The following is a 57671-nucleotide window of genomic DNA, read 5'->3' on the forward strand; positions in this document are numbered from 1 at the left end:
CGACATCAAGTGGGTGCGTAACGCATCAGACGTTTCACGCCTGGTCAACGACGGCTCTCAGGGCCGGGCCAATGCCCGTATCGTCATCGGTATCGCGCTGGGCGGTATTTTCCTCGATGCCTACGATCTGGGCGCGCTGGCGTTCGGGATCAAAGACATTACCCGCGAATTCAGTCTTACCCCTGCGGGCACCGGTATGGTGGCGTCGGCCATTACCTTCGGTGCCATTGTCGGGGCACTTCTCGGCGGTTATCTCACCGACAAAATCGGGCGCTATCGCGTCTTTATGGCCGACATGGTGTTCTTTGTGGTCGCGGCCATCGCCTGTGCGCTGGCGCCAAACGAATATGTACTGGCAGGCGCACGCTTTGTGATGGGTCTTGGCGTGGGGATTGACCTCCCGGTGGCGATGGCGTTCCTGAGCGAGTTCGCCAGACTGAAAGGGCCTGGGAATAAGGCCTCCAGCGTCGCCATGTGGTGTCCGACCTGGTATGCCGCCATCAGTATCTCTTACCTGCTGGTGCTCTTTTTCTACACCGTACTGCCGGAAAGCCACAGCGACTGGTTGTGGCGTTTGATTCTCGGCTTTGGCGCAGTACCGGCGCTGGTCATTATCGCAATCCGCAGCCGCTATATGAGCGAGTCTCCGGTCTGGGCGGCGAACCAGGGGAACCTGAAGGAGGCGGCGTCTATTTTACGCCAGTCGTATAACATTAACGCCCACGTGCCGCAGGATGCGCTCGACCAGCCTGCGCCAGTGGTCAATAAGGCGAAGTGGTCAAACTATCTGAACCTGTTCCGCGGTATCTATTTACGACGCACCACACTCGCCACACTGCTGTCGGTGGTTTCCTCGTTCGCGTATAACGCGGTCGCCTTTGGTCTGCCGGTCATTATTTCCAGTTTCTTCGTGCAGTCGATGCTGACCACAATTTTGATTTCGCTGGTGCTTAATCTGCTGTTTGCATTCGTTGGCGGGCTGCTGGCCGTGCGCTATGTCCCACGTTTTGGCGCATGGAGGATGTCGCTTGCAGGTTACGCCTGCCAGCTTGTTGCCCTGCTCGGGCTGGCCCTGATTGGTCGCCCTGAAGGCGCAACTGAAGGTGTTGCCGCCGTTGCGATGCTGGCACTGTTCCTGTTTGGTCAGGGCTTTGGACCGGGCGCACATACCATGACGTTTGCTTCCCTGAGCTACCCGACCTCGCTGCGTGGCGTGGGCGTAGGCCTTAACCAGACGCTGATGCGCAGCAGTTCAACGCTCTCGCTGTTCCTGTTCCCGCTGCTGGTCGCCTCTCTGGATACCGCGGTGTTCTGGGTGATTGCCCTGGCGCCGTTTATCGGGCTGGCCTCACTGCTGGCGATCCGCTGGGAACCGTCCGGGTATGATGTGGATGCGGAGGATTATCGGTAGTTTCTTCTTTAACTGAATTGTGGAATGGTTCCGTTCACTACAGCACCTCTGCTATCTGAAACGCCCGCTGCGGTGAACGGAACAAACCTCAATACTTATCCATAAGCGACTCATATGACAGCCTTCATTTCCGCCAGGGCATACTGAAACGTAACCCGATGGTGAGCAGATGGATGCAGCATGTTAGCAACTCAGGTCACTGATAACTCTTACAAAGGCTGGCAGGCATCGCTTGCGCTGCAATTTTGTCACACCCCTGAGAAAACCCTCCTGCACTCCGCTCATCATGTCGGGCCGCTCACCGTTCAGCGGCCATTTTATCCCGAAGGTGAAACCTGCCATCTCTATCTGCTGCACCCGCCTGGCGGGATCGTCGGCGGTGATTCGCTGGATATCACCGTGCGGCTGGACGCCAAAAGCCACACGCTTATCACCATGCCTGGCGCCAGTAAGTTCTATCGCAGTAGCGGCCCACAGGCTTACCTGAACCAGCACTTTTACCTTGATGAAAATGCAACGCTGGAGTGGCTACCGCAGGACACCATTATCTTCCCCGGCGCGAATGCCGCATTGCGATCCGTCTTTCACCTGCGGGCATCCAGTACCCTGCTGGCCTGGGAGCTGTACTGTCTGGGCCGCCCGGTCATCAACGAAACGTTTAGCCACGGCGCGCTTGAGAGCCGCCTTGAGGTATGGGTCGACGACGAGCCACGCCTGGTTGAGCGCCAGCATCTCAGCAATGGCGACCTGACGCCCGTCGCCGGGCATCCGTGGATCGGCACGTTACTGTTTTATCCCGCCAGCGAAAATCACCTCGAAACGGTACGCGAGCAGCTCGGCCCGCTGGACTATTTTGCCGGCGCCACCCTCACCGACGGCCTGCTGTCGGTGCGTTTTCTGTCGCATGACAACCTGATTTGCCAGCGGGTAATGCGCGATATCTGGCAGTCGCTTCGCCCGCTTTTAACCCCCAAAACCGCCTGTTCGCCGCGTATCTGGCAGACATAAGAGAAACGTTATGGAACTGACCCCCAGAGAGAAAGACAAGCTGTTGTTGTTCACCGCCGCGCTGGTCGCCGAACGCCGCCTTGCGCGCGGGGTGAAGCTCAATTACCCAGAATCAGTCGCGCTGATCAGCGCCTTTATTATGGAAGGCGCACGCGATGGCGAAACCGTAGCCTCACTGATGGAAGCAGGCCGCCATGTCCTGACGCGCGCACAAGTGATGGAAGGTGTACCGGAGATGATCCCCGATATTCAGGTGGAAGCCACCTTCCCGGACGGATCCAAGCTCGTCACCGTTCATAACCCGATCGTGTAAGGAGCTACTGATGATCCCAGGCGAATATCAGGTTAAACCCGGCAGCATCGCCCTTAATGTCGGGCGTAAAACAGTGAGTGTGATCGTTGAAAACCATGGCGACAGGCCGATCCAGGTGGGATCGCATTACCATTTTTATGAGGTAAATCCGGCGCTGAAATTCGATCGTGAAACCGCGAAAGGCTATCGGCTCAATATCCCGGCAGGCACTGCGGTGCGCTTTGAACCCGGTCAGAAACGCGAGGTCACGCTGGTACGGGGGGCGGGCGCACAGCGCATTTTCGGTTTTCGCGGCGACGTGATGGGAGAGGTGAAAAATGGCTGAAATATCACGTCAGGCTTATGCCGACATGTTCGGCCCCACCACGGGGGACAAGGTGCGGCTGGCGGATACCGAACTGTGGATCGAAGTAGAAGACGATTTCACGATCTACGGTGAAGAGGTTAAATTCGGTGGCGGAAAGGTGATCCGCGACGGCATGGGTCAGGGGCAGATGACCTCTCAGGAATGCGTGGATCTGGTGCTCACCAACGCGTTGATTGTCGATCACTGGGGGATCGTGAAAGCTGATATCGGCGTCAAAAATGGTAGGATCTTTGCCGTCGGGAAAGCCGGAAATCCGGATATCCAGCCCGACGTGACGATCCCGATTGGCGCCGCAACGGAAGTGATCGCCGCCGAAGGGAAGATCGTCACCGCCGGTGGGATCGACACCCATATTCACTGGATCTGCCCGCAGCAGGCAGAAGAGGCGTTGGTCTCCGGTGTGACCACCATGATCGGCGGCGGAACTGGGCCAGCGGCAGGCACCAACGCCACCACCTGTACGCCAGGACCGTGGAATATCGCCCGTATGTTGCAGGCCGCAGACACACTTCCCGTCAATATCGGTTTACTGGGTAAGGGAAATGGCTCGAACCCTGACGCCCTGCGCGAGCAAATCGCCGCCGGAGCCATCGGCCTGAAAATTCATGAAGACTGGGGCGCAACGCCTGCTGCTATTAACTGCTCGCTGACGGTGGCCGACGAGATGGATATTCAGGTGGCGTTGCACAGCGATACGCTGAACGAATCAGGGTTTGTTGAAGACACGCTGGCGGCAATTGGCGGACGCACCATCCACACCTTCCATACTGAGGGCGCGGGCGGTGGACACGCGCCGGATATCATTACCGCCTGCGCACACCCGAATATTTTGCCCTCTTCCACCAACCCGACGCTGCCCTACACGGTCAACACCATCGATGAGCATCTCGACATGCTGATGGTCTGCCACCATCTCGACCCGGATATCGCCGAGGACGTGGCGTTTGCCGAATCCCGCATTCGCCGGGAAACCATTGCCGCCGAAGATGTACTGCACGATATAGGTGCCTTCTCGCTGACCTCGTCCGATTCTCAGGCCATGGGCCGCGTGGGTGAAGTGATTGTCCGTACCTGGCAGGTGGCTCACCGCATGAAGGTGCAACGCGGTGCCCTGCCGGAAGAAAGCGGCGATAACGATAACTTTCGCGTTAAACGCTTTATCGCCAAATACACCATTAACCCGGCATTGACTCACGGTATCGCGCATGAAGTGGGTTCAATTGAGGCGGGAAAACTGGCTGACCTGGTGGTCTGGTCACCGGCCTTCTTTGGCGTAAAACCGGCCACCATCGTCAAAGGCGGGATGATCGCCTGCGCACCGATGGGCGACATCAATGCCTCGATCCCCACACCACAGCCTGTGCACTATCGCCCGATGTTTGGCTCTCTGGGTGCCGCAAGACATGCAACCCGGCTGACGTTCATCTCGCAGGCCGCCGCATCCGGCAACCTTGCCGGGCAACTCAACCTGCAAAGCGCCACCGCCGTGGTGAAAGGCTGCCGTAGCGTGAAAAAGGCCGACATGATCCACAACGGCCTGCAACCGAATATCACCGTTGATGCGCAGACGTATGAAGTGCGTGTTGACGGCGAACTGATCACCAGCGAACCGGCTGACGTTTTGCCAATGGCACAACGCTATTTCCTGTTTTGAGGAGCGACAATGATCTACTTAACCCAACGCCTCGACCACGCGCACCGCGTTACCGCCAGCGTCACGCTGCCGATTGATGTGCGGGTGAAAAGCCGCGCCCGAGTGGCGCTAAACGACGGTCGCGAAGCCGGACTGATGCTACCCCGTGGCTTACTGCTGCGCGGCGGCGACCTGCTGGCCAGTGAAGACGGCAGCGAAGTGATTGAAGTGATCGCAGCGCCAGAATCCGTGTCAGTGGTGCGCTGCGCCGATCCGTTCCTGCTGGCCCGCGCCTGTTATCACCTGGGTAACCGCCATGTTCCGCTGCAAATCATGCCTGGCGAATTGCGCTATCACCACGATCACGTCCTCGACGATATGTTGCGTCAGTTCGGGCTGGAAGTGGCCTATGCCAGCCTCCCCTTTGAACCGGAAGCAGGCGCTTACACCAGCGATGCCCACAGCCATAGCCACTCGCACGCTCACTCACATTAAGGATTAATCATGCGTAAGTATTTACCTCTGTTACTGCTGGCGTTTTCCCTTCCGGCGCTGGCTCATCCAGGCCACGGCGCTGACAGCTTTCAGGCGGGGTTTATCCATCCGCTGACCGGGCTTGATCATCTGCTGATGCTGGCAGGCGCAGGTGTGCTGTCGGCACTGAGCGGCCGCAAGCTGCTGCTGCCTTTTGCCACCCTCGGGATGATGCTGACCGGCGCAATTGCGGGCAGCCTGCTCGGCGGCTTTAGCGGGATGGAGATGCTGATTATTGCCTCGCTGGCGGTATGCGGCGTAATGATGTTTAAAACGGAAAATCGCCTGTTGCTGGCAGTACCTGCGCTGGCGATGTTCCACGGCTGGGCGCACGGCGTGGAAATGGCTGGCCATAACTTCTGGCTCTTCACCAGCGGGTTTATGTTCGCCAGCGCCACGGTGTTGTGCGCCAGTTTTGCGGCGGGATTACTGCTGCGCCGCCACGACGGCCTGCGTAAAATCTTCGGCGGCGGCCTGATTGTCTCTGCCCTGCTGGCGCTGATGAGCTAATGGAGCACTCCCGCCAGTGGCTGCGCCTGATGCAGCTTTCCAGTAGCAGCCTGCCGGTCGGGTCATTTACCTGGTCGCAGGGGCTGGAATGGGCCGTTGAGGCCGGATGGATAACCAGTGCCGATGCATTTAAGCGCTGGCAAATTCAGCAGATGGAGCAGAGTTTTTTCTGCGTCGACCTGCCGCTGTTTATCCGCCTGTATCGGGCCTGCGAGCAACAGGAACTGGCCGCCGTCAAACGCTGGACGGCGTACCTGCTCGCCTGCCGGGAAACGCGAGAGCTGCGCGAAGAAGAGCGCAATCGCGGCGCTGCCTTTACGCGGTTGATTAAAAGCTGGGAGCCAGACTGCCTGGCAGACTGGCTGGCATTACTTGCACAAAGCCAGCTCTGCGGTATGGCATGGCTGGGCGTGCGCTGGGGAATCGGCGCACGCGAGCTGGCCCTGAGCCTGGGCTATAGCTGGATTGAGAGCGCCGTGATGGCGGGCGTTAAGCTCGTCCCGTTCGGGCAACAGGCCGCACAACAGCTGATTATCGAGCTGAGCGATCATTTTGCGAATGGGCTGGATGCAGCATTTTTACGGGGTGATGAGGCGCTGGGGGCGGCTACGCCACTTTCCGCCATCGCCTCTGCACGACACGAAACACAATATTCACGGTTATTCCGTTCCTGAGGATGCAACATGACTGATTACAAACATCCCCTGCGCGTTGGCGTGGGCGGCCCGGTGGGGTCGGGCAAAACTGCACTGCTGGAAGCGCTCTGCAAGGCAATGCGCGACACGTATCATTTGGCGGTAGTGACCAACGATATCTACACCAAAGAGGATCAGCGTATCCTGACCGAAGCGGGCGCGCTGGAGCCAGAGCGCATCGTGGGTGTGGAAACCGGCGGGTGTCCGCATACTGCCATTCGTGAAGATGCGTCGATGAACCTTGCGGCCGTAGAGGCATTAAGCGAGAAATTCGGCAACCTGGATTTGATCTTTGTCGAAAGCGGCGGTGACAACCTGAGTGCCACCTTTAGCCCGGAGCTGGCGGATCTGACCATCTATGTGATCGACGTTGCCGAAGGCGAGAAGATCCCGCGCAAAGGCGGGCCAGGGATCACGAAATCCGATTTTCTGGTGATCAATAAAACCGATCTCGCGCCGTACGTTGGTGCCTCGCTGGAGGTCATGGAGCGTGACACCAACCGGATGCGCGGCGAACGTCCGTGGACCTTTACCAACCTGAAAGCGGGTGATGGTCTGGCAACGATCATTGGATTTTTAGAAGAGAAAGGGATGCTGCGGGTGTAGTGCGGTTTATTGCCGGGTGGCGACTTCGCCTGACCCGGCCTACGGTTTTGTAGGCCCGGTAAGCGCAGCGCCACCGGGCAAAACCATTACGCTTCTGGCAATTCTGCCAGCGGCCAGCGCGGACGCACGGACACGCTCAGGTCAGAGGTTGCCCCGGCGTTCAGACGCACCATCCCCGCGTAAGCAATCATCGCGCCGTTGTCGGTACAAAACTCCGGGCGCGCGTAGAACACTTCGCCTCGACGTTTTTGCATCATCTCTGCGAGCTTCGCGCGCAGGGTACGGTTAGCGCTCACGCCCCCCGCCATCACCAGACGCTTAAAGCCGGTCTGATCCAGCGCACGCTTACACTTGATCATCAGCGTATCCACCACCGCATCTTCAAATGCGCGGGCGATGTCCGCACGAGTCTGATCGTCGTTTTCGTTATTGCGAATGGTATTGGCCGCGAAAGTTTTCAGGCCAGAGAAGCTGAAGTCCAGCCCCGGGCGATCGGTCATCGGACGCGGGAAGACAAAACGCCCTTCCGTACCCTGAGATGCCATTTTCGACAGCATCGGGCCGCCCGGATAATCCAGCCCCAGCAGTTTGGCGGTTTTGTCGAAGGCTTCACCAGCCGCATCGTCAATAGACTCGCCCAGCAGTTCGTACTTGCCAATGCCCGTCACGCTAATCAGCTGGGTATGGCCGCCAGAAACCAGCAGTGCCACAAACGGGAATTCTGGTGGGTTATCTTCCAGCATTGGCGCCAGCAGATGCCCTTCCATATGGTGCACCGGTATCGCCGGAACATCCCACGCGAACGCCAGCGAACGCCCGACCGTTGCCCCAACCAGCAGCGCGCCGACCAGACCTGGGCCTGCGGTATAAGCAACTGCATCGATATCTTTTGCGCTCAATCCGGCTTCTTTCAACGCCGCCTGAATCAAAGGAACCGTTTTACGTACGTGGTCACGAGAGGCCAGTTCAGGGACAACGCCGCCGTAATCAGCATGGAGTTTCACCTGACTATACAGTTGGTTGGCGAGCAGCCCTTTTTCGTCGTCGTAAATCGCGATGCCGGTTTCATCGCAGGATGTTTCTATACCCAGTACACGCATGGCTTGTTTTACCTCATTTCAATACCGCGCAGTGTAGAGCCTGGGCGGGTTGATGTAAAACTTTGTTCGCCCCAGGAAGAAGGCTCGTGTATACTCCTCACCCTTATTAAAGTCCCTTTCAAAATCGCATCGGTGCTTTACAAAGCAGCAGCATTTGCAGTAAAATTCCGCACCATTTTGAAATAAGCTGGCGTTGATGCCAGCGGCAAACCGAATTTATTAAAGGTGAGAGTTACATGCCGGTAATTAAAGTACGTGAAAACGAGCCGTTCGACGTAGCACTGCGTCGCTTCAAACGTTCATGCGAAAAAGCAGGTGTTCTGGCGGAAGTTCGTCGTCGTGAGTTCTATGAAAAACCAACGACCGAACGTAAACGCGCTAAAGCTTCTGCTGTGAAACGTCACGCGAAGAAACTGGCTCGCGAAAACGCACGCCGTACTCGTCTGTACTAATCTGTTGAGGGTAACAGCCCTCAATTGACAGACAGAGTAGTAGTCGTAAGGCCGTGCTTCCGTAAGGAATGCGCGGCTTGTTTTCGTTTATAAGTCGCTTAATTTTTTGGGGCATATGGCCGGAAGAATCCCACGCGTTTTCATCAATGACCTGCTTGCCAGAACCGACATCGTCGATCTCATCGACGCGCGGGTAAAGCTCAAAAAGCAGGGCAAGAACTACCATGCGTGCTGTCCGTTCCATAACGAAAAAACCCCCTCTTTCACCGTAAACGGTGAAAAACAGTTTTACCACTGCTTCGGCTGTGGCGCTCACGGTAATGCCGTCGATTTTTTAATGAATTACGACAAGCTCGAGTTCGTTGAAACCGTCGAAGAACTGGCGGCGATGCACAACCTTGAAGTGCCGTATGAAGCAGGCAGCGGGCCCACTCAGATAGAGCGCCATCAACGCCAGACGCTGTATCAACTGATGGACGGCCTGAACTCGTTTTACCAACAGTCACTTAAGCACACTGCTGCTGAGCCTGCGCGTCAGTATCTGACTCAGCGCGGACTGAGCGACGATGTCATTGCGCGTTTCGCTATTGGTTACGCCCCGCCCGGTTGGGACAACGTGTTAAAGCGTTTTGGCGGCAATAGCGAAGATCGTAAGTCACTGATTGATGCAGGAATGCTGGTCACCAACGACCAGGGACGAAGCTACGATCGCTTCCGTGAACGGGTGATGTTCCCGATTCGCGATAAGCGTGGCCGGGTGATTGGTTTTGGTGGTCGTGTGCTGGGCGATGCCCTGCCGAAATACCTCAACTCCCCGGAAACCGATATTTTCCATAAGGGCCGCCAGCTTTACGGTCTTTATGAAGCGCAACAGGATAACGCGGAACCTCAGCGTCTTCTCGTCGTCGAAGGGTATATGGATGTTGTCGCACTGGCACAGTATGACATCAACTATGCCGTTGCTTCGCTGGGGACATCGACAACTGCCGACCATATCCAGCTGCTGTTCAGGGTGACCAACAACGTCATCTGCTGTTACGACGGTGACCGTGCCGGACGCGATGCCGCCTGGCGAGCACTGGAAACGGCGCTGCCGTACATGACCGACGGTCGCCAGTTGCGCTTTATGTTTCTGCCTGACGGCGAAGACCCGGATACGCTGGTGCGTAAAGAGGGTAAAGCGGCGTTTGAAGCGCGGATGGAGCAGGCACAGCCGCTCTCCACGTTTTTGTTTAACAGCCTGATGCCGCAGGTCGATTTGAGTACGCCCGATGGCCGCGCTCAGTTGAGCACGCTGGCACTGCCGTTAATCAGCCAGGTGCCTGGCGAAACGCTGCGTATTTATTTGCGTCAGGAGTTAGGCAATAAGCTCGGCATTCTGGATGACAGCCAGCTTGAACGTTTAATGCCAAAACTGGCTGAAACCGGGGCGGTTCGCCCTGCGCCACAGCTAAAACGCACAACCATGCGTATACTGATAGGGTTACTGGTGCAAAACCCCGAACTTGCTCCGCAAGTGCCGTCGCTGGCGGGTTTGAACCACGAAAAATTGCCCGGACTTGGCTTATTTTCAGAATTGGTCAACACTTGTTTGTCGCAGCCAGGTCTGACCACCGGACAACTTTTAGAGCATTATCGCGGCACAAAAGAGTCCGCAACCCTTGAAAAACTGTCGATGTGGGACGATATAGCAGATAAGGATATTGCAGAAAAAACGTTCACCGACTCACTCAACCATATGTTTGATTCGATGCTTGAGCTGCGCCAGGAAGAGTTGATTGCTCGCGAGCGCACACACGGTTTAAGCAGCGAAGAACGCCGGGAACTCTGGATGTTGAACCAGGAACTGGCGAAAAAATAAGTTAAAGACAAAAGTATTTAACGGCTTAAGTGCCGAATATCGATCGGGGAGCCCCCGGCAGCCGCACTGAGAGGCAGCGGCAAAAATATAAGTACGCCCTCGCTTTAAAGGTTGGCAGCCCTATCGCCAACACCAATCAAACGAATTAAGTGTGGATACCGTCTTATGGAGCAAAACCCGCAGTCACAGCTGAAACTTCTTGTCCAACGTGGTAAGGAGCAAGGCTATCTGACCTATGCCGAGGTCAATGACCATCTGCCGGAAGATATCGTCGATTCAGATCAGATCGAAGACATCATCCAAATGATCAATGACATGGGTATTCAGGTGATGGAAGAAGCACCGGATGCCGATGATCTGTTGCTGGCTGAAACCTCCAACAACACTGACGAAGATGCGGAAGAAGCTGCTGCACAGGTACTGTCCAGCGTGGAATCTGAAATCGGGCGCACCACCGACCCGGTCCGCATGTACATGCGCGAAATGGGCACCGTTGAACTGTTGACCCGCGAAGGCGAAATCGACATCGCTAAGCGCATCGAAGACGGGATCAACCAGGTTCAGTGTTCCGTTGCCGAATACCCGGAAGCAATCACTTATCTGCTGGAACAGTACGACCGCGTTGAAGCTGAAGAAGCGCGTCTGTCTGACCTGATCACCGGTTTTGTTGATCCGAACGCTGAAGAAGATTTGGCGCCGACTGCTACTCACGTCGGTTCTGAGTTGTCCCAGGAAGAGATGGATGACGACGAAGACGAAGATGAAGAAGACAGCGACGACGACAGCGACGACGACAACAGCATCGACCCTGAGCTGGCCCGCGAGAAGTTCGGCGAACTGCGTACGCAGTACGAACTGACCCGTGACACCATCAAAGCAAAAGGCCGTAGCCACGCCGCTGCTCAGGAAGAGATTCTGAAACTGTCTGAAGTCTTCAAACAGTTCCGCCTGGTGCCAAAACAGTTCGACTACCTGGTAAACAGTATGCGCGTCATGATGGACCGCGTGCGTACCCAGGAACGTATCATCATGAAACTGTGTGTTGAACAGTGCAAGATGCCGAAGAAGAACTTCATCACGCTCTTCACTGGCAACGAAACCAGCGAAACCTGGTTCAACGCCGCTATCGCGATGAACAAGCCGTGGTCTGAAAAACTGCATGACGTGAAAGAAGACGTGCATCGCGGGCTGCAGAAACTCCAGCAGATTGAAGAAGAAACCGGCCTGACCATCGAGCAAGTGAAGGATATCAACCGTCGTATGTCTATCGGTGAAGCGAAAGCCCGCCGTGCGAAAAAAGAGATGGTTGAAGCGAACTTACGTCTGGTTATCTCTATCGCCAAGAAATACACCAACCGTGGTCTGCAATTCCTGGATCTTATTCAGGAAGGCAACATCGGTCTGATGAAAGCGGTAGATAAATTTGAATACCGTCGTGGTTACAAGTTCTCCACCTACGCAACCTGGTGGATCCGTCAGGCTATCACCCGCTCTATCGCGGATCAGGCGCGCACCATCCGTATTCCGGTGCATATGATTGAGACGATTAACAAACTCAACCGTATCTCCCGCCAGATGCTGCAAGAGATGGGCCGCGAGCCAACGCCAGAAGAGCTGGCTGAACGTATGCTGATGCCGGAAGACAAGATCCGTAAAGTGCTGAAGATTGCCAAAGAGCCTATCTCCATGGAAACGCCAATCGGCGACGATGAAGATTCGCATCTGGGTGATTTCATCGAGGATACCACCCTCGAGCTGCCGCTGGACTCTGCCACCACCGAGAGCCTGCGTGCCGCAACGCACGACGTTCTGGCTGGCCTGACCGCCCGTGAAGCAAAAGTTCTGCGTATGCGTTTCGGTATCGACATGAATACCGACCACACGCTGGAAGAAGTGGGTAAACAGTTCGACGTTACCCGCGAACGTATCCGTCAGATCGAAGCGAAGGCGCTGCGTAAATTGCGCCACCCGAGCCGCTCTGAAGTGCTGCGTAGCTTCCTGGACGACTAATCCGTCCGCGATGAAAAAGCTCCCTTCGGGGAGCTTTTTTTTTTGGGATTTTCCGTAGAGTACAAAAATTAGTAGGTACCCCCCGCAATAGATGCAATTGTAAATGATATTTACTTTCATTATCATTTTTCTTTTCGTAAACTACTGTAAAGAAAAATTACATGAATTTCAAAATATTAAAAAATCAATCTCTCTGCGCGCTCGCGATTTCTCTGGCCCTTCACGCGGGTTCTGCCTGTGCAAAGGACTTCTCCGAGGATCAGTTTTCTTCCCAACCGCTAGGTCACGGCGTTTACGAACTGGCTTATGATGCCGGACAAAATGCGGTCTATGCGGCGTCCGCCCCCTCTTTCGATAAAGATAAAACCGCCGGCGAAATGTTCCTGCTTTCAGCTGACTCGCTGAAGGTTGATAAGCGAATCGCGACCCAACGCCGCCCCTTCGCCGTTTCACTGGATGAAGCCAACCACATTCTCTGGTTAGGCAATGCGCTGGATGGCTCATTAACCCTGCTGGATACCCGCACCAACAAAGAAGTGAAGACGCTCCAGCTCGCGGATGATGAAAACAAAGCGCACGTCCGCGAAGTGGTACTCGATAAGAAACACCAGCGACTCTACGTCTCCGGGATTGGCAGTGAAGGCAAAGGCGTGCTGTGGGTTGTCGACACTAAAAACCAGACGCTTGCGCATACCCTGAAAGGAATGGATCCGGTCGGTTTTGCCGTCAACGAATCCGGGGACAAAGTGTATGCCGTCACCGGCAAAGGCGAACTGGTAACGCTGGATGGCAAAACGTCCCAGGTGACTTCTCGCGTGAAGGTTGACCCATCCGAGCCAAAACATTACTTCCTGAATATCGCCCTGAACACCGCCAAAGGCGTCGGGTTTATCGCCGATACCAACACCGCCGATGTGCTGGTTGTACAGCTCGATTCCGGTAAGTTAGTTCACCGCGTTCCCACGCCGAACTCCATTGCCGCCGTCTACAACCCGGCGCGCAACGAAGTGTACGTTACCCATCGCAATGCCCGTCAGATAAGCGTTATCGATGCCAACACCTACAGCCTGAAACACACCATTAAAACGGCCGCCATGCCCAACAGCATGGTGCTTTCTCCGGACAGCAAAACGCTCTTTGTCAGCGTGAAGCAGGATGAAAAAGCCACCCAGGCTGACTATGTGCTCAAACTCGATTTAACCCAATTCTGAGGATTGCTTTGTGATTAACCAGACACGTACGGCGCTGGCGATTTCGCTCGCCCTCGCCAGCCTTCCTGCGGCCGTTTTTGCCGAGGAGACAACACCCGCTAATGAAGATCAGATGGTGGTCACCGCCACCGGTTTCGCCCAGGAGCGCCGCGAAGCACCGGCAACCATCTCCGTGGTCGGCGAGAAAGAGCTGAACACCCGTTCGAACCAGAACGTGACCGAAGCGTTGCGTGAAATGCCCGGTGTATTAGTGGGGAACGGCAACGGGAGCCTTGCCACCGGCGATGTGCAGATGCGCGGCATGGACTCCACGTATACCTCCTACATGGTCAACGGCATCAAACAAGGAACCCGCGAGTCCCGCCCTTACGGCCACCATATCGGCACCGAAGCGGCATTCCTGCCACCGCTTGCGGCTATCGAACGTATCGAGGTGATCCGTGGGCCAATGTCCTCCCTGTATGGTTCAGACTCCATTGGCGGCGTGGTGAACGTCATCACCAAAAAAGGCTACAACCTGGATAAATGGACCGGGGTGCTGGAGGATAACTACTTCCTTCAGGAAAAAAGCGAGTACGGCAACACCAACCAGACCAATGCCTTTTTGATGGGGCCGGTCATTCCAGGCAAACTCGGCGTGAGCGTGGCGGCGGATTACCTTGATCGCCGTGACGACGACAGCCAGAACGATGAGCGTTTTGTTAAGCACCAGGCTGGCAACCTGGATGCCACCATCAACATGTCGCCAACCGACACCCAACTGTGGGATTTGAACGTCGTCAAAGGACATCAGGTAAAATCACACAACGATAAAGCCTGGCAATGGGACTTCGACAGAGACGCTGCATCATTATCCCAGCACGCGTGGTACGGCGACGACCTGGTGGAAGTGAAGAACTTCATCAGTTACGAGAACGCCAAAACCGAATACCGCATACCGGGCATGAGCTCGCAGTTTATCAAGCAGAAAAACTATGAAGCCAACAGCGCAAACACCTTTAATCTTGGCGATCATAAGCTGACCCTCGGGATCAACTTCACCCGCAATGAGCTGGATGATACGTTCGGTATTGCCGACAAAGAGGTTCCGGGGATCACGCCGGTCAGCGAGATCAGCCGTAACGGCTGGGCCGTGTTTGCCGAAGACGCATGGATGATGGTACCGGACTTCACGCTGACCACGTCGGCACGTCTCGACCATGACAGCTACTTTGGCTACCACGTGACGCCGAAACTCTACGGGAACTGGACGATTGATGAAAGCTGGGCGCTGAAAGGTGGCGTATCGGCGGGCTATAAAAAGCCAGACCTGCGTGAGAACAATGAAGGTTTTACCAGCGTCTACGGCTCCTATCCTTATTCATATATCGGGATCGGTAACGATGACCTGAAGCCAGAGCAGAGCGTCAACACCGAGCTGGGCGTCTACTGGCAACAGGATACACTGGCGCTGGATGCCACCGCGTTCTTCACCAAATTTAAAGACAAGATCAGCGACTACACCATCTGCACCGCAACTGCCACGCAGAAGTGTATTTACAACGGTTATGAAGCTGAAGAAGTGTCCCAGTATTTCAACGTCAGCGATGCGGAAATCTATGGTCTGGAGCTGAATGCCGACTGGCAGGTCACTCCAGCTCTGAAGGCTAACGCAAACTATACCTACACTCACAGCGAGCAAAAAAGCGGTCAGTATAAGGGAGAGGCGCTGAACGAATTCCCGAGCAGTATGGCCAACCTGTCACTGACGTGGAATGCGCTCAATGACCTGGAGCTGTGGACTACAAGCAGCTGGCGCAGTAATACGCCAAACACCGGCAAATCGACCTCAACCGAGGCCTATGCACTGGTCGATTTAGGCGCCCGCTACCATCTCAATAAGAACATCACGCTGATGGCGGGAGTTTATAACCTGTTCGACGTGAACCCGATTTACAAAACGTCCTATAACCAGTCTTCCATCCTGGAAGGACGCCGCTACAACATGGGCGCTCGATTCGAGTTCTGATAGTACTGCCGGAGCCTCAGGCTCCGGCGGTTACAGCCCGCGAACGACTAAAGCTTCGTCGAGTTCGCGATACGCCTCAACCAGCTTATCCAGCGTCGCCCTGTTCAGCCCGCTCGGGTTTGGCAGTACCCACACCTGCGTGACGCCGATAGTGATTCGTTGTTTACCCCACTGCGTTCCGCGCTGACTAAACGCCTGCTCGTAGGCCTGCTTCCCGAGGATCGCCAGCGCCGCTGGCTGGTAGTCTTCCATCTTTTTAATCAGCTCACGCCCGCCACTGCGCAGTTCGTGCAGATTGACTTCGGTTGCCTGTACCGTTGGCCGCTCGACCAGCATAGTGATCCCGCAGCGTGTATCCAGCAGATGCTGTTCCTCTTCGGGCTTCAGTAACCTGTCGGTAAACCCTGCCTGATGGATAACCTTCCAGAAGCGATTTCCCGGATGAGCAAAGTGAAAACCGGTGTGCGCAGAGGACTTACCGGGGTTGATACCGCAGAACACCACCCGCAGGCCCGGGGCAAGAATATCGTTGATCATGTTTACTCCGATCGATACATCATCCGGGAAGTATAAAGGATTGATTATGCATTGTTTATAAAAACAGCAGGCAGGTGTGAATGGCTGGATCGCTGCGGGGAGTTACTTTATAATTCACCGCCACGGCCCCTTAGCTCAGTGGTTAGAGCAGGCGACTCATAATCGCTTGGTCGCTGGTTCAAGTCCAGCAGGGGCCACCAAATACAGCAAGGGCTGGAGAGAAATCTCCGGCCCTTTTGTTTTTCTTGAGACCACTGGCAGCTACAGTGCTTTCCAGGGCTCCAGTTGCGTGACTTTCGGGTAAAGCGATTGTCTGCGGTTAGTTTTCGTTATCAAACAGCTGAACACCTCTATTGCTGATCCTATACGCAGCGCTCCCTGCGCCAGGAACACAACAAACCTCTCACTCATCGTCAAAAACCCGAAAAACTAAAGAAATCCCCCATCGCGCCGATCATCATCCGTGTGTATTATTTCCTGTAGCGTTTACAACAACTAACCTTAACTCAAATACTTAAGCCCCAAAGCGAAAGGCATCATGAGCACACCGATCAAACGGCTAGAAATCATTAAAAATGCCATTGAACTGGAAGATGACGACATCATCATTAGCCAGCTGGCACGCCTGAAAAATGAAGCGTTTGGCGATGAGCTACAGGCAATCGTCGTGGCGCTTGAGCAGAAGAATTACACCGCCGCCATCGCAGCTATTACCGCCTGGTTACAAAGCCAGCGGGCAATTACCCAGTGGCGCGATCCGCAGGTGGCGGCCAGCAAGCTGGAGCTGAAAGCGCTGGAAGAACGCCTGCGGGATCTTATCGATCGTCGCAATGCTCGCGTACAGCAGCTTGATGAGTTCAACGATCTCTATTTCTCCCGCCTGGGGCCGCTGATGCAGCAGATCCTCGCCCTGCGCAAAACACTTGCCGAGCTGAATCTTCGTCGTCAGCAGGCAGAAGCGCGTCGTCGCGAAGAGGACTATCGCCGCTGCCAGCAGTATATGGCGCAGGCGGTAGAGGTGTTAGCAACACTGACCCAGCGCTGGCGTGAGCTGCCAGCGGATTCAGTGCAGGCTGCGGAAGCACGCAAGCAGCTTCAGCAGCAAAGCAACCTGATTGCTAATTTGCTGGCCGAAGCACTGGAGCTGGAAAGCGGGTTAACGCGTGAAGAAGAGCCCGCACGTCAGGCGCGGGATGATGCCAATGACGAGTATGAAAAATACCGTGAGCAGCACCACGATGCCGAGGTTCGTCTGCGAAAAGGGAAAAACCTCTCCGAAGAGGATCAGAACGAGCTAAAACGGCTCTGGCGTCAGGCGAGCAAGCTGTGCCACCCGGATCTGGTGGCAGACGATCTGAAAGAAGAAGCCAACACCATGATGGTGCAGCTGAATCAGGCCAAACAACGTGGAGACGTGAAAGCCATTCGCTCTCTGGTTGCTCGTCTGCAACAGGGCTTTGAGCCACTGATGGCAAGCGACCGGCTGAACGATCTGGAGCGTATCCGCAAAAAAATGGCGCAGGTACGCGAGCAAATCGACACCTTAGTGAACGAGCTGGCCGAGCTGGAAAAAGAAGAGTCCTGGCTGCTGGTCTCGTCTCTTAGCAATATGGAAGCTTACTTTGTCCAGCAGGAGAAAGCCCTGCATGACGTCCGCGCCTCGCTCGAACATCAGGTGAGCGAAGCGCAGCTGGATACCGCAGCGTAATTATTTGGCGTGCCAGTACGCGCTGGCACGCACTAATTGCTGATCAATCTCGTCATTTTCAAACTGACGGCTCAGGCTTTTCACCACCTTCCCTTCCCCGGTTAACCAGATAAAGTAATCCTCGGCGGGTACGTTAAACGCCGCCAGTTGGTCAGCCACCGCCTGCTCGCTATGCCCGACCACCCAGGTGATGTTGAACTCACTCAGATGCGCCAGATAATCCTTGTAAGATGCATCGCCAATGGTCACAACAGCATGAATTTCAGGGCGTACTGGCAGTTTTGCTATCGCTTCTAAACGACGACGCAGCGCAGGCATCCCGGACTCATCGCACACGTACAACTGCCAGGCGTAATCCTCCGCGACCACCAGTGAACCGCGCGGGCCGCCGATGGTGAGTGTGTCACCCACTTTCGCCTGTAGCGCCCAGTTGCTGGCAACGCCGCCATCATGGACAAAGAAATCGAAGACCAGTTCATGACGCGCTTCATCGTACAGCGGTGTGTAGTCACGCGCCTGTGGGCGCACGCCTTCGCCCCAGTTGATCCCTTCATCGGTAACCACTGGCGGGACAAACGTCGCCCCTGGCTCCGGGAAAAAGACTTTGCTGTGGTCGTCGAAGCCTCTGGAGCTAAAGCCCTCCAGGGCATCTCCGCCTAAGACGATGCGCTGGAAGCCAGCCGCGACTCGCTCAACGCGGAGCACAGTCAGCTCGCGAAAGCGCAGGTCGTTACGGACGCGTTGTGGGTAGCGGGTCGATGTCATTTTTATGCCTTCCTGATGTGAATACGATATATCTAAATTAAACTGCAAATGATAATGATTGCTAACAATCAGGATTGCAAGATATTTTTTGATATAGTTAACACCAGACAAACCGCACAATAAAAATAACAACATAATCATGTAATTAACTAATTACGCGACGACTATATTGCTATTAAGACATATTTAGATATAAATTAGATATATCATTTTTAGGAGATACGATGCGACACGCACACGAAGGCGGTGGACGCCGCCAGCGATTTTTCGGCCACGGCGAGCTCCGGCTGGTAATTCTGGATATTCTGACCCGCAATGCGAGCCACGGTTACGAACTGATCAAAGAGATTGAGAACATGACTCAGGGAAACTACACCCCGAGTCCAGGTGTCATCTACCCGACCCTCGATTTCTTGCAGGATCAGACCTTTATCACCATCACAGAAGAAGAAACCGGGCGCAAAAAAATTGCCATTACCCTGGCCGGGCAACATTGGCTGGATGAAAATCTGGAACATCTGGAGAACATTCAGCTGCGGATCAAAGCCCGCTGCGTGGGCTTCCAGTTGCGAAAAAACCCGCAGATGAAGCGGGCTCTGGATAACTTCAAGGCCGTGCTCGACCTCAGGGTCAATCAGGGAGAGCTCAGCGATGCGCAGCTTAAGCAGATCATCGGCGTTATCGACCGCGCGGCGCTGGAGATCTCCCAGCTGGATTAAGCCGGTGCGTACTCGTTCACGCGGAAGACTTTTACCAGCTCTTTCAGCTGCGTCGCTTGCTCGTTAAGCGATGCAGCCGCCGCAACAGACTCCTCCACCAGCGCCGAGTTCTGCTGAGTGGTGGCGTCGATCAGGCCAATCGCACTGTTAATCTGCGAGATACCTTCAGTCTGCTCATGGCTGGCCTGACGGATCTCCCGCAGGATGACATCCATCTCTTCCACGTTGCCGACCATGCCGTTGATAAGCCCACTGGCTTTCTCGACCAGGTTCATCCCGTCCTGAGTCTGGCTGGTTGAGCTTTCAATCAGCTGGCGGATCTCACTGGCAGAAGACGCACTCTTCTGTGCCAGCTGGCGCACTTCACCTGCCACCACAGCAAAGCCACGACCGTGTTCACCCGCACGCGCCGCTTCCACTGCCGCATTCAGTGCCAGAATATTGGTCTGGAAGGCAATGGCGTCGATCAGGTCGATGATGTCGGACATCCGGTTTGATGTTTCGTTAATCAGGCGCATTTTGCTGGTCACCTGCTTCATCATCTCGCCGTTGTTTTTTACCACCGTGGCCGCATCGGCAGAGAGGTTGGTCGCTTCCCCGGTATGTGATGCGGTGTTTTTTACCGTTGCCGTGATTTGTTCCATCGATGCCGCAGTCTGTTCAACAGAGCTGGCCTGCTCTTCCGTGCGCGCAGCTAAATCCTGGTTACCGGCGACAATCTGCGCGGCGGCGCTGGAAATGTTTTCTGAGCCGGTCTGCACCTGCTGCACAATCTCCAGCAAGCGGGTTTTCATCTCCATCAACGCATTGAGCAGATGGCCGGTTTCATCCTTACCGTGGGAGGTGATATTGCGTGTCAGGTCACCTTGTGCAATCGCTTCGGCAAAGGCCACTGCGGTACCCAGTGGGCGGGTAATCGAACGCACAATGTACCAGCCAATCAGGCTGCCAGCGCCCACGCTAAACAGCGTGATAACAATCAACCACAGGCGGTTGTTTTTGAAATCACCATCCACCTGCGCGCCAGCGCTTTGCATCTGACCGTTCTGAACGCTGATAAGCTCCTTCACTTTATCCTTGTAGGCCTTTTGCAGGTTGAGCGTGTTGGTCATCATCTCCTGAATCGCCCCTGCGCGATCGTTGTTCTGTACGGCCTGCAAAATGCGGTAGCGGGAGTCGAGATACTGCTGGCGCACCCCGCGAATATCAGCCAGAACCTGCTGAGATTTTCGATCGTGCAGTTCGTTATTCAGGTCACCCAGGATAACGGTGATATGTTCGCTGATCTCTTTCAGATGCTGCTGGGACTGTGCGGTGTACTTGCCCTGCTCATCCAGCAACATGAGCTGCTGAGTGCTAATAAATTCCTGGAAGTTATCGATTAACTCGTTTGCTTTTACCGTGGTCGGATAATCATTGGTGATGATGGTTTGCATCCCGTTGTTGGCCCGGTTCAGACTCAGCAGAGACAAGGTTGCACTGACCACCATCAGTACAATAAAGAATCCAAACGCCAGAAATAATTTCGTGCCGATCTTTACGTCATGTAAGAACATATTTACTCCATCGATGTGATTATTTCCCAGTCGTTCACCGTTATCGGTAACTCATCATCTAACTTTATGACTTTGATCGTTTTTTTATTCAATAACTACCATAATGGATAGGCACTAACTATTAATATTGGCGCATTGATCGTTATACAACCAACGGAATGACGATTTCTGAAACAGTATCGGGGAAAACTGACTTAGGCAGGAATAAATAGCTGAGGTAATTTATTTAGTTATTTAATATATATTTAACATTAAATGGTAATAGTAATTACAAATAGCGGAAATAATAAAGCCGTTTATTCCGGACGAAATAAACGGCTTTCTGGAACTTTACTGACTCAATGCAGCACTGTCACCGCGTCTTCCAGACGCCCGGCACGGTGTTTAACCATGGCGGAGATCTGCGCGCTCTCTTCTACCAGGTCGGCATTTTTCTGGGTGATGCTGTCCAACTCGGCGACTGCGCGGGTCAGCTCCGATAACCCGGTTGCCTGCTCAGAAGTCGAGTGGCTAATCTGCGCGATAAGCTGGGTCACGTTTTTCACCTGCTCTACGATGTCGTCCATCGTGCGGCCTGCGGCGTGAACCTGGTCGGAGCCCGACTGCACTTTACTGGCGCTGGCATCAATAAGCTTACGGATATCGTTGGCCGCATTGGCGCTGCGGCTGGCCAGGTGGCGAACCTCGCCTGCCACTACCGCAAAGCCTTTACCCTGCTCACCCGCTCTTGCCGCCTCTACCGCCGCGTTCAGCGCCAGAATATTCGTCTGGAATGCAATGTCGTTGATAAGCGAGGTAATCGAGCCAATCCGCTGAGTGCTGTCGGCAATATCGTCCATGGTTTTCACCACGGTCTGCATCGCATTTCCGCCTTCGGTTGCCGCGCTGCTGGCGGCCATAGAAAGCTTATCTACTTCGGCGGCCGTTTCAGAGTTGCTTTGTACCGAGGCCGCCATCTGGTTCATTGTCGCCACGGTCTGCTGTACGTTCGTAACGGTCTGACGCGTGCGGTCGTTGAGATCCTCATTGCCCTGCGCCAGCCTGTCGCTGCCATCGCGCACGCTGACCACCTGACTTGAAACGTCATTAATCAGCCAGCGGCACATCAGCCCCAGTTGCCCGACAGCTCGTAAAGTCAGCCCCAGCTCGTCGCTGCGGTTGAGGTGCTGCACGGTGTTGCGATCGCCGGTGGCGACCTTCAGCGCCTGGCGCGCCACATTTTCCACCGGGCGGACAATTTGCTGCTCAAACAGCAGGGTTCCCAGCAACATGACAACAGCCGCCGCCACAAACGAAGCCCAGCCTGCGGACGTTGCCCAAAGCGTTGCCGCCATCACCGCAAACAGCACAGCCATCACGCTGCGTACCCGCCAGCGCAGCGGCATTGCCGGCAGTTTGCCGAGCCAGCTTTTGCGTACCACCAGCCCTTTGTGGATCCGTTTGTTGCAGCGCCCGTCATTCAGCGCCTGATATAAAGGCTCCACGGTGGCAATCTCTTCAGCCGTCGCTTTGGTACGAATCGACATATACCCCGTGACCTGGCCGTGACGCACCATCGGCACCGCGTTTGCGCGCACCCAATAGTAGTCGCCATTTTTACGGCGGTTTTTGACAATGCCGCTCCACGGTTCACCCTTTTGTAGCGTGTACCACATATCGGCAAAGGCCGCTTTGGGCATGTCCGGGTGGCGCACCAGATTATGCGGCTGTCCCAGCAGTTCATTGAGTGTATACCCACTCACCTGCACAAAGGTGTCGTTGGTGTGGGTCATGTAGCTGTGCAGGTCGGTGGTCGACATTAAGGTGGTGTCATCGTCCAGAGGATATTCGTTCTGGGTGACATAGGATGGAGAGGACATTATGAGCATCCCTTGCAGGTTATTTGAATGTTAATTTTGTGGCTTAATCTTTTTTCGGCGGTAAACAGTTTATCTTTAGTTGTTAAATTTGACTGGGATCGCAAATTCCGGTTAAACCGCACTTTCTGTATGTTTTTCTAATTAATTGATTTAAAATACTTTCGTTGAGAAATTACTCACAAAGCATGACCTGTTAATGCCCACTAAAGAAGCACGCCCTGCACCACGCAGGTGCAATTGACGAAACCGGCCGCTAAAACATCACCTCTTTCTCTGTCGCTTAATCCCGTCCCGCTTATTTCGGCATGATTAAATACTGAGCAACATAAATTTAACCTGGCGTTTATCCCGATTTTCGTTAAGTCAGCTGAAGTGGCGTAATCCCTGCAATACTTAAACCAGTATCATGTGATACGCGATCCCCGGGAGCACATTTTGAACAGGTTACCTTCCAGCGCCTCGGCTCTTGCCTGTACCGCGCACGCACTGAATCTCATTGAGAAGCGAACGCTTGATCATGAGGAGATGAAACAACTTAACCGAGAGGTCATCGATTACTTTAAAGAGCATGTCAATCCTGGGTTTTTGGAGTATCGCAAATCTGTTACCGCCGGCGGGGATTACGGAGCCGTAGAGCGGCAAGCGGGAAGTCTGAACACGCTTGTCGACACCCAGGGACAGGAATTTATAGATTGCCTGGGTGGTTTTGGCATTTTCAACGTGGGGCACCGTAATCCAGTTGTGGTTTCCGCCGTACAGAATCAACTCGCGAAACAACCTCTTCATAGCCAGGAACTGCTCGACCCGCTTCGCGCCATGCTGGCGAAAACGCTGGCGGCGTTAACGCCGGGCAAACTGAAATACAGCTTCTTTAGTAACAGCGGCACGGAATCGGTCGAAGCGGCGCTGAAACTCGCCAAAGCGTACCAGTCGCCGCGCGGGAAATTCACCTTTATAGCCACCAGTGGCGCGTTCCACGGTAAGTCGTTAGGCTCACTGTCTGCGACCGCGAAATCCACCTTCCGCAAGCCGTTTATGCCGCTGCTGCCTGGCTTCCGCCATGTGCCATTTGGCGATATTAGCGCTATGCGCACTATGCTGAGCGAGTGCCGTAAAACCGGCGACGATGTGGCGGCGGTGATCCTGGAGCCGATTCAGGGCGAAGGTGGCGTGATCCTGCCACCGCCAGGCTATCTGCCTGCCGTGCGTCAGCTGTGCGATGAGTTTGGCGCGCTGCTTATCCTTGACGAAGTGCAGACCGGCATGGGACGCACCGGCAAGATGTTTGCCTGCGAGCACGAAAACGTGCAGCCAGATATCCTGTGCCTGGCGAAAGCGCTCGGCGGCGGTGTGATGCCGATTGGTGCGACGGTCGCGACCGAAGAGGTGTTCTCGGTGTTGTTTGACAACCCGTTCCTGCACACCACTACCTTCGGCGGTAACCCGCTCTCCTGTGCGGCGGCACTGGCCACCATCAACGTGCTGCTGGAGCAAAACCTGCCTGCGCAGGCCGAGCAGAAAGGCGACATGCTGCTGGATGGCTTCCGTCAATTGGGGCGTGAATATCCTGACCTGGTGCAGGAAGCACGCGGCAAAGGGATGCTGATGGCCATTGAGTTTGTCGATAACGAAATCGGCTACAGCTTCGCAAGCGAGATGTTCCGCCAGCGGGTACTGGTGGCCGGTACGCTCAACAACTCAAAAACCATCCGTGTTGAACCACCGCTGACGCTCACCATCGAACAGTGTGAGCTGGTGCTGAAAGCGGCGCGTAAAGCGCTGGCCGCGATGCGGGTCAGTGTGGAAGAAGCGTAATAACCCTTCCCCCTCCTGACGGAGGGGGAAGATACGCGCTCATGTCTACGCCGGTAATAACCCGACAAAACTGCGTTTCTTGCGCGGCTCTGACATCAGTGCCTCGAGCTTATCCACGCACGCCAGGTAGTGCGGCGTTTTCTTATGGGCCAGCACCGCTTCTTCGTCCTTATAGGCCTCGTAGATAAAGAACCGGGTTTTCACGCGTGGGTCCTGCAATACATCAAAACGCAGGTTCCCCGGCTCCTGAATCGCCCCTTCGTGGTTGGCACGAAAGACCTCCAGAAATTCGTCCACCCGTTCAGGCTTGATGTTGATCTCCACTAACGTCACGTTCATTTTGCTTCTCCCTGTTTTTCTTCCTGCCAGAACTGGAACGCTTCCCGCGCGTTCATGTTCTCATGTACCACTTTCTTCACCGCTTTCAGCATGGCCAGCGGCGCGCTGGACTGGAAGATGTTGCGCCCCATGTCCACGCCTGATGCGCCCTGGTCAATTGCCCGCCAGCACATTTCCAGCGCCTCGTGCTCCGGCAGTTTTTTGCCCCCCGCGATGACGATCGGCACCGGGCAACTGGCGGTCACTTTTTCAAAGCCTTCATCCACGTAATAGGTTTTGACGAACTGCGCCCCCATTTCGGCGGCGATACGGCTGGCAAGCGAGAAATACCGCGCGTCACGCGCCATCTCTTTGCCGACTCCCGTCACCGCCAGCGTCGGCACGCCGTAACGCGCTCCGGCATCCACCAGCTTGATGATGTTGTTGATCGACTGATGCTCAAACTCACTGCCGATGTAGACCTGCGCCGCCACCGCGCAGACGTTCAGGCGCAGGGCGTCTTCCATCGCCACCGCCACACACTCGTTGGACAGCTCACCCAGAATCGAGTTACCGCCAGACGCCCGCAGCACCACCGGCTTGTTAGTGGCGGCAGGCACCTGACTGCGCAGAATACCCCGCGTACACATCAGCACATCGGTTTCACCAAACAACGGCGCAATAGAGAGATCGATACGCTCAAGGCCGGTGGTCGGCCCCTGGAAATAGCCGTGGTCAAAGGCCAGCATCACCGTGCGATTGCTTTTCGGGTTAAAGATCCGCGCCAGCCTCGACTGCATTCCCCAGTCCAGCGAGCCGCAACCCTTCAGGGTGAATGGCACGTTCTGCTGCGGTGTGCCGATGCCAAAATCCTTGCCGTCTTTGATGTCGTCTAAATCAGCCATGTGCTCCCCCGTCAGAAATCGTATTTGTTGATGTTCTCTTTGGTGAATACCACGCGTTCTGGCAGCAGCACGATGCCGTTGCCTTTCGCCTCATACTGATAGCCCTGCACGCTGTTCGGCTCGACCTTCAGCGTCCCGATGTCTTTGACATCCACGCTGTCGCCCACGTTAAGATCGCCCTTTTTCAGTAAATGATCGGCGACATTGACCGCAATTTTGCCCTGCTGAACCACATCCCACAGACCGAAGGCTTTCACCGTGCCGCGTTCCACGTACGGACGCATCACGTTCGGGGTGCTGAACCCGACAATTGCTACCCCTTCACGTTTGAGGTTTTCCGCCGCCTGCGCCGCCGCTGGCAGCGCGTTGGCGTCCGGGGCGATGATCGCATCCAGATCCGGGTAGGCTTTTAAGATCCCTTCTGCGGTTTGCAGGGATTTGGTGGCATCGTTATAGCCAAACTGAGTGGTCACGATTTGCCACTGAGGGTGCTCTTTCTCGATTTTGGCTTTGGCCTCTTTTACCCACTGGTTCTGGTCGGTAACGGTCGGGCTTGAGTAGAAGAATGCGACTTTGGCATTCGGTTTGGTGACCTGCTTGCCAGCCATATCTACCAGCAGGCCGCCGAGCTGTTCCGGGGTTCCCTGGTTGATGTAAATACTGCGGCACTCGGGTTTGGTGTCGGAATCCCAGGTCAGGACCTTAACGCCGCGCTGCATTGCGCGCTTGAGCGCCGGGCAAAGCCCGTCTGGCGACACGGCAGAGACGATAATGGCGTTATAGCCCTGGTTGACGAAGTTATTGATAAGCTGCACCTGCCCGGAGACGCTTGGCTCGGTTGGGCCGTCATAGGTGACGTCTGCACCGAGTTGCTTGCCCGCCTCTTTTGCACCATTCCCCCCGCTGGTAAAGAAGCCTACGCCCACCAGCTTAGGAATAAAGGCAATGCGGTCTGCCGCCTGCGCAGACGCCACGCTAAGCGCTATCGCCAGGACTATCAGTTTTGTTTTCATCTTACGCTCCGGGTAGTTTTGTGAAGAGAGATCGCACCCATTCACGGTGCAGACTCAACGAACGTCCCATCACCACCACAACCAACAGCGCCCCTGACAGCGCGCTCGACACCTGGTTGGGGATGCCGACCATCTGTAAACCCTGTTGCAGATACCCCACCAGCAGCGCCGCCAGTGCTGTACCCAAAACCGAACCTGATCCCCCGTAGATATTGGCCCCGCCGAGCACAGCGGCGGTGAGAGCAGGCATTAACAAATCGCGCCCCAAATCCGAGCGCGCCGAGCCAAAGTAAGAAACCATCACCAGGGCGGCAATCGCCGAGGCCACGCCCACCAGGCCATACAGCGCATAAGGCATCCCGTTGACCGATAGCGCCGCATAACGCGCCGCTCGCGGGTTTTGCCCAATCAGAAACAGGTGACGGCCAAAGCGCCCCCGGTGGGTGATAAGCCAGAAAAAGACGGTAATCAGCGCGAACAGCACCAGCGGAACCGGCAGCCCTATCAGCGTCAGGTTGGCGAAGGCGGTAAAGCTGTCCGGGAAACCGCCAATGCCTTCATAACCCGTTGCCCCCGCCATACCGGAAAGCAGTAGCGCCCCGCCGCCGTAGAGGTACAGCGTGCCGAGGGTGATCACCAGCGGACTGATGCCGGTGTAGTGAATGAGTGCGGCGTTAACCAGGCCGCACAACAGACCCAGCAGCAGGGTCAGCGGAATCGCCACCGCCATCGGCCAGCCGGCCTGCATCATCACCCCCAGCGCAATGGCGCACAGGCCAATGGTCGAGCCGAGCGAAATATCGATACCGCCGCTGATAATCACCAGCGTCAGCGGAAGGGCCACAATGCCGATGCAGATAAAATCGCTGGTGCTGAACAGCAGCATGTTGATATCCAGCATCCGTGGGTTGATGGCACCGAAAAGCAGGATTTCGAGCACCAGAAGGATCAGCAGCGCGCTTTCCCAGTTAAGCTTCATCTACGCCACCTCTTTTTTGCGTTTTGGGAACGGGGTGACGTGCTTTCCCCCCCGGTTACCCGGCTGGAAGCGGCTGTATTTCAGTGCCCGCTGATGACGCGCCAGGGCCTGACGCAGACGCCCGTCGAGCACCAGTACTCCCAGCAGCACCAGCCCGGCGATAAAATCATTCCACCAGGCCGGAAGTTTGAACAGCACCAGCACGGTGTCGATTTGGGTCAGGAAGAAGGCGCCGAGAAACGCGCCCACCAGCGTGCCGGTGCCGCCCAACAGCGAAATGCCCCCAAGCACGCAGGCCGCGATGGCCTTCATCTCCAGCCCACTGCCGGTCTGGTTCGGTACAAAACCAATTTGCGAGGCAAAGACGATCCCCGCACAGGCCGCCAGTACGCCGTTCAGGGTGAAGGCAATCATCCTGGTGCGGTTCACCGCCACGCCAAGCTGGCGCGCGGCGGCAAGGTTATCGCCTACAGCGTAGAAATCCCGGCCAAACAGGGTACGCGAGAAGATCCATGCCCCAATGCCTGCCAGAATCAGCACGCCAAACCCTATCGGTGAGATCCCAATAACCACCGGCTCTGAGAGTGATTTCAGGCTCGACGGCAACCCTTCTATCCACTTGCCACCCGTCCAGAGCAGCATCCCGCCGCGATACAACCCCAGCGTACCGAGGGTGGCAACAATCGCCGGGATACGTAGCCCGACCACCAGAAAACCGTTAAATGCCCCCGCCAGTGCGCCAATGGTCAGCGCAAACAGCATCGCCACCGGCAGGCTGTAACCGCTGTTGAGCGCGACCCCCACGGCAATGGCGCACAGACCCACCGTTGATCCCACAGAGACATCAATATTACGGGTCAGCATTACCATCGCCGCGCCCAGCGCCAGCAGGATCAGAATTTGCGAGCTGGCGAAGATCATTCCCAGGGTCTGAAAACTGAAATAGGCCGGGTTAAGGGCCACCAGCACGGCAAACAGCGCCAGGATCGCCAGCAGCGCGCTGAGCTCGCGGTTTCTCAGTAACATCTTCATGATTGTCCTCCGAAGGCCAGCGACATCATTTTGTCGAGGCTGACGGCGTGGCGTGGCAGTTCCCCGCTGAGCATCCCCTGATGCATCACCAGTACGCGGTCAGCAAGACCGGGGAATTCGTCGAGATCGCTTGAAATCATCAGCACCGCGACGTTTTGCGCCGCCACGCTTTTTATCAGCTGATAGATGTCTGCCCGCGCCGATACATCCACGCCGCGCGTGGGTTCATCCACAATCAGCAGCAGCGGATTGGCCTCCAGGCAGCGCGCCAGCAAGACCTTTTGCTGATTGCCACCGGAGAGCGTCCGCACGGTCTGGTCTGCATCGTTGAGTTTGATCCCCAGCGCCCGGTGATAACGCTCCACCACCGCCGCCTCGCGCTTGCGCTGCTGCCAGATGGACGGCTCATTCAGGGCGACCGTGTTCCAGCGAACTGGCGCATCCAGGAACAACCCTGAAACCTGCCGGTCTTCCGGCAGATACACCAGCCCCTTATCCAGCCGCGAAAATACCGAATCGCTGCTGATATCCTGGTTTTCCAGCCAGACGCGCCCCGCACGTACCGGGCGCAGGCCATAGAGTGTTTCGGCGAACTCAGTACGCCCGGAGCCCACCAGCCCGGCAAGGCCGACAATCTCACCGGCGTAAATCTCAAGACTGAGATCGATAAACCCTTCCCCGGTCAGCGTTTCAACCCGCAGCACCGGAAAATCCTGCGCCTGGGTGCGCCGGTTACCCGGCAGCGCCAGCCACAGCTTTTGGGTATCGCTTAAGACTTGATCGCGGCTGACCGGCGTCATCGCGCCAATGAGGGCGTTATCGTCGTATTGCGCCGTTTCACCGCTAAGTACGATGGCGCCGTCGCGCATGACCGAAACATGGCTCGCCAGCTGGCGGATTTCCGGCAATTTATGCGAGATAAACACAATACCAACGCCCTGATCCTGCAATGCCCGGATCTGGCGAAACAGGCGATCGGTTTCCCCTGGCGTTAGCGAAGCCGTTGGCTCATCCAGGATCAGGATCGTTGCATTGCGCATTAACCCGCGCAGGATCTCCACCATCTGTTGATCCGCCACTTCCAGCGTGCTGGCGGTGGCATCCAGGTTGATCTGGCACTGGAGCTGCCGGAGTTTATCCGTCAGCTTTTTATCCAGACCGTTTTCGCGGGGCAGACGGAAAAGGATGTTTTCCCGCACCGTCAGATTCGGAAACAGCATCGGCTCCTGCGGGACAAGGTAGATCCCGAGCTTATGCGCCTGCCCGGGCTTCAAACGCGCAAATGACTGCCCGGCGACTGAAAGTTCACCGCTGTCAGGCGTCTCGACCCCGGCGATGATTTTCATTAGCGTCGATTTTCCCGCGCCGTTTCCCCCCATCAGCGCATGAACCTGGCCCGCAAGTAGCGTGAAATCAATGCCTTTTAGCACCGGTACGCCAGAAAACTGTTTGCAGATATCACGTGCTTCGATAAGTGGGGTCATCATCGCTCCGCTATTGAACAAATGATTTTTAGAATTAATAATGTTCAAAAGCGTAGACGGTGAACTATATTTGCAACCGTGCAGGGATCACAGTTTTATCGATTAAGATCCAGATAAACCAGAAACAATCTAAAAGATCCGTTTTGCCGCGTGGCTCACACTTTCCACCCGCGCCATCACGAACATATGATCTAAATTTTTATAAGAGTTCAAATATGGGCGATAAACGCATTGCTGAAGAAGGTCGGTTTGCAGGGCTTGCACTGGCGGAAGAGGAACTGGTGGCGCGCGTCGCCTGGTGCTATTACCACGACGGCCTGACCCAGAACGATATTGGCGAGCGACTTGGACTGCCCCGTCTGAAGATTTCGCGCCTGCTGGAAAAGGGGCGTCAGTCGGGGGTGATTCGCGTCCAGATAAATTCCCGCTATGAAGGATGTCTGGCGCTGGAAACCGAGCTACAGCGGCGATTTGGCCTGAAGCTGGTGCGGGTGTTGCCTGCCCTGAATACCCCACCGATGAACGTGCGGTTAGGCATTGGCGCGGCGCAGTCTCTGATGGGCGTACTGGAACCCGGACAGTTGCTGGCAGTGGGATTTGGTGAAACCACCATGAGCAGCCTGCAACACTTAAGCGGCTTTATTAGCTCACAGCAGATCCGCCTGGTCACGCTTTCGGGCGGCGTGGGGCCATATATGACCGGCATCGGTCAGCTGGATGCGGCCTGTAGCGTCAGCATGATCCCGGCGCCGCTTCGCGTTTCCTCCGCTGAAGTCGCCGGAATTTTAAAACGCGAAACCAGCGTGCGAGATGTGATCCTCGCCGCTACCGCAGCCGATGTTGCCGTGGTGGGAATTGGTGCGGTGAACCAGCGCCGCGATGCCACGATTTTACGTTCCGGCTATATCAGTGAGGGCGAACAGCTGATGTATGCCCGCAAGGGCGCCGTGGGCGATATCCTGGGTTATTTCCTCAATGCCGAAGGGGAATGCGTAGACGAACTGGAGATCCACCGCGAATTACTGGGCGTAACGCTCGATGAACTGGCGCAGTTACCCACCATCGTTGGCGTGGCCGGAGGTGAAGAGAAAGCCGATGCGATTTATGCCGCACTCAAAGGTCGCCGTATCAATGGCCTGGTGACGGAAGAGACGACAGCCCGCGCGGTGCTGGCTCTGGCCAACTGAGAGCCTGCCTTTCCCGCGCTAACAACGAGGCAAACTCATGAGTTACCTTTTAGCGTTAGATGCAGGGACAGGCAGCGTTCGCGCCGTTATTTTCGATTTACAGGGCAACCAGATTGCTGTCGGCCAGGCCGAGTGGAAACACCTGAGCGTGGAGAACGTGCCGGGGTCGATGGAGTTTGACCTCGACACCAACTGGCGGCTGGCCTGCCAGTGCATCCATCAGGCGCTGGAGCGCGCACACCTGAGCGCCGCCGATATCCAGTCGGTCGCCTGCTGCTCAATGCGTGAAGGCATTGTGTTGTATGACCGCAATGGCGAGGCCATCTGGGCCTGCGCCAACGTCGACGCCCGCGCCAGCCGCGAGGTGGCCGAACTCAAAGAGATCCACGACTACCGTTTTGAATCCGAAGTGTACGGCGTTTCCGGGCAGACGCTGGCACTCAGTGCCATGCCGCGCCTGCTGTGGCTGGCCCACCATCGTCCGGATATTTACCGTAAGGCTGCCACCATCACCATGATCAGCGACTGGCTGGCGGCGAAGCTCTCCGGAGAACTGGCGGTCGATCCCTCCAATGCGGGCACCACCGGGATGCTCGATCTCTTCAGCCGCGACTGGCGCCCAACGTTGCTGGATATGGCCGGATTACGCGCCGATATCCTCTCCCCGGTGAAAGAAACAGGCACGCTGCTGGGTGCGGTTACCGGGGCGGCGGCTCAGCAAAGCGGCCTGCGCGAAGGCACGCCGGTAGTGATGGGCGGTGGCGATGTGCAGCTTGGGTGCCTGGGTTTGGGCGTGGTGCGCGCCGGGCAAACGGCGGTGCTGGGCGGTACCTTCTGGCAGCAGGTGGTGAATTTGCCGCAGGTGCGTACCGATCCCGATATGAATATCCGGGTTAATCCCCACGTCATCCCCGGCATGGCACAGGCCGAATCCATCAGTTTCTTCACCGGATTAACCATGCGCTGGTTCCGTGATGCTTTCTGTGCAGAAGAGAAGCTGATTGCCGAGCGAATGGGCATGGATACTTACTCCCTGCTGGAAGAGATGGCGGCTCGCGTTCCGGCGGGTTCGCACGGCGTGATGCCGATTTTCTCCGATGCGATGCATTTTAAGCAGTGGTATCACGCTGCGCCGTCGTTTATTAACCTCTCCATCGATCCGGAAAAATGCAACAAAGCCACGCTTTTCCGTGCGCTGGAAGAAAACGCCGCGATTGTCTCGGCCTGCAACCTGGCGCAGATTTCGCATTTTTCCGGCGTGACGTTTGAAAGCCTGGTGTTTGCGGGCGGCGGGGCCAAAGGCGCCTTGTGGAGCCAGATCTTAAGCGATGTGACCGGGTTGCCGGTGCGTGTGCCTGAGGTCAAAGAGGCCACCGCGTTGGGCTGTGCAATCGCCGCCGGAACAGGCGCGGGCCTGTTTGCAGATATGGCATCCACCGGAGAATGGTTGGTGAAATGGAGCCGGGAATTTACGCCAAACCCAGAACACCGCGAGCTGTACGACGGCATGATGCAAAAATGGCAGGCAGTCTACGCCGACCAGCTTGGGCTGGTGGACAGCGGGCTGACCACGTCGATGTGGCAAGCACCAGGTCTGGTGCGGGTATCACCCTCACCCTGAGGGAGAGAGAGGTTTTGTCCCCTCTCCCCGTGGGAGAGGGTTAGGGTGAGGGGCATCAGGCCGCACCAATATTTGAATTCCATCACAATCACCGCATTCCCCTTTTCCCTTTTACTCCCCGCTGGCTAAATTAGTAACTCATCCGACCACATAACAATAATTTTACACTGGAAGAGAGTATGAGCCGCTACCCGTCGTTATTCGCCCCCCTCGATCTGGGGTTCACAACGCTCAAAAACCGCGTGTTGATGGGCTCGATGCATACCGGTCTGGAAGAACACCCCGACGGTGCTGAGCGTCTGGCTGCGTTCTACGCCGAACGTGCGCGTCATGGTGTAGCATTGATTGTCACCGGAGGCGTAGCCCCCGCTCCATCAGGTGTAGGTATGGAAGGCGGAGCCGTGCTGAACGATGCCAGCCAGCTGCCACATCACCGAATTGTGACCGATGCGGTTCACAAAGAGGGGGGGAAAATCGCCCTGCAAATTCTGCATACGGGCCGTTACAGCTACCAGCCGAAACTGGTGGCACCCTCGGCCATTCAGGCCCCCATCAACCGTTTCAAACCGCACGCCCTTAGCCACGACGAGATCCTGACGCTGATTGACTACTTCGCCCGCTGTGCCGCACTGGCGCGGGAAGCAGGCTACGACGGCGTGGAAGTGATGGGCTCTGAAGGGTATCTGATTAACGAATTCCTGGCGGCCCGCACTAACCAGCGCGACGACGAATGGGGTGGTGATTACGCGCGCCGGATGCGTTTTGCCATCGAAGTGGTACGCGCCGTGCGCGAACGTGCGGGCGCTGATTTTATCATCGTCTTCCGCCTGTCGATGCTCGACCTGGTGGAAGGCGGCGGGACGTTTGACGAAACCGTACAGCTGGCCCAGGCCATTGAAACAGCAGGCGCAACCATCATCAACACCGGGATCGGCTGGCACGAGGCGCGTATTCCCACCATCGCCACGCCGGTACCCCGCGCAGCATTCAGTTGGGTGACACGCAAGCTGAAAGGCAAAGTGTCGATCCCACTGGTAACCACCAACCGCATTAACGATCCTCAGGTGGCGGACGATGTGATATCACGGGGCGATGCCGATATGGTATCGATGGCGCGCCCGTTCCTGGCTGATGCCGAACTGCTGTCCAAAGCGCAAAGTGGCCGCGCGGATGAGATCAACACCTGTATCGGCTGTAACCAGGCCTGTCTTGATCAGATCTTTGTCGGCAAAGTCACCTCGTGCCTGGTCAACCCGCGCGCCTGCCACGAAACCAAAATGCCGGTGATCCCGACGAGCAATAAGAAGCGTCTGGCGGTGGTTGGCGCAGGCCCTGCGGGGCTGGCATTTGCCGTCAATGCCGCTTCACGCGGGCACAGCGTGACACTGTTTGATGCGGCAAGTGAAATTGGCGGGCAGTTTAATATCGCCAAACAGATCCCCGGCAAAGAGGAGTTCTACGAAACCCTGCGTTATTACCGTCGGATGATCGCCCTGACCGGAGTGGATCTGCGATTAAATCAGTTTGTGAATGCTGCGGATCTGGCTGATTTCGATGAGGTGATCCTGGCAAGCGGGATCGCCCCGCGCCTGCCGGCGATCGAAGGGATTGATCACCCTAAAGTGCTGAGCTACCTCGACGTATTGCGCGATAAAACCCCGGTTGGGGAGAGCGTTGCCATTATCGGCTGCGGCGGGATCGGCTTTGATACGGCGATGTATTTAAGCCAGCCGGGTGAAGCCACCAGCCAGAACATTGCCGAGTTTTGTGTGGAATGGGGTATCGATACCAGCCTGAATCAGTCTGGCGGTTTACGTCCTGAAGGCCCTCAGCTGCCAAAAAGCCCACGCCAGATTGTGATGTTGCAGCGTAAAGCCAGTAAACCAGGCGAAGGGCTGGGCAAAACGACGGGCTGGATCCACCGTGCCACGCTGTTGTCGCGCGGCGTGAAAATGATCCCGGCGGTCAGTTATCAGAAGATCGACGACGAGGGGCTACACGTGCTGATCGGCGGTGAACCGCAGCTGCTGCGCGTGGACAACATCATTTTATGCGCCGGACAGGAGCCGAAACGCGATCTGGCCGATCCGCTGCGTGAGGCAGGTAAAACGGTACATTTAATTGGTGGGTGTGATGTGGCGATGGAGCTGGATGCGCGGCGCGCGATTGCGCAGGGGACGAAATTAGCTCTGGCGATCTAGGGCAAGGTAAAAGCAAAACGGCAACCCAGTTGCCGTTTTTAGTGTTTGCTCCCTCTCCCTGTGGGAGAGGGTTGGGGTGAGGGCATCAGGCCGCACATACAAAATCTTAACGACGACGACCCAGCTTAACCGCTTTCAGCACCACGAACTTGTTGTTGGTGGCGATGGTGGTGCAGTTACCGAAAATCTTCTTCAGCTTGTGGAAGTAGTCCAGGTGGCGGTTCGCCACGATATACAGCTCACCGTTAATTTTCAGGCAACGGCGCGCATGGTGGAACATCTCCCAGGCCACGTTATCCGTCAGGGCATGTTTCTGGTGGAACGGCGGGTTACACAGTACAGCGTTGAAGCGGAAAGGCTCCACACCTGACAGCGCGTTGTTGATCATAAATTCACAGCGATCCAGCGCCTCTGGCATGTTGGTTTCCACGTTAAGACGACTGGAAGCCACCGCCATCGGCGATTCATCGCTAAACACCACGCTGGCTTCCGGGTTCTTCGCCAGCAAAGTCAGACCAATCACACCGTTACCACAGCCCAGGTCGACAATCTCACCTTCCAGATTTTCCGGCAGATGCTCAATAAAGAAACGCGCCCCGATATCCAGACCAGTACGGGAGAAAACGTTCGCATGGTTATGGATGGTCCAGTCGGTCCCTTCCAGTTTCCAGCTCAGCGTTTCTGGCGCGTCAGCCAGTTCCGGCGCACTGAAGGTACAGTTAATGAGACGCGCTTTTTTCCATGCCAGCGTGGTGGTGGTTGGGCCGAGCACTTTCTCGAACAATTCCAGCGTCGAGGTGTGAATATCACGCGCTTTTGCACCCGCGATAATGCGTGTTTCTGGGGTAACGACTTTACGCAGCGCGCGCAGCTGTTGTTCCAGCAACGCCATGGTTTTCGGCACTTTGATCAGCACCACACCCGGCGCCTGCGGGTAATCCGCAGTGCTGTCCAGGAACTTCACGCTGGATTCTTCGAGGTCGTTGTGGCGCAGGTTTTCACGCGTCGCCAGCTCGCTTAAGTAGGAATCACCGATGCTGTAAGGGGTGTGTTCCGCCAGAGCACAGCCCAGCGCGCCAAACGCATCATTCAGGATCAGAACCGGGCCGCTGATTTCAGTGTCATCCAACTGTTGCAGCAGATATTCATCCGCCGCTTCCCACGCCATAAGCGGGTTGACGTCGTCCGTTTCCGGGAAACGTTTAAGGTTGAGTGAACGGAAACCGTTGTCTAAGTGGCTCATCGGCCCTCCTGAATGGTAAAATTTCGGCGTATCCCTGAAAAGGGTGCGTGAGTATACCCGTTTTCGCATTAATTTGGGCTTTTGATGAACCAACTAACTTATCTCCAGGGCTACCCGGAGCACTTACTTTCCCAGGTTCGTAGCTTAATTGCCGAGCAAAAGCTGGGCACGGTGCTGGAAAAACGCTACCCGGGCACGCATGATTTCGCGACCGATAAGGCCCTCTGGCAGTATACGCAGGATCTGAAAAGCCGGTACCTGAAGAGCGCACCGCCGATCAATAAGGTGATGTACGACAATAAGATCCACGTGCTGAAAAACGCGCTCGGCCTGCATACCGCTATCTCTCGCGTTCAGGGCGGCAAGCTGAAGGCGAAAGCCGAGATCCGCGTGGCGACCGTGTTCCGTAACGCGCCGGAAGCGTTCCTGCGAATGATCGTAGTGCATGAGCTGGCGCACCTGAAAGAGAAAGAGCACGACAAGGCGTTCTATTCCCTGTGCTGCCATATGGAGCCGCAGTACCACCAGCTCGAGTTTGATACCCGACTGTGGCTTACGCATTTATCGTTAAAAGGTAATGCGGAATAGCGCACTGGTTTTGCAATAATCCCGTGCTACAGTGGCTGAAGGTTCCCAGCTACGGAGTACGTAAACGTTTATGATACGTTTCGCAGTCATTGGTACGAACTGGATCACACGCCAGTTCGTCGACGCCGCCCACGAAACCGGCAAATATAAGCTCACCGCAGTCTATTCCCGCAGCCTTGAGCAGGCGCAGAGCTTCGCGAACGACTACCTGGTCGAACATCTGTTCACCTCGCTCGATGAGATGGCGCAAAGCGACGCCATTGACGCGGTGTATATCGCTAGCCCGAACTCCCTGCACTTCCCGCAAACGAAGCTGTTCCTCAGCCATAAAAAACATGTGATTTGCGAGAAGCCGCTTGCCTCCAACATTCAGGAAGTGGAAGCCGCCATCGCCCTGGCGCGTGAAAATCAGGTGGTGCTGTTCGAAGCATTCAAAACCGCCAGCCTGCCAAACTTCCTGCTGTTACAGCAGTCTCTGCCGAAGCTTGGCAACGTGCGTAAGGCTTTCATCAACTACTGCCAGTACTCTTCACGCTACCAGCGTTATCTGGACGGTGAGAACCCGAACACCTTTAATCCGGCCTTCTCGAACGGGTCGATTATGGATATCGGCTTTTACTGTCTGGCCTCGGCGGTGGCGTTGTGGGGCGAGCCGCACGGCGTGACGGCCACCGCCAGCCTGCTGGATAGCGGCGTGGATGCACACGGTGTCGTGGTGCTGGATTACGGTGATTTCAGCGTTACGCTGCAACACTCTAAAGTCAGTGATTCAGTGCTGCCGAGCGAAATTCAGGGCGAAGCCGGATCGCTGGTGATTGAGAAAATCTCCGAGTGTCAGAAACTGAGCTTCGTACCGCGCGGCGGGAAAGCGCAAGAGCTGACGCAGCCACAGCATATTAACACTATGCTCTATGAGGCAGAGGTCTTCGCACGCCTGGTAGAAAACAATGAAGTGAATCACCCTGGGCTTTCGGTCAGCCGCACTACGGCGAAGCTGCAAACGGAGATCCGCCGTCAGACTGGCGTGGTGTTCCCGGCAGACGACGTGAGCGCAAAAGCGATCGCGTAAAGCTGTGTAATGAAATCATGCACACCATTGACGAAATCGATGGTCTGACATATTTTGTTACCCGCAAAGGGGAGTAACTTCCTTGCCGGTGGATCGTCATTACGATGCGTGAAAATCGCATCCGGTCGCCGGGCAATCAAAAGCGTCTTTTTGGTTGTAAGTGAGACCTTGCCGGAAGGCGAGGTCTATGCATAAAAAGCGTAACGGCTATCGTCTTCTGACCATAGCCGTTTTTGTTTTTATGCGTAAGGAAGAAATATGAATACTGTCGGTACTCCGCTGCTGTGGGGCGGATTCGCAGTCGTGGTCCTCATCATGCTGGCTGTCGACCTCTTTTTGCAGGGCCGTCGTGGCGCGCATGGCATGTCCATGAAACAAGCCGCCGTCTGGTCGCTGGTGTGGGTAACCCTGTCCCTGCTCTTCTGTGCCGCCTTCTGGTGGTATCTGGCCTCAACCGAAGGCCGCGCGGTTGCCGACCCTCAGGCACTGGCGTTCCTCACCGGTTATTTGATCGAAAAAGCCCTGGCGGTGGATAACGTCTTCGTCTGGCTGATGCTGTTCAGTTACTTCGCCGTACCTGCCGCACTGCAACGCCGCGTACTGGTATACGGCGTGCTGGGGGCGATCGTTCTGCGTACCATCATGATCTTTGCCGGTAGCTGGCTGATAACCCAGTTCGAATGGCTGCTGTATGTCTTCGGCGCCTTCCTGCTGTTCACCGGGATCAAAATGGCGCTGGCGAAAGAAGACGGCTCCGCTATTGGCGATCGTCCGCTGGTGAAGTGGATCCGTGGACATCTGCGCATGACGGACAAGATCGAGAGCGAGCACTTCTTCGTGCGTAAAAATGGCCTGATGTTTGCCACTCCGCTACTGCTGGTGCTGATTCTGGTTGAGCTGAGCGACGTTATCTTCGCGGTAGACAGTATTCCGGCTATCTTCGCGGTGACCACTGACCCGTTCATTGTGCTGACCTCTAACCTGTTCGCGATCCTTGGCCTGCGTGCGATGTACTTCCTGCTGGCAGGCGCGGCGGAACGTTTCTCAATGCTGAAATACGGCCTGTCGGTGATCCTGGTGTTTATCGGTATCAAGATGCTGATTGTCGATTTCTATCATATCCCGATCGCCATTTCGCTCGGGGTGGTGTTTGGCATCCTGATCGTAACGCTGATTATCAATACCTGGGTTAATCGCCAGCACGATAAGAAGCAGCAGGTGTAGTGGGTTTTGCCGGGTGGTACAGCGCCACCCGGCACTTTCGTTAATAAATAGTTAAAAAACATGACGCAACACGTAAAATCCAGCATTTTACGCTTCCCTCCCCTGCCACTTTCCCTATACTCGACCAGGCAAACATTTACTTACATCCGGACATAAATGTGACTTAGAGCACATCCGGGATGGAACGCAATTTCACTTAAGGAATCTCCATGACCACATCATCATCTGGACTGTTTGCGCGCCTGTCGCGCGGCAGCCTTGTTAAGCAAATACTGGTTGGCCTGGTGCTGGGTGTTGCGCTGGCACTGATATCTAAACCCGCCGCAGAGGCCACCGGCCTGCTCGGTACCCTGTTCGTTGGCGCGTTGAAAGCCGTTGCCCCGATTCTGGTCCTGACTCTGGTGATGGCGTCTATCGCCAACCATCAGCAGGGACAAAAAACCAATATCCGCCCAATCCTGTGGATGTACCTGTTAGGGACTTTCTCGGCGGCACTGACTGCGGTTGTCGTCAGTTTCATCTTCCCTTCAACGCTTCAGTTAACTACCGGCGCAACCGACATTACGCCGCCTGCGGGTATCGTTGAGGTGATGCATGGTCTGTTGATGAGCGTCGTGGCTAACCCTATCCATGCCCTGATTAACGCTAACTACATCGGCATTCTGGTGTGGGCTGTCGGTCTTGGATTTGCCCTGCGCCACAGCAATGATACCACCAAAAACCTGATTAACGATGTATCCAATGCCGTGACCTTCATCGTGACGCTGGTGATCCGCTTTGCACCAATTGGTATTTTTGGCCTGGTATCCTCAACGCTTGCAACCACCGGTTTTGGCGCACTGTGGGGTTATGCCCAACTGCTGCTGGTATTGATTGGCTGTATGGCCGTGGTGGCGCTGGTGATTAACCCGCTGCTGGTGTTCTTACAGACGCGCCGTAACCCTTATCCGCTGGTGTTGATGTGCCTGCGTGAGAGCGGCGTAACCGCCTTCTTTACCCGCAGCTCAGCCGCGAATATTCCGGTAAACATGTCGCTGTGTGAAAAACTGAATCTGGACCGTGATACTTACTCTGTGTCGATCCCCCTGGGTGCGACCGTTAATATGGCGGGCGCGGCAATCACCATTACGGTTCTGACGCTGGCGGCAGTCCATACGCTGGGTATTCCGGTAGATTTACCGACGGCACTGCTGTTGAGCGTGGTGGCTGCACTTTGCGCTTGTGGGGCTTCTGGTGTGGCGGGTGGTTCGCTGCTGCTGATCCCGCTGGCCTGTAATATGTTTGGCATTCCGAACGAGATTGCCATGCAGGTTGTCGCCGTTGGTTTCATCATTGGCGTGTTGCAGGACTCCTGCGAAACCGCGATCAACTCTTCCACCGATGTGATGTTTACCGCGGCCGTATGTCAGGCGGAAGACGCGCGCTTAGCGAAAAACGCCCTGCGTAGCTAATCTGTTAGCCCTTCCGTCAGCGGACGGAGGGGCTCTCTTCCTGTACCTGGTTTTCCACTTTAAACGGATCGATACCGCGCTTCTGCATTCGCCAGAAACGAATGATGTTCAGCCCGTTCATGATGAGAAAACTGCCTTCAATTAATGTCCCGCCAATCGACCCCAGCCAGAAGTTGTGGATCACCCAGCAGCAGGTTGAACACCAGATCACACAGCGCATCGTCAGGCCTTTACTGCGAAACAGCGCCCAGGTACTGACAATGGTGCCAATCACTGGTAGCAGCTCTATCGGATGGTGAAACTTCGCCAGCCCAATTCCCCCGGTCAGCACAATAAATACCGCCATCACCCACAGGCTGCGGGTGCGCAGAGTAATGAGCGTACGCACGGTGTTGAGCATGGCGCTTGAGCCTGCCGGAAATGCGCCCATCAGGAAGAAGTGCACGCCGATAACGGCGCTGTAAACCGAAAGCTGGATTTTGAATTTCCGCTCGTCGCGATTGATAAAAGTGGTGATACCAATCAGAAAGGCGATGACGCCAACGCCCTGGGCCAGCCAATACGCGCTCATGAAGGAGTCCTGTGTTCAGGCAAAAAGAAACGGCGCTTCATTATATGAAACGCCGTTTCGGATTTAAAGCATGATGACTTACAGCGTGACGCCGCTTTTGAATATCGCCAGCTCGCGGAAGTCGTTTTTCTCGTTACAGGTCTGCTTGCCGTTAGCGAAGTCCACGATGGTATCGACGAATTCGTTCAGCAGCTGCGGCATTGCTTTGCCGTGGATCAGCTGGCCGGCATCGAAGTCGATCCAGTGTTTTTTCTTCGCCGCCAGCTCGCTGTTGGTGGCAATTTTCACCGTTGGCACAAAGCCACCGTACGGTGTACCGCGGCCAGTACTGAACAGCACCATGTGGCAGCCTGCTCCGGCCAGCGCGCTGGTTGCTACCGCATCGTTACCCGGTGCGCTGAGCAGGTTCAGACCGTGAGTTTTCAGGCGTTCGCCATAGCGCAGCACGTCAACCACCTGGCTTGCCCCTGCTTTCTGGGTACAGCCGAGCGATTTCTCTTCCAGCGTCGTGATCCCGCCCGCTTTGTTACCCGGCGATGGGTTCTCGTAAATCGGCTGGTTGTGCGCAATGAAGTACTGTTTGAAGTCATTCACCATGGTGACGGTTTTCTCAAACGTCTCTTCGTCACGGCAATGGCTCATCAGAATACGTTCAGCACCAAACATTTCTGGTACTTCGGTCAGCACGGTGGTACCGCCGTTAACGATCATGTAATCCGAGAAGCGGCCCAGCATTGGGTTCGCGGTGATGCCGGACAGGCCATCAGACCCGCCGCACTCAAGCCCGAATTTCAGCTCGCTCAGCTTGCCTGGTTCACGTTTGTCGTGGCGCATCACGTCATACAGCTGATGCAGTTGCTCAAGACCGGCTTCCACTTCATCGTCCTGATGCTGGCACACCATAAAGTGCACACGCTCAGGATCAAACTCGCCCAGCGTTTCGCGGAAGGCATCAACCTGGTTGTTTTCACAACCCAGGCCAATCACCAGTACCGCGCCCGCATTCGGGTGGCGCACCATATTTTGCAGCATGGTACGGGTATTAATATGGTCATCGCCTAACTGTGAACAACCATAAGTGTGGCTGAACAGGTGCACACCGTCTGTGCCTTCGGCATTGTTGGTCTCTTTCAGGAAACGCGTCTGGATTTGACGCGCGATCCCATTAACACAGCCCACCGTCGGGAGGATCCACAATTCATTGCGGATCCCCACTTCACCGTTGGCACGGCGGTAAATCTGTACGTCGCGATCTGCCGCCTGCCCGATGTCCGCCGGGGATTCAGGTTGATAGCTATACTCGTCCAGATCGCTCAGATTGGTGCGGGTATTGTGGGAATGAATATGTTCACCCGGCGCAATATCCGCCAGCGCATGACCAATAGGCAAACCGTACTTCACGACGTTTTCACCTTTGGCGATAGGACGTATGGCAAATTTGTGCCCACGCGAAATCGCCTGACGCAGTGTGACTGTCTCATTTTCAACAGTCACGTTGGTACCTTCGGTCAGATCCGCCAGCGCTACGACAACGTTATCCAGCGAATGGATTTTGATGTATTGCATATCAACCTCAAACGGCCTTAGTTCAGTTCAATGGCGAAGTAGTCACGCGCATTGTTAAAGCAGATGTTTTTCACCATTTCGCCCAGCAGCTGAATATCCGCCGGTGCTTCACCCGCAGCCACCCAACGGCCAATCATCTGGCACAGAATGCGGCGGAAATATTCGTGACGGGTATAAGACAGGAAGCTGCGGCTATCGGTCAGCATCCCGACAAAGCGGCTTAACAGGCCCAATTGTGCCAGCTGCGTCATCTGACGCTCCATGCCGTCTTTCTGGTCGTTGAACCACCAGCCGGAACCGAACTGCATCTTGCCTGGCATCCCTTCGCCCTGGAAGTTACCGATCATGGTGCCCAGCACTTCGTTATCGCGTGGGTTCAGGCAGTACAGGATGGTTTTAGGCAGCAGATTTTGTTCGTTCTGTTTGCTCAGCAGTTTGGACAGCTCTTCCGCCAGCGGACGGTCGTTGATGGAGTCAAAGCCCACATCCGCACCCAGCAGTTTGAACTGACGCTGGTTGTTATTACGCAGCGCGCCAATGTGATACTGCTGAACCCAACCGCGACGGGCATATTCTGCGCCGAGGAACACCAGTACCGCTGTTTTAAACTGAGCCACTTCGTGCTCGCTTAATGTCTCACCGGACAGGCGACGCGCCAGAATGCTATCCAGCTCGGCTTCGTTTGACTCCGCGAACAGCACCACATCAAGCGCGTGGTCAGACACCTTACAACCGTGCGCAGCAAAGTGATCCAGACGTTTGGTCAGGGCGGTTTGCAGGTCGGTGAAACGACGAATGTCGGTATCAGACACTTCCGCCAGCTTCGCCATGTAGTCGTTGAATGTTGCCAGCTCGATGTTGAACGCCTTATCCGGGCGCCAGCTTGGCAGCACTTTGATATCAAAGGAGGTGTCTTTCGCGACAACCGCGTGATGCTCCAGTGAATCGATTGGATCGTCGGTTGTACCGACCATCTTCACGTTCATCTGTTTCATGATGCCGCGTGCGGAAAACTTATCCTGCGCCAGCAGTTCGTTACACTGGTTCCAGATCTCATCCGCCGTGGTTGGAGAAAGCAGTTTGCCGGTGATACCAAACGGACGACGCAGTTCGAGGTGCGTCCAGTGGTATAACGGGTTGCCGATAGTGTGCGGCACGGTCGCTGCCCAGGCGTCAAACTTCTCGCGGTCAGTTGCGTCGCCGGTACACAGGCGCTCAGCCACACCGTTGGTGCGCATTGCGCGCCATTTGTAGTGGTCACCCTTCAGCCAGATGTCATACAGGTTTTTGAAACGATAATTTTCGGCAACCTGCTGCGGCGGTAAATGGCAGTGATAGTCGAAAATTGGCTGGTCTTTTGCGTAGTCGTGGTACAGCTGGCGAGCAAATTCAGTATCTAGCAGAAAATCTTCAGTCATAAACGGAGTCATTTATCGTCTTCCTCTTAACGAGTGCGTCAAAAAGCTTATGTTCAGATGCTGCAAAGTTATCACACCAATTTCCAGAGGCCGAAGTTTTTTTCGTGAGTTAGATCAATAAACGTCAACAAATAAAATACCCTCAACGGAGTAAACCCTCTCGCAGCCCGCGCCATATCTGGCTTTGCGTGCAGAAGATAATGTCCCTACAAAGAATCACACTTTTGTGATGTCACTCACCTTTTAAAGTTGTATGACAAGTTATCTTTTCGCCGTCGCAAACAATTAGCCGACGGAATGCATTACTGGTGTGAAAAACATCGGATTTAACGGTACGGATACCGACTTATGCACGATTACTTATGGCAAGGTTCGGGCCGTTCCGGGAAATTATCCCGGTTACGCCCCTCCCGTTAACAACAGCTCCCGGCAACGGTTGAGAGGTTGCCGTGCTCCGGCACGGAAATAACATAACGATGAGGTTTTACATGCGTAAAATTAAAGGGTTACGTTGGTACATGATTGCACTGGTGACGTTGGGCACCGTGCTGGGCTACCTGACACGTAACACCGTGGCAGCAGCGGCTCCTACGTTGATGGAAGAATTGCATATCTCCACACAGCAATACTCTTACATCATTGCTGCTTACTCCGCGGCTTACACCGTAATGCAGCCTGTAGCAGGTTATGTTCTTGATATTCTGGGTACTAAAATCGGTTATGCATTCTTCGCTGTCGCATGGGCCATTTTCTGCGGTGCAACAGCACTGGCAGGCAGCTGGGGCGGTCTGGCACTGGCGCGCGGTGCGGTAGGTGCAGCAGAAGCCGCCATGATCCCGGCAGGCCTGAAAGCCAGCTCCGAGTGGTTCCCGGCGAAAGAACGTTCTATTGCTGTCGGTTACTTTAACGTCGGTTCTTCTATTGGTGCGATGATTGCTCCGCCACTGGTGGTCTGGGCTATTGTGATGCACAGCTGGCAGATGGCGTTCATCATCTCTGGTGTACTGAGCTTTGCATGGGCAATGGCGTGGCTGATTTTCTATAAACACCCACGTGACCAGAAAAAACTGTCTACTGAAGAACGTGATTACATCATTGGCGGTCAGGAATCTCAGCACCAGACTAACAACGGCAAAAAAATGTCTGTCTGGCAGATTCTGGGCACCCGTCAGTTCTGGGGTATCGCACTGCCACGCTTCCTGGCAGAACCAGCCTGGGGTACGTTTAACGCCTGGATCCCACTGTTCATGTTTAAAGTGTATGGCTTTAACCTGAAAGAGATCGCGATGTTCGCCTGGATGCCAATGCTGTTCGCTGACCTGGGTTGTATCGTGGGGGGTTACCTGCCACCACTGTTCCAGCGCTGGTTTGGTGTGAACCTGATTGTCTCTCGTAAAATGGTGGTTACCATGGGTGCGCTGCTGATGATTGGCCCAGGTATGATCGGCCTGTTCACCAGCCCTTACATTGCTATCGCCCTGCTGTGTATTGGTGGTTTTGCTCACCAGTCCCTGTCTGGCGCACTGATCACGCTCTCATCTGACGTCTTTGGTCGTAACGAGGTTGCTACCGCAAACGGCCTGACCGGTATGGCCGCCTGGACTGCAAGTACCATGTTTGCTCTGGTGGTTGGTGCCCTGGCTGACACCATCGGCTTTAGCCCACTGTTCGCTGTGCTGGCTATCTTCGACCTGCTGGGTGCGGTGGTTATCTGGACGGTGCTGAAAAGCAAATCGGCAGAAGAGCTACAAAAAGAGTCCGTCGGTGGACCCGCAACACAAAGTTAGCGGTGATGCTGTTGTGCCGGGTGGCGGTTTCGCCTTACCCGGCCTACAAAACCCAATAAAACCGCAGGCCGGGGCAACCTGGCAAATACAACAAGAAAGCCGCCGTAGGGCGGCTTTTTTAATGGCGAAATCTGGAGACTGGCTCGCAAAAGTGGTATAACAAATAATCCGTCGTACCCTGCCTGGAGCGCATATGGAAATCACCGAATCACGTCGTTTATATCAGCAACTTGCTGCCGAGCTGAAAGATCGCATCGAGCAAGGTGTCTATCTTGTCGGTGATAAACTCCCCGCTGAGCGCTTTATTGCTGATGAAAAAAGCGTGAGCCGCACGGTGGTGCGTGAAGCCATCATCATGCTGGAAGTCGAAGGCTATGTTGAAGTACGCAAAGGCTCCGGCATTCATGTGATTTCCAACCAGCCAAAACACTCCCCGGTGCCGGACGAAAGTCTGGAGTTCGCCAGCTATGGGCCGTTTGAGCTGCTTCAGGCGCGTCAGCTGATCGAAAGTAACATTGCCGAATTTGCTGCGACGCAGGTGACCAAGCAGGACATCATGAAGCTGATGGAAATCCAGGAGAATGCGCGCAAGGAAAAATGCTTCCGCGATTCCGAATGGGATTTGCAATTCCATGTTCAGGTTGCGCTGGCAACGCAAAACACCGCTCTGGCGGCAATTGTTGAAAAAATGTGGACTCAGCGCGTTCATAACCCGTACTGGAAGAAACTGCACGATCACATCGATTTGCGCACCGTGGATAACTGGTGTGACGACCACGACCAAATTCTTAAAGCGCTGATTCGTAAAGACCCAAACGCGGCAAAACTGGCCATGTGGCAGCACCTGGAAAATACCAAGCAGATGCTGTTTAACGAAACCAGTGATGACTTCGAATTTAACGCCGATCGCTATCTTTTTGCGGATAATCCTGTCGTTCACCTGGATACGGCAGCCAATCTCGCAAAATAGTTTCCCTTTCCGCTGGCAGGCGCTTCGTTGCGCCTTTCGGCGCGGTGGGTAAGCAAAACATATATAGTGTCAGCCTTTGTAAATCCCCTCGCTCACCTTCATGGCTTAAGCCAAAATCATTCCGCCCCATGCAAAATCTGTGACGCAGAACGTTGGGCTTTGTTACAATTGGATTCAATTTGCTTTCTTGTAAGTTAGTGCTTGCCAACTAGCCATTTAACAGGGAACAGTTCTGGCCACCACAATGTGTCCGCGAGCGACCATAATGAAATCATAAAAATGTCGCCGTACTGTTTTTCCCGGATAACAGGCGTGACGTTAACCGATTTCCAGGAACACTGAATGGAACTTTTGACCCAACTACTACATGCCTTATGGGCCCAGGACTTCGAAACGCTGGCCAATCCGTCCATGATTGGGATGCTCTATTTCGTTTTGTTTATGATCCTGTTTCTTGAGAATGGATTGCTTCCTGCCGCCTTCCTGCCTGGCGACAGTCTGTTAGTGTTGGTCGGCGTGCTTTGTGCCAAAGGCGCAATGGCATTCCCCCAGACCATCCTGCTATTAACTATTGCTGCAAGCCTCGGCTGCTGGGTGAGCTATATCCAGGGACGATGGCTGGGTAATACGCGCATCGTGCAAAACTGGCTTTCGCATCTGCCGGCGCATTACCACCAGCGGGCGCACCACCTGTTCCACAAACATGGGCTTTCGGCGTTGCTGATTGGCCGTTTCATCGCTTTTGTACGCACTTTGCTGCCAACCATTGCAGGGCTTTCCGGCCTGAGTAGCGCACGCTTCCAGTTCTTTAACTGGATGAGTGGCCTGCTGTGGGTACTGATCCTGACAACGTTAGGCTATGCACTTGGCAAAACGCCAGTGTTCATGAAGTATGAAGACCAGTTAATGTCCTGCCTGATGCTGTTGCCAGTTGTGCTGCTGGTCTTTGGTCTGGTCGGTTCACTGGTTGTCCTGTGGAAGAAAAAATACGGGGCCAAGGGCTAACAATGGTCATTTCACCGTTATCCCTGCGCCGCTTGTCTTACGCATTGATTGTGCTGGTGTTCTTCAGCGCGATGCTGCTGATATGGACGGCGCTCCAGCACCAGGAATCCACACTGGCAATCCGGCCGGTGAATCAGGGAACCAGCGTGCCAGACGGTTTTTCCATCTGGCACCACCTGGATGCAAACGGGATCCGCTTCAAGAGCATCACGCCACAAGATGATGTTTTACTGATTAAATTTGACTCCAGTGCACAAAGTGCAGCAGCCAAAGTCGTGCTCGACAGAACGTTGCCGCACGGATACATCATTGCTCAGCAGGAAGATAACAGCCAGCCAGCGGCCTGGTTGTCACTTCTGCGCGACACATCGCACCGGTTTGGATAACTTCCAGGATTCTGAATCTTTTCACTTACTTTGGTGATTACCCCGTTTACTTACTATGCTTAAGTACGCGGAGCATCATATCTATGCTCTCCGCATGACTTTGGACATCAGCACACTCCCCGGACGTGCTGCAAACAATGGAAGGTTCCAATAATGAAATACCACATCGCCCTGGCTCTGGCCCTTTTTTCATTAAGCACAGCCTCTTTCGCCACTTCTCTGTGTCAGGAGAAGGAGAAAGACATTCAGCGTGAAATCAGTTATGCCGAAAAGCATAACAATCAGAACCGGATCAATGGCTTGAAAAAAGCGCTTAGCGAAGTGAAAGCTAACTGTTCCGACAAGGAGCTTCGCGCAAGCCACCAGAAGAAAATCACGGAGCAAAAGGAAGAAGTAGCAGAGCGCCGTCACGATCTTCAGGAAGCGAAAGAGAAAGGAGATGCGGATAAAATTGCCAAACGCGAGAAGAAACTGAAAGAAGCGCAAGAAGAACTGAAAGCGCTGGAATCCCGCGATTATTGAGTTAACGGAAGTCTCACAGGAGAAAATCATGTCAAAAGATACTACGTCAGAAAACCTGCGCGCTGAGTTGAAATCCCTGGCGGATACCCTGGAAGAAGTGCTGAACTCCTCTACCGATAAATCAAAGGAAGAGGTCAGCAAGCTGCGCAGCAAAGCTGAGCAAGCATTGAAAGAGAGCCGTACCCGCCTGGGTGAAACCGGTGATGCTCTGGCGAAGCAGACCCGCGAAGCGGCTGCACGCGCTGACGAATACGTTCGCGATAATCCATGGACTGGTGTAGGCATTGGTGCCGCTGTTGGTGTGGTTCTGGGTGTCCTGCTCACGCGTCGTTGATTATGGAAGACAATCGTCATACTGAAGGTCCGGCAAAGAACATCATTGGCATCGGACAGCGGATTTTAACCACCCTCGTCGGTATCGCTGAAACGCGCATTCGTCTGGCCGTGGTTGAACTGGAAGAAGAGAAAGCCAATATCTTCCAGATCCTGCTGATGCTTGGTCTTACCCTTCTCTTTGCCGCATTTGGCCTGATGAGCCTGCTGGTGCTGGTTATCTGGGTTGTCGATCCGCAGTATCGTCTTAACGCCATGATTGCGACCACCGTGGTGTTGCTGCTGGGTGCTGTGATAGGCGGTATCTGGACGCTGCGAAAAGCGCGCAAATCCACGTTGCTGCGCCATACCCGCCAGGAGCTTGCAGCCGACCGCACGCTGCTGGAGGACGACAAACCATGAGCAGCAAAACCGAGCTCAGGCAGCGAAAAGCGTTCCTGTTAAGCCAGATCCAGCAACAACGGCTGGATCTGGCAGCCAGTCGTCGTGACTGGGTGGATGCAACGCGCCCGCTGGATCGTAGCTGGAATACCTTCCTGAACCTGCGTTCATGGGTGCTGGTTGGCAGCAGCGTGATGGCAATCTGGGGTGTCCGCCATCCCAGTAAGCTGATTCGCTGGACGCGTCGCGGCTTTGGTGTCTGGAGCGCATGGCGTCTGGTGAAAGCAACCCTTCGTCAGCAGCAACTGCGCTAGTCTGTGTGGTGCCGGGTGGCGGCTACGCCTTACCCGGCCTACATTTCCCATTTCTCTTTCTTGTCCCTCCTTGCTCAATATCTTTGATAAAGATTGACAGTTTTCCTTGCTAACAATTGTCATTCGTCACGTTTATGATTCTCTCCATCGACAGCAAAGACGCGGTATCTGCCCGAATTTGCACACAAATAAAGATCAGCCGCTCATGTGGTTTCCTGGAGAGTAAAATGAAAAAATTAGAAGATGTTGGTGTACTGGTAGCGCGTATCCTGATGCCAATTCTGTTCATCACCGCAGGTTGGGGCAAAATCACCGGTTATGCGGGTACACAACAGTATATGGAAGCTATGGGCGTGCCGGGGTTCCTGCTGCCACTGACCATTCTGCTTGAGTTCGGCGGCGGCCTGGCAGTACTGTTCGGCTTCCTGACCCGTACCACTGCACTGTTTACTGCGGGCTTCACATTGCTGACAGCATTTATCTTCCACAGCAACTTTGCGGAAGGCGTGAACTCCCTGATGTTCATGAAAAACCTGACTATCGCTGGCGGCTTCCTGCTGTTGGCTGTGACCGGTCCAGGCGCATTCAGCATCGACCGTGTTCTAAATAAGAAGTGGTAAGCACGCTATACTGACTTAAAAAAGCGAGGAGATATCTCCTCGCTTTTGCTATCTGACGGAGGAGGAAAAAATGGGACAACTCGTAGACGGCGTCTGGCAGGATGTCTGGTATGACACTAAATCCACCGGAGGACGTTTCAAACGCTCTGTTTCGGCCTTCCGTAACTGGCTGACCGCAGATGGCGCGCCAGGCCCCAGTGGCGAAGGGGGCTTTGCAGCCGAGAAAGACCGTTATCATCTCTACGTTTCACTCGCCTGCCCGTGGGCACACCGCACGCTGATTGTGCGTAAACTCAAAGGCCTGGAATCATTACTGCCTGTCTCAGTTGTCAATCCGCTGATGCTGGAAAACGGCTGGACATTCGACAGCGATTTCCCTGCCGCGACAGGTGACGACCTTTACCATCACGATTTCCTGTACCAACTGTATCTGCGTGCAGATCCGCACTATACCGGCCGCGTCACCGTACCGGTGCTCTGGGACAAGAAAAACCAGACGATTGTCAGCAATGAGTCGGCCGAAATCATCCGTATGTTCAACACCGCGTTTGATGCGCACGGCGCCCGCGCCGGTGATTACTACCCGGTTGAGCTGCGCGATAAAATTGATGAACTGAACAGCTGGATCTACGACAACGTGAACAACGGTGTCTACAAAGCCGGTTTTGCCACAAGCCAGGAAGCCTATGACGAAGCGGTCGCTAACGTCTTCACATCGCTGGAGCGTCTGGAGCAGATCCTCGGTCAGCATCGCTACCTGACGGGCGATCGCCTGACGGAAGCAGACATCCGTCTGTGGACCACGCTGGTGCGTTTTGATCCGGTCTACGTCACTCACTTTAAGTGCGATAAACATCGTATCAGCGACTATCTGAACCTGTACGGGTTCCTGCGTGATATCTACCAGATGCCAGGCATCGCTGAAACGGTCGATTTTGGCCATATCCGCACCCACTACTACCGCAGCCACAAGACCATTAACCCGACAGGCATTATCTCGATTGGCCCGTGGCAGGATCTGGATGAGCCGCACGGGCGCGACGTTCGATTTGGATAAATATTAAGGGCATCAATAGATGCCCTTTTTTAATTCATAATATCAATCTATCCTTACCTCGATCGCCAGGAAAACAAGTGATTGACCGATTATTGAGGCAAGGAAAAATGGACTGGTATTTAAAAGTACTGCGCAACTACATTGGATTTGGTGGCCGTGCCCGCCGCAAAGAGTACTGGATGTTCGTTCTGGTGAACTTCATCCTGATCATGGTGCTGGGCATTGTCGATAAAATTCTCGGCTGGGAACGGGCTGGTGGTGAAGGCGTTCTCACGACAATTTATGGTCTGCTGGTTTTGCTGCCATCCTGGGCCGTGCTGTTTCGTCGGCTGCATGACACCGACCGTTCGGCATGGTGGCTACTGCTGCTGTTGATCCCGATAATCGGCTGGCTGGTGATTCTGATCTTTAACTGTCAGAGCGGCACACCGGGTGAAAACCGCTTTGGTGCCGACCCTAAACTCAACGCCTGATTCGTTGCCCGGTAGCTTACGATTACCGGGCGTACGAACCTATTTATTGTAGTGGGCAAACAGCTTCGGTATTTCTCGCAAACACCACGACTTCGCTTCCCCCATACTGTCACGACGCCACGCCATAATAATATCGACCTCACTGGTGTATTCCGGGCTCACCACGCGCAGCCGTCCTTCGGCGATATCTTTTTCGACGAAGGGATAAGGCATGGTCGCCATCCCGAGGCCGGCCAGCAGTGCCTGGCGCTTATCTTCCAGCGATGTCACCGTCAGACGCGGCTGTTTATCCAGCAGCTGTACCGTTAATACCGGGCGTTCACGCGCGGTATCCGCTACCGCCACACCGCGATATTTCACACGCGTCACTTCAGACAGTGGCTCGGGCTCCTGATGGATCGGGTGGTCGGGTGCGGCCACATACACATTCATCACGCTGTAGAGCTTACGGGAGTTGATTTCAGACGACGAACGGAAGTGCATATCTGGTGCAATCACGATATCCGCCCTGCCCGTTTCCAGACGCTCCCACGCCCCTGCCAGCACTTCGGTAATGATCGACAGCTGGGTGTTGGCTTTATCCGCCAGGCGGTCCACCAGCGGGAACAGCGCCTCAGTTGGCACTAACGCTTCCGTGACCAGCGTCAGATGCGTTTCCCAGCCGCGCGCCAGCGCTTCGGCGTCGGTGGTTAGTTTATCGGCCGCTTCCAGCAGCACGCGCCCACGCTCCAGCAGCATCCGCCCAACGTTGGTGAATTTTGTTCTATGACCGGAACGATCGAATAACACCACGTCCAGCTCTTCTTCAAGCTTCTGCATGGTGTAGCTCAGCGCAGACGGAACGCGCCCCAGTTCATCTGCCGCAGCGGCAAAGCTGCCACGCCTGTCAATCGCGTCCATGACGCGAAGCGCCTCAAGCGTCAATGCTCTCTCTTTTGCCATCTCGTTCTCATTCAGGAAATTTGAACATACCAGGCAGAATATCTGGCTAACAATGAAGCGTCCATACCTTTACCATTGTTTTAGTGTAAAGAGAGGTCAAGTTTATGATTACGACAAGAACAGCTAAACAGTGCGGACAAGCTGATTTCGGTTGGCTACAGGCCCGCTACACCTTTTCCTTTGGACACTACTTTGACCCAAAACTCCTCGGTTACGCATCACTGCGCGTATTGAATCAGGAAGTGCTCGCCCCAGGCGCGTCCTTCCAGCCGCGCACGTATCCGAAAGTCGATATCCTGAACCTGATCCTGGAAGGCGAGGCAGAATACCGCGACAGCGAGGGCAATCATGTCCAGGCGAAGGCTGGCGAAGCGTTGCTGATTTCAACGCAGCCGGGCATTAGTTACAGCGAGCATAACCTCAGCAAAGACAAGACGCTGACCCGAATGCAGCTGTGGCTGGATGCCTGCCCAGAGCGGGAAAATTCGCTGGTACAGAAGATAGATTTGAAGGGCGAAAAACAGCAGTTGCTTGCATCGCCTGATGGCAGCAACGGCAGCCTGCAACTGCGCCAGCAAGTGTGGCTGCACCATATCGAACTGAAAAAAGGTGAGCAGGCAAGTTTCCAGCTTCACGGCCCGCGCGCCTATTTGCAGTCGATTCATGGCACGGTACATGCGGTGACGCACACGGAAGAAAAAGAAGCGCTCACCTGCGGTGACGGAGCGTTTATTCGTGATGAAGCGAATATTACGCTGGTTGCCGATACGCCGCTGCGTGCGCTGTTGATTGATTTGCCGGTGTAAAAATCCCCCTCACCCCAACCCCTCTCCCCAAAGGGGCGAGGGGCTCGATTGGTTCCCTCTCCCCTTTGGGGAGAGGGCTAGGGTGAGGGGTGAGAGGCAATTCACGACACCTTACTCGCCATTATCTCAATGATCTGCCGGTCTGTTGCCTGCATCGAGCGGCACGCCAGTGAGCACAGATTAGCGATAGACTGCTCAACATCGTGCGCGACAATCCCTTCATTGCCCGTTACAGCTGAATCATCCAGCGCCATCATGACCGCCTTCCAGGCACTTCCCACGCTGGTTGATACCTTCATCGCGCAACTGTTAGACGCTCCGTCGCAGATAATCCCGCTGACATCGCCGATCATGCTGCCGATAGCCATTGCGATCGTCTGGTAATTTCCGCCCATTAGCCACGCCATTCCTGCCGCCGCGCCCATGGCCGCCGTTGTTGCAGCGCACAGCGCCGACAAGCGAGGAAGCTGGTAATGGATATAGATGGCCGCCAGATGCGACAACATCAATGCCCGGGCAAGACGTTCATCATCTGCCTGAACATACTCAGCCACCACTACAACCGGCATCGTTGCGGTGATCCCCTGATTGCCCGAACCGGAGTTGCTCATGGCCGGCAGCGTTGCGCCACCCATTCTGGCATCAGAGGCTGCACTGGTGCGGATTACAATGTCTGAACCTATATCCTGCGCCATCCATCCACGCGCGCGCTGTTTATGCAGCGTGGCGCCGATGTGCAGCCCCCACTTTCCGCTTAATCCTTCGCGAGAAAGCGCATCGTTCAGACGTGCCGCTTCCATGATAAAGCGGATCGCATCGAACGGTACCTGCTCCACAAATTCGACGATCTGCGACAGCGTAGTGTGTGAGAACACCACTAGTGGATCACCGCCCATCTCACCGGGCTGCTCGTTAAGGACAAAGCGCGTTTCACCCTGACAAACGATCTCCACGACGCGGGTATGCCCACCGGCAATGGTGACCATTGCCGATGTGTTGCCAGCATGAACGCAGGCACGGGAATAAAGGATCTCATCGCAAGGTTCTTGCAGCTTCACCTGTACCCGTCCGGCTTGCAGCAGTGCTTTTGCCTTTGCCAACGCGTCGCCTGAGGCATCTTTCAACACCTCCAGCCCGGCCTGCGCGTTACCGCCAATGGCACCCAGTGCTGCGGCAATGGGTAGCCCGACCATACCTGTTCCCGGTACCGTAACGCCAAGCCCGTTTTTCATCAGGTTTGGCGACACCCACGCATCTATCTGCGTGACCTCACCGGGAAGTTGTTCCGCGGCAATGGCACAAGCCAGCGCCAGTGAGACAGGCTCTGTACACCCCAGCGCAGGTTTAACTTCTTCCTGCACGGCTCGAATAAAATGGTTCCATAAAGGATTGATTTGCTCAGACATCGTTACGACCTTTATTGCTCCTCAGGAGAACGCGAGGAAAGGAGAAACACAAAGCAGCAGCCCGGTGATGATAATAATCACCAGCGATGCGCCTTTATATTTATGCAGCGCGGGGACTTTGTAGACCAGCCACGCCGGGATCAGGCAGCCAACCATTCCAAAGATAGGGCTACAAATAGAAGTGAAGCTCAGGACCGGTGCGTTTAAGACAATGGCGCTCCAGGCAAGCAGGATGGCGAACAGCATGATCCCACGCTGAACGGTACGTTCATTGATATTCTCTGCCGGCATTCTGCGGCGCAGAATATTCATCACAATGCCCTGCGTGGCTTCGCGAAAACCGAGATAGACACCGAAGAAGGCGGTCATCACGGCGAAAATATTCAGGATCACGCTGACGATTTTGACCCAGCCCGCACCGTCGCCGCTAATAAACTGCGCGGCGATCGCCAGAGCCGAAATATTTTGCTCATAGGCTTTTACCGCTTCATCGTGGCCCATCGCCAGCGTGAAGGAGACGGCATAGAAGAAGACCGTCACAAACAGCACGCCGAAAGCAATGTTCATCGCCCGCAATGCTTTGTGTCGCGCCACTTCAACTGATTTTTCCCGTGAACGATAAGAGATAACCATCGGGCTTAAGGTCTGGATAAACAGAATCGAGGTTAAGGTGAAAGGCAGCGTAATAATGGCGTTTTTAATTAATAGCCCCATCGGTGGCAACATGCCCACATTAGCTAAATGCCAGAGACCAATCATCGACAAGCCCAGTGCTGCAACCACAAACAGCTTGGTGAGCACCATCAGGCTGGAAACTTTAAACAGCAGTTTTTCACCGCGTGATGAAATCGCCACCAGAATACAAATCAAAAATAAACCGTAGAACGGGTTTTCGGAAAGCAAACCGTCGGTGATGCCGAAGGTGTGCAGATACGAGGCGCTGTCGTTAGTGATGGCGGTGGAATAGACAAACATCCAGATCACCAGCATCACAAAATAAAGTGCCCCTAATAAAACCCCCCAGTTTTTCCCCAGATAACCGCTGATGACGCTCGGGTAATCTTTGCACTCCGGCGATTCCGCCAGCGTATTAATAAACAGGCGCTGGAATAAATACATGGCTGGATAGCCAATAATTGACGAGAGCAAAAATACCCACAGCCCCATCAATCCCACCTGTACCGGGAGAAAAACAATCCCCGCGCCGATAGCCATCCCGATACTCATAATGACCCAGCCCGTGTCGGAGCTGTCGAATTTAATGGCCTCGCGCCATTCACTTTCACTCATTCCTGCCCGTCTTGCCGCGGGAGAATCGTTCACAATCACACTGCTATTTGTTGCCGTATCCATAAGGCACTCGCTTATTTTGTAGGGTAAACAGTTGTTTTTATAAGGTTCTGCCCACCAGCGATAATGAGCCAGATTGTTGCAGGTGCTTGTTATTAGAGTGAAAAGATCATACCTGGAGAGAGGGAGAAAAAAGTCACAAGTTTTATAGGGATTTTCTGTTACGGGAGGAAAATTTACTTCTTTGTGAGATGAAAGGACGTATTTTTTCTAAAAGTGATGACGATCAAGAAATAAAAACCCGCGCCACGCGCGGGTCCGAAATCATTCAGCCAGCGCATTCGCCATATCGGTTCGAATCTGCTTACGCTGTTCCGCCGTCAGTACCTGGCTTACGTCGAAGTAGTATTTCACCCGGTAGTAGCGAGTCTGCTCTTCAACTTTGCTGAAGGCAGCAAGCTGGTTTCTCACCGTGCTTTCATCCCATTTTCCTGCCTGGAACATGTCGATCAGCGCACCGTCTTTCACGCCGGTCATTGGGATTTTAGCGACGTTTTGCTCCAGCTTCTGGTGGAGATCTTCGATCTTCTTCACCTGCTCGTTACTGAGTTTCAGATGCTGTACCAGCGGATCCTGCGATGGGGATGGAGCGGCTTCAACATTGGCAGCCTGGGCCGCAAAACTGCACACGGTCAGTGATGCAGCAACCAAAGCAATACGGGTCATTTTCATCATCTTACTTTCCTTAAAAACTGTTTACGTGGAAAACAGGTGCATTGTTTTTCAAGAGCGGATGAATATGTGTGAATAATTATATAAACAATTTTGTAT

54 protein-coding genes, 1 tRNA gene and 1 pseudogene (1 of these 56 only partly in view) are annotated in these 57671 nt (G+C 54.9%); 37 read left to right on the forward strand and 19 right to left on the reverse strand.

What is annotated here, in order from left to right:
* From F3J30_RS16835 to ureG, 9 genes are all read left to right on the forward strand, one after another.
* Positions 1-1411: the 3' portion of an MFS transporter gene (locus tag F3J30_RS16835; RefSeq protein ID WP_166717974.1), read on the forward strand. Its footprint begins 56 nt before the window's first position; the window shows 1411 of its 1467 coding nt (coding positions 57-1467); its start codon lies off the left edge, out of view; it ends in the stop codon at positions 1409-1411.
* 180 nt (positions 1412-1591) lie between these two features.
* Positions 1592-2419: an urease accessory protein UreD gene (locus F3J30_RS16840; RefSeq protein WP_166717975.1), complete on the forward strand. Its 828-nt coding sequence runs from the start codon at positions 1592-1594 to the stop codon at positions 2417-2419.
* 10 nt (positions 2420-2429) lie between these two features.
* A complete protein-coding gene (locus F3J30_RS16845) occupies positions 2430-2732 on the forward strand; it encodes an urease subunit gamma (protein ID WP_014071807.1) in 303 nt (100 codons plus the stop codon).
* A 10-nt stretch (positions 2733-2742) separates the two neighbouring features.
* Positions 2743-3057: an urease subunit beta gene (locus F3J30_RS16850; protein ID WP_166717976.1), complete on the forward strand. Its 315-nt coding sequence runs from the start codon at positions 2743-2745 to the stop codon at positions 3055-3057.
* Positions 3050-4753 (forward strand): urease subunit alpha, encoded by a 1704-nt coding sequence (ureC, locus tag F3J30_RS16855; RefSeq protein ID WP_166717977.1) that lies wholly within the window; start codon positions 3050-3052, stop codon positions 4751-4753. The genes F3J30_RS16850 and ureC overlap by 8 nt, the downstream gene beginning before the upstream one ends.
* A gap of 9 nt (positions 4754-4762) precedes the next feature.
* Positions 4763-5227, forward strand: a complete 465-nt coding sequence (ureE, locus tag F3J30_RS16860; RefSeq protein WP_166717978.1) for an urease accessory protein UreE — start codon at positions 4763-4765, stop codon at positions 5225-5227.
* Positions 5228-5236: 9 nt separating this feature from the next.
* Complete coding sequence (locus F3J30_RS16865; RefSeq protein WP_166717979.1) at positions 5237-5776, forward strand: HupE/UreJ family protein; 540 nt, start codon at positions 5237-5239, stop codon at positions 5774-5776.
* Positions 5776-6450 (forward strand): urease accessory protein UreF, encoded by a 675-nt coding sequence (locus F3J30_RS16870; RefSeq protein WP_166717980.1) that lies wholly within the window; start codon positions 5776-5778, stop codon positions 6448-6450. The genes F3J30_RS16865 and F3J30_RS16870 overlap by 1 nt, the downstream gene beginning before the upstream one ends.
* 9 nt (positions 6451-6459) lie before the next feature.
* On the forward strand, positions 6460-7077 hold the full coding sequence (ureG, locus tag F3J30_RS16875) for an urease accessory protein UreG (protein WP_166717981.1): 618 nt from the start codon (positions 6460-6462) through the stop codon (positions 7075-7077).
* A gap of 86 nt (positions 7078-7163) precedes the next feature.
* On the opposite strand, the gene tsaD is transcribed toward ureG, so the two are convergent.
* Positions 7164-8177, reverse strand: coding sequence for a tRNA (adenosine(37)-N6)-threonylcarbamoyltransferase complex transferase subunit TsaD (gene tsaD / locus F3J30_RS16880; protein WP_014071814.1), 1014 nt, complete (start codon positions 8175-8177; stop codon positions 7164-7166).
* 236 nt (positions 8178-8413) lie between these two features.
* On the opposite strand from tsaD, the gene rpsU reads away from it, so the two are divergent.
* The 5 genes from rpsU (at position 8414) to F3J30_RS16905 (ending at position 15719) form a co-directional block, all read left to right on the forward strand.
* Positions 8414-8629, forward strand: a complete 216-nt coding sequence (rpsU, locus tag F3J30_RS16885; RefSeq protein ID WP_001144069.1) for a 30S ribosomal protein S21 — start codon at positions 8414-8416, stop codon at positions 8627-8629.
* Between the two features lie 115 nt (positions 8630-8744).
* Entirely contained in the window at positions 8745-10490 is a 1746-nt protein-coding gene (gene dnaG, locus F3J30_RS16890) for a DNA primase (RefSeq protein ID WP_014071815.1), read from the forward strand.
* A 165-nt stretch (positions 10491-10655) separates the two neighbouring features.
* Positions 10656-12500 carry an RNA polymerase sigma factor RpoD gene (gene rpoD, locus F3J30_RS16895; protein ID WP_166717982.1) on the forward strand — a complete coding sequence of 615 codons (1845 nt, stop codon included), beginning with the start codon at positions 10656-10658 and terminating at the stop codon, positions 12498-12500.
* A gap of 161 nt (positions 12501-12661) precedes the next feature.
* On the forward strand, positions 12662-13711 hold the full coding sequence (locus F3J30_RS16900; protein ID WP_166717983.1) for a YncE family protein: 1050 nt from the start codon (positions 12662-12664) through the stop codon (positions 13709-13711).
* Positions 13712-13721: 10 nt separating this feature from the next.
* Positions 13722-15719, forward strand: a complete 1998-nt coding sequence (locus F3J30_RS16905) for a TonB-dependent receptor (RefSeq protein WP_166717984.1) — start codon at positions 13722-13724, stop codon at positions 15717-15719.
* Between the two features lie 30 nt (positions 15720-15749).
* Here the strand turns inward: F3J30_RS16905 and mug are convergent, their stop codons facing one another.
* Complete coding sequence (gene mug, locus F3J30_RS16910; RefSeq protein ID WP_014071818.1) at positions 15750-16256, reverse strand: G/U mismatch-specific DNA glycosylase; 507 nt, start codon at positions 16254-16256, stop codon at positions 15750-15752.
* Positions 16257-16380: 124 nt separating this feature from the next.
* Between mug and F3J30_RS16915 the strand changes: the two genes are divergently transcribed.
* Both F3J30_RS16915 and F3J30_RS16920 read left to right on the forward strand, forming a co-directional pair.
* Positions 16381-16456, forward strand: a tRNA-Ile gene (locus tag F3J30_RS16915).
* Positions 16457-16794: 338 nt separating this feature from the next.
* The gene (locus tag F3J30_RS16920; protein ID WP_166717985.1) at positions 16795-17964 is read left to right on the forward strand and encodes a DNA repair protein; all 1170 of its coding nucleotides are present in this window, start codon (positions 16795-16797) and stop codon (positions 17962-17964) included.
* On the opposite strand, the gene F3J30_RS16925 is transcribed toward F3J30_RS16920, so the two are convergent.
* Entirely contained in the window at positions 17965-18729 is a 765-nt protein-coding gene (locus F3J30_RS16925) for a siderophore-interacting protein (protein ID WP_014071820.1), read from the reverse strand. It lies immediately after the preceding gene.
* Positions 18730-18968: 239 nt separating this feature from the next.
* Here F3J30_RS16925 and F3J30_RS16930 point away from each other — a divergent pair.
* Positions 18969-19448: pseudogene (locus F3J30_RS16930) on the forward strand (PadR family transcriptional regulator); the annotation flags it as partial.
* Here the strand turns inward: F3J30_RS16930 and F3J30_RS16935 are convergent.
* Both F3J30_RS16935 and F3J30_RS16940 read right to left on the reverse strand, forming a co-directional pair.
* Complete coding sequence (locus F3J30_RS16935) at positions 19445-21004, reverse strand: methyl-accepting chemotaxis protein (RefSeq protein ID WP_166717987.1); 1560 nt, start codon at positions 21002-21004, stop codon at positions 19445-19447. The pseudogene F3J30_RS16930 and the gene F3J30_RS16935 sit on opposite strands and share 4 nt — an antisense overlap.
* A gap of 338 nt (positions 21005-21342) precedes the next feature.
* Complete coding sequence (locus F3J30_RS16940) at positions 21343-22863, reverse strand: PAS domain-containing methyl-accepting chemotaxis protein (protein ID WP_166717988.1); 1521 nt, start codon at positions 22861-22863, stop codon at positions 21343-21345.
* Between the two features lie 435 nt (positions 22864-23298).
* On the opposite strand from F3J30_RS16940, the gene ygjG reads away from it, so the two are divergent.
* Positions 23299-24678: a putrescine aminotransferase gene (gene ygjG, locus F3J30_RS16945; protein ID WP_168714506.1), complete on the forward strand. Its 1380-nt coding sequence runs from the start codon at positions 23299-23301 to the stop codon at positions 24676-24678.
* 45 nt (positions 24679-24723) lie between these two features.
* Here the strand turns inward: ygjG and lsrG are convergent, their stop codons facing one another.
* The 6 genes from lsrG to lsrA are packed head-to-tail and all read right to left on the reverse strand — an operon-like array spanning position 24724 to position 30409.
* Positions 24724-25017, reverse strand: a complete 294-nt coding sequence (gene lsrG, locus F3J30_RS16950) for a (4S)-4-hydroxy-5-phosphonooxypentane-2,3-dione isomerase (protein ID WP_166717989.1) — start codon at positions 25015-25017, stop codon at positions 24724-24726.
* A complete protein-coding gene (gene lsrF, locus F3J30_RS16955; protein WP_014071826.1) occupies positions 25014-25901 on the reverse strand; it encodes a 3-hydroxy-5-phosphonooxypentane-2,4-dione thiolase in 888 nt (295 codons plus the stop codon). The genes lsrG and lsrF overlap by 4 nt, the downstream gene beginning before the upstream one ends.
* 11 nt (positions 25902-25912) lie before the next feature.
* Positions 25913-26914 carry an autoinducer 2 ABC transporter substrate-binding protein LsrB gene (gene lsrB / locus F3J30_RS16960; RefSeq protein ID WP_166717990.1) on the reverse strand — a complete coding sequence of 334 codons (1002 nt, stop codon included), beginning with the start codon at positions 26912-26914 and terminating at the stop codon, positions 25913-25915.
* 1 nt (position 26915) lies between these two features.
* Positions 26916-27893: an autoinducer 2 ABC transporter permease LsrD gene (gene lsrD, locus F3J30_RS16965; protein WP_166717991.1), complete on the reverse strand. Its 978-nt coding sequence runs from the start codon at positions 27891-27893 to the stop codon at positions 26916-26918.
* Complete coding sequence (lsrC, locus tag F3J30_RS16970; RefSeq protein ID WP_166717992.1) at positions 27894-28925, reverse strand: autoinducer 2 ABC transporter permease LsrC; 1032 nt, start codon at positions 28923-28925, stop codon at positions 27894-27896.
* A complete protein-coding gene (gene lsrA / locus F3J30_RS16975; protein WP_166718076.1) occupies positions 28922-30409 on the reverse strand; it encodes an autoinducer 2 ABC transporter ATP-binding protein LsrA in 1488 nt (495 codons plus the stop codon). Before lsrA ends, lsrC begins: the two co-directional genes overlap by 4 nt.
* Before the next feature lie 215 nt (positions 30410-30624).
* Here lsrA and lsrR point away from each other — a divergent pair, with 215 nt between their 5' ends.
* The 3 genes from lsrR (at position 30625) to F3J30_RS16990 (ending at position 35418) form a co-directional block, all read left to right on the forward strand.
* On the forward strand, positions 30625-31596 hold the full coding sequence (gene lsrR, locus F3J30_RS16980; protein WP_014071831.1) for a transcriptional regulator LsrR: 972 nt from the start codon (positions 30625-30627) through the stop codon (positions 31594-31596).
* 37 nt (positions 31597-31633) lie between these two features.
* Positions 31634-33217 (forward strand): autoinducer-2 kinase, encoded by a 1584-nt coding sequence (gene lsrK, locus F3J30_RS16985; RefSeq protein ID WP_166717993.1) that lies wholly within the window; start codon positions 31634-31636, stop codon positions 33215-33217.
* Between the two features lie 179 nt (positions 33218-33396).
* A complete protein-coding gene (locus F3J30_RS16990) occupies positions 33397-35418 on the forward strand; it encodes an NADPH-dependent 2,4-dienoyl-CoA reductase (RefSeq protein WP_166717994.1) in 2022 nt (673 codons plus the stop codon).
* A 106-nt stretch (positions 35419-35524) separates the two neighbouring features.
* On the opposite strand, the gene rlmG is transcribed toward F3J30_RS16990, so the two are convergent.
* The gene (rlmG, locus tag F3J30_RS16995; protein WP_166717995.1) at positions 35525-36661 is read right to left on the reverse strand and encodes a 23S rRNA (guanine(1835)-N(2))-methyltransferase RlmG; all 1137 of its coding nucleotides are present in this window, start codon (positions 36659-36661) and stop codon (positions 35525-35527) included.
* A gap of 84 nt (positions 36662-36745) precedes the next feature.
* Between rlmG and F3J30_RS17000 the strand changes: the two genes are divergently transcribed.
* From F3J30_RS17000 to sstT, 4 genes are all read left to right on the forward strand, one after another.
* Positions 36746-37249 carry a M48 family metallopeptidase gene (locus tag F3J30_RS17000; RefSeq protein WP_166717996.1) on the forward strand — a complete coding sequence of 168 codons (504 nt, stop codon included), beginning with the start codon at positions 36746-36748 and terminating at the stop codon, positions 37247-37249.
* Between the two features lie 70 nt (positions 37250-37319).
* The gene (locus tag F3J30_RS17005; protein ID WP_166717997.1) at positions 37320-38318 is read left to right on the forward strand and encodes a Gfo/Idh/MocA family oxidoreductase; all 999 of its coding nucleotides are present in this window, start codon (positions 37320-37322) and stop codon (positions 38316-38318) included.
* Between the two features lie 258 nt (positions 38319-38576).
* A complete protein-coding gene (locus F3J30_RS17010) occupies positions 38577-39542 on the forward strand; it encodes a TerC family protein (RefSeq protein WP_014071837.1) in 966 nt (321 codons plus the stop codon).
* A 209-nt stretch (positions 39543-39751) separates the two neighbouring features.
* Positions 39752-40993, forward strand: coding sequence for a serine/threonine transporter SstT (sstT, locus tag F3J30_RS17015; RefSeq protein WP_014071838.1), 1242 nt, complete (start codon positions 39752-39754; stop codon positions 40991-40993).
* A 16-nt stretch (positions 40994-41009) separates the two neighbouring features.
* On the opposite strand, the gene F3J30_RS17020 is transcribed toward sstT, so the two are convergent.
* The 3 genes from F3J30_RS17020 to uxaC form a co-directional block, all read right to left on the reverse strand.
* Complete coding sequence (locus F3J30_RS17020) at positions 41010-41564, reverse strand: YgjV family protein (RefSeq protein WP_014071839.1); 555 nt, start codon at positions 41562-41564, stop codon at positions 41010-41012.
* Positions 41565-41642: 78 nt separating this feature from the next.
* Positions 41643-43130, reverse strand: a complete 1488-nt coding sequence (locus tag F3J30_RS17025; protein WP_166717998.1) for an altronate dehydratase family protein — start codon at positions 43128-43130, stop codon at positions 41643-41645.
* Between the two features lie 17 nt (positions 43131-43147).
* The gene (uxaC, locus tag F3J30_RS17030) at positions 43148-44560 is read right to left on the reverse strand and encodes a glucuronate isomerase (RefSeq protein ID WP_166717999.1); all 1413 of its coding nucleotides are present in this window, start codon (positions 44558-44560) and stop codon (positions 43148-43150) included.
* Between the two features lie 476 nt (positions 44561-45036).
* Between uxaC and F3J30_RS17035 the strand changes: the two genes are divergently transcribed.
* From F3J30_RS17035 to F3J30_RS17085, 11 genes are all read left to right on the forward strand, one after another.
* The gene (locus F3J30_RS17035; protein WP_014071842.1) at positions 45037-46335 is read left to right on the forward strand and encodes an MFS transporter; all 1299 of its coding nucleotides are present in this window, start codon (positions 45037-45039) and stop codon (positions 46333-46335) included.
* Between the two features lie 193 nt (positions 46336-46528).
* Positions 46529-47305 (forward strand): transcriptional regulator ExuR, encoded by a 777-nt coding sequence (exuR, locus tag F3J30_RS17040; RefSeq protein ID WP_166718000.1) that lies wholly within the window; start codon positions 46529-46531, stop codon positions 47303-47305.
* A gap of 342 nt (positions 47306-47647) precedes the next feature.
* Positions 47648-48310, forward strand: a complete 663-nt coding sequence (gene yqjA, locus F3J30_RS17045) for a DedA family general envelope maintenance protein YqjA (RefSeq protein ID WP_014071844.1) — start codon at positions 47648-47650, stop codon at positions 48308-48310.
* Between the two features lie 2 nt (positions 48311-48312).
* Complete coding sequence (gene mzrA, locus F3J30_RS17050; RefSeq protein WP_166718001.1) at positions 48313-48696, forward strand: EnvZ/OmpR regulon moderator MzrA; 384 nt, start codon at positions 48313-48315, stop codon at positions 48694-48696.
* A 153-nt stretch (positions 48697-48849) separates the two neighbouring features.
* Positions 48850-49218 (forward strand): DUF1090 domain-containing protein, encoded by a 369-nt coding sequence (locus tag F3J30_RS17055; RefSeq protein ID WP_166718002.1) that lies wholly within the window; start codon positions 48850-48852, stop codon positions 49216-49218.
* 28 nt (positions 49219-49246) lie between these two features.
* Positions 49247-49552 (forward strand): YqjD family protein, encoded by a 306-nt coding sequence (locus tag F3J30_RS17060; RefSeq protein WP_014071847.1) that lies wholly within the window; start codon positions 49247-49249, stop codon positions 49550-49552.
* Positions 49553-49554: 2 nt separating this feature from the next.
* Positions 49555-49953, forward strand: a complete 399-nt coding sequence (locus F3J30_RS17065; RefSeq protein WP_014071848.1) for a phage holin family protein — start codon at positions 49555-49557, stop codon at positions 49951-49953.
* Positions 49950-50246 (forward strand): YqjK-like family protein, encoded by a 297-nt coding sequence (locus tag F3J30_RS17070; RefSeq protein WP_166718003.1) that lies wholly within the window; start codon positions 49950-49952, stop codon positions 50244-50246. Before F3J30_RS17065 ends, F3J30_RS17070 begins: the two co-directional genes overlap by 4 nt.
* A gap of 227 nt (positions 50247-50473) precedes the next feature.
* Positions 50474-50866: a DoxX family protein gene (locus tag F3J30_RS17075; RefSeq protein WP_014071850.1), complete on the forward strand. Its 393-nt coding sequence runs from the start codon at positions 50474-50476 to the stop codon at positions 50864-50866.
* 70 nt (positions 50867-50936) lie between these two features.
* A complete protein-coding gene (locus tag F3J30_RS17080) occupies positions 50937-51923 on the forward strand; it encodes a glutathione S-transferase family protein (RefSeq protein WP_014071851.1) in 987 nt (328 codons plus the stop codon).
* Between the two features lie 107 nt (positions 51924-52030).
* Complete coding sequence (locus F3J30_RS17085; protein ID WP_014071852.1) at positions 52031-52396, forward strand: DUF805 domain-containing protein; 366 nt, start codon at positions 52031-52033, stop codon at positions 52394-52396.
* 39 nt (positions 52397-52435) lie between these two features.
* Here the strand turns inward: F3J30_RS17085 and F3J30_RS17090 are convergent, their stop codons facing one another.
* A complete protein-coding gene (locus F3J30_RS17090) occupies positions 52436-53338 on the reverse strand; it encodes a LysR family transcriptional regulator (RefSeq protein WP_014071853.1) in 903 nt (300 codons plus the stop codon).
* Positions 53339-53442: 104 nt separating this feature from the next.
* Between F3J30_RS17090 and F3J30_RS17095 the strand changes: the two genes are divergently transcribed.
* On the forward strand, positions 53443-54144 hold the full coding sequence (locus F3J30_RS17095) for a pirin family protein (protein ID WP_166718005.1): 702 nt from the start codon (positions 53443-53445) through the stop codon (positions 54142-54144).
* A gap of 101 nt (positions 54145-54245) precedes the next feature.
* On the opposite strand, the gene F3J30_RS17100 is transcribed toward F3J30_RS17095, so the two are convergent.
* From F3J30_RS17100 to F3J30_RS17110, 3 genes are all read right to left on the reverse strand, one after another.
* Positions 54246-55550, reverse strand: coding sequence for a serine dehydratase subunit alpha family protein (locus tag F3J30_RS17100; protein WP_166718006.1), 1305 nt, complete (start codon positions 55548-55550; stop codon positions 54246-54248).
* Positions 55551-55571: 21 nt separating this feature from the next.
* Positions 55572-56903, reverse strand: a complete 1332-nt coding sequence (locus F3J30_RS17105; protein ID WP_166718007.1) for an amino acid permease — start codon at positions 56901-56903, stop codon at positions 55572-55574.
* Between the two features lie 261 nt (positions 56904-57164).
* On the reverse strand, positions 57165-57575 hold the full coding sequence (locus F3J30_RS17110; RefSeq protein ID WP_166718008.1) for a hypothetical protein: 411 nt from the start codon (positions 57573-57575) through the stop codon (positions 57165-57167).
* Positions 57576-57671: the final 96 nt, after the last annotated feature.

The organism is Enterobacter sp. Tr-810 (genome assembly GCF_011752765.1).
GTDB lineage: Bacteria > Pseudomonadota > Gammaproteobacteria > Enterobacterales > Enterobacteriaceae > Enterobacter > Enterobacter soli.

What these genes read in the sequence shown, in the direction of transcription:
- F3J30_RS16840 (WP_166717975.1), top strand. Translation starts at nt 1,592, where the DNA reads ATGTTAGCAACTCAGGTCACTGATAACTCTTACAAAGGCTGGCAGGCA.
- F3J30_RS16845 (WP_014071807.1), top strand. Translation starts at nt 2,430, where the DNA reads ATGGAACTGACCCCCAGAGAGAAAGACAAGCTGTTGTTGTTCACCGCC.
- F3J30_RS16850 (WP_166717976.1), top strand. Translation starts at nt 2,743, where the DNA reads ATGATCCCAGGCGAATATCAGGTTAAACCCGGCAGCATCGCCCTTAAT.
- ureC (WP_166717977.1), top strand. Translation starts at nt 3,050, where the DNA reads ATGGCTGAAATATCACGTCAGGCTTATGCCGACATGTTCGGCCCCACC.
- ureE (WP_166717978.1), top strand. Translation starts at nt 4,763, where the DNA reads ATGATCTACTTAACCCAACGCCTCGACCACGCGCACCGCGTTACCGCC.
- F3J30_RS16865 (WP_166717979.1), top strand. Translation starts at nt 5,237, where the DNA reads ATGCGTAAGTATTTACCTCTGTTACTGCTGGCGTTTTCCCTTCCGGCG.
- F3J30_RS16870 (WP_166717980.1), top strand. Translation starts at nt 5,776, where the DNA reads ATGGAGCACTCCCGCCAGTGGCTGCGCCTGATGCAGCTTTCCAGTAGC.
- ureG (WP_166717981.1), top strand. Translation starts at nt 6,460, where the DNA reads ATGACTGATTACAAACATCCCCTGCGCGTTGGCGTGGGCGGCCCGGTG.
- tsaD (WP_014071814.1), bottom strand. Translation starts at nt 8,177, where the DNA reads ATGCGTGTACTGGGTATAGAAACATCCTGCGATGAAACCGGCATCGCG.
- rpsU (WP_001144069.1), top strand. Translation starts at nt 8,414, where the DNA reads ATGCCGGTAATTAAAGTACGTGAAAACGAGCCGTTCGACGTAGCACTG.
- dnaG (WP_014071815.1), top strand. Translation starts at nt 8,745, where the DNA reads ATGGCCGGAAGAATCCCACGCGTTTTCATCAATGACCTGCTTGCCAGA.
- rpoD (WP_166717982.1), top strand. Translation starts at nt 10,656, where the DNA reads ATGGAGCAAAACCCGCAGTCACAGCTGAAACTTCTTGTCCAACGTGGT.
- F3J30_RS16900 (WP_166717983.1), top strand. Translation starts at nt 12,662, where the DNA reads ATGAATTTCAAAATATTAAAAAATCAATCTCTCTGCGCGCTCGCGATT.
- mug (WP_014071818.1), bottom strand. Translation starts at nt 16,256, where the DNA reads ATGATCAACGATATTCTTGCCCCGGGCCTGCGGGTGGTGTTCTGCGGT.
- F3J30_RS16920 (WP_166717985.1), top strand. Translation starts at nt 16,795, where the DNA reads ATGAGCACACCGATCAAACGGCTAGAAATCATTAAAAATGCCATTGAA.
- F3J30_RS16925 (WP_014071820.1), bottom strand. Translation starts at nt 18,729, where the DNA reads ATGACATCGACCCGCTACCCACAACGCGTCCGTAACGACCTGCGCTTT.
- F3J30_RS16935 (WP_166717987.1), bottom strand. Translation starts at nt 21,004, where the DNA reads ATGTTCTTACATGACGTAAAGATCGGCACGAAATTATTTCTGGCGTTT.
- F3J30_RS16940 (WP_166717988.1), bottom strand. Translation starts at nt 22,863, where the DNA reads ATGTCCTCTCCATCCTATGTCACCCAGAACGAATATCCTCTGGACGAT.
- lsrG (WP_166717989.1), bottom strand. Translation starts at nt 25,017, where the DNA reads ATGAACGTGACGTTAGTGGAGATCAACATCAAGCCTGAACGGGTGGAC.
- lsrF (WP_014071826.1), bottom strand. Translation starts at nt 25,901, where the DNA reads ATGGCTGATTTAGACGACATCAAAGACGGCAAGGATTTTGGCATCGGC.
- lsrB (WP_166717990.1), bottom strand. Translation starts at nt 26,914, where the DNA reads ATGAAAACAAAACTGATAGTCCTGGCGATAGCGCTTAGCGTGGCGTCT.
- lsrD (WP_166717991.1), bottom strand. Translation starts at nt 27,893, where the DNA reads ATGAAGCTTAACTGGGAAAGCGCGCTGCTGATCCTTCTGGTGCTCGAA.
- lsrC (WP_166717992.1), bottom strand. Translation starts at nt 28,925, where the DNA reads ATGAAGATGTTACTGAGAAACCGCGAGCTCAGCGCGCTGCTGGCGATC.
- lsrA (WP_166718076.1), bottom strand. Translation starts at nt 30,409, where the DNA reads ATGACCCCACTTATCGAAGCACGTGATATCTGCAAACAGTTTTCTGGC.
- lsrR (WP_014071831.1), top strand. Translation starts at nt 30,625, where the DNA reads ATGGGCGATAAACGCATTGCTGAAGAAGGTCGGTTTGCAGGGCTTGCA.
- lsrK (WP_166717993.1), top strand. Translation starts at nt 31,634, where the DNA reads ATGAGTTACCTTTTAGCGTTAGATGCAGGGACAGGCAGCGTTCGCGCC.
- F3J30_RS16990 (WP_166717994.1), top strand. Translation starts at nt 33,397, where the DNA reads ATGAGCCGCTACCCGTCGTTATTCGCCCCCCTCGATCTGGGGTTCACA.
- rlmG (WP_166717995.1), bottom strand. Translation starts at nt 36,661, where the DNA reads ATGAGCCACTTAGACAACGGTTTCCGTTCACTCAACCTTAAACGTTTC.
- F3J30_RS17000 (WP_166717996.1), top strand. Translation starts at nt 36,746, where the DNA reads ATGAACCAACTAACTTATCTCCAGGGCTACCCGGAGCACTTACTTTCC.
- F3J30_RS17005 (WP_166717997.1), top strand. Translation starts at nt 37,320, where the DNA reads ATGATACGTTTCGCAGTCATTGGTACGAACTGGATCACACGCCAGTTC.
- F3J30_RS17010 (WP_014071837.1), top strand. Translation starts at nt 38,577, where the DNA reads ATGAATACTGTCGGTACTCCGCTGCTGTGGGGCGGATTCGCAGTCGTG.
- sstT (WP_014071838.1), top strand. Translation starts at nt 39,752, where the DNA reads ATGACCACATCATCATCTGGACTGTTTGCGCGCCTGTCGCGCGGCAGC.
- F3J30_RS17020 (WP_014071839.1), bottom strand. Translation starts at nt 41,564, where the DNA reads ATGAGCGCGTATTGGCTGGCCCAGGGCGTTGGCGTCATCGCCTTTCTG.
- F3J30_RS17025 (WP_166717998.1), bottom strand. Translation starts at nt 43,130, where the DNA reads ATGCAATACATCAAAATCCATTCGCTGGATAACGTTGTCGTAGCGCTG.
- uxaC (WP_166717999.1), bottom strand. Translation starts at nt 44,560, where the DNA reads ATGACTCCGTTTATGACTGAAGATTTTCTGCTAGATACTGAATTTGCT.
- F3J30_RS17035 (WP_014071842.1), top strand. Translation starts at nt 45,037, where the DNA reads ATGCGTAAAATTAAAGGGTTACGTTGGTACATGATTGCACTGGTGACG.
- exuR (WP_166718000.1), top strand. Translation starts at nt 46,529, where the DNA reads ATGGAAATCACCGAATCACGTCGTTTATATCAGCAACTTGCTGCCGAG.
- yqjA (WP_014071844.1), top strand. Translation starts at nt 47,648, where the DNA reads ATGGAACTTTTGACCCAACTACTACATGCCTTATGGGCCCAGGACTTC.
- mzrA (WP_166718001.1), top strand. Translation starts at nt 48,313, where the DNA reads ATGGTCATTTCACCGTTATCCCTGCGCCGCTTGTCTTACGCATTGATT.
- F3J30_RS17055 (WP_166718002.1), top strand. Translation starts at nt 48,850, where the DNA reads ATGAAATACCACATCGCCCTGGCTCTGGCCCTTTTTTCATTAAGCACA.
- F3J30_RS17060 (WP_014071847.1), top strand. Translation starts at nt 49,247, where the DNA reads ATGTCAAAAGATACTACGTCAGAAAACCTGCGCGCTGAGTTGAAATCC.
- F3J30_RS17065 (WP_014071848.1), top strand. Translation starts at nt 49,555, where the DNA reads ATGGAAGACAATCGTCATACTGAAGGTCCGGCAAAGAACATCATTGGC.
- F3J30_RS17070 (WP_166718003.1), top strand. Translation starts at nt 49,950, where the DNA reads ATGAGCAGCAAAACCGAGCTCAGGCAGCGAAAAGCGTTCCTGTTAAGC.
- F3J30_RS17075 (WP_014071850.1), top strand. Translation starts at nt 50,474, where the DNA reads ATGAAAAAATTAGAAGATGTTGGTGTACTGGTAGCGCGTATCCTGATG.
- F3J30_RS17080 (WP_014071851.1), top strand. Translation starts at nt 50,937, where the DNA reads ATGGGACAACTCGTAGACGGCGTCTGGCAGGATGTCTGGTATGACACT.
- F3J30_RS17085 (WP_014071852.1), top strand. Translation starts at nt 52,031, where the DNA reads ATGGACTGGTATTTAAAAGTACTGCGCAACTACATTGGATTTGGTGGC.
- F3J30_RS17090 (WP_014071853.1), bottom strand. Translation starts at nt 53,338, where the DNA reads ATGGCAAAAGAGAGAGCATTGACGCTTGAGGCGCTTCGCGTCATGGAC.
- F3J30_RS17095 (WP_166718005.1), top strand. Translation starts at nt 53,443, where the DNA reads ATGATTACGACAAGAACAGCTAAACAGTGCGGACAAGCTGATTTCGGT.
- F3J30_RS17100 (WP_166718006.1), bottom strand. Translation starts at nt 55,550, where the DNA reads ATGTCTGAGCAAATCAATCCTTTATGGAACCATTTTATTCGAGCCGTG.
- F3J30_RS17105 (WP_166718007.1), bottom strand. Translation starts at nt 56,903, where the DNA reads ATGGATACGGCAACAAATAGCAGTGTGATTGTGAACGATTCTCCCGCG.
- F3J30_RS17110 (WP_166718008.1), bottom strand. Translation starts at nt 57,575, where the DNA reads ATGATGAAAATGACCCGTATTGCTTTGGTTGCTGCATCACTGACCGTG.